General features: G+C 73.1%; 56 protein-coding genes and 1 pseudogene (1 of these 57 running past the window's edge). 15 read left to right on the top strand and 42 right to left on the bottom strand.

Going from position 1 to position 55163, the window contains the following annotated elements:
• Positions 1-1277: the 5' portion of a serine hydrolase gene (locus C8054_RS05950; protein ID WP_107155708.1), read on the bottom strand. It extends 100 nt beyond the left edge of the window; 1277 of the gene's 1377 nt are visible here — the first part of the coding sequence; it begins with the start codon at positions 1275-1277; the stop codon falls past the left edge of the window.
• Between the two features lie 3 nt (positions 1278-1280).
• Positions 1281-1625: a histidine triad nucleotide-binding protein gene (locus C8054_RS05945; protein WP_107155707.1), complete on the bottom strand. Its 345-nt coding sequence runs from the start codon at positions 1623-1625 to the stop codon at positions 1281-1283.
• Between the two features lie 93 nt (positions 1626-1718).
• On the opposite strand from C8054_RS05945, the gene C8054_RS05940 reads away from it, so the two are divergent.
• Entirely contained in the window at positions 1719-2480 is a 762-nt protein-coding gene (locus C8054_RS05940; protein ID WP_107155885.1) for an SDR family NAD(P)-dependent oxidoreductase, read from the top strand.
• A 111-nt stretch (positions 2481-2591) separates the two neighbouring features.
• Here the strand turns inward: C8054_RS05940 and C8054_RS05935 are convergent, their stop codons facing one another.
• The 3 genes from C8054_RS05935 to hrcA all read right to left on the bottom strand — a co-directional run bounded on the left by C8054_RS05935 (position 2592) and on the right by hrcA (position 5567).
• Positions 2592-3326, bottom strand: a complete 735-nt coding sequence (locus C8054_RS05935) for a 16S rRNA (uracil(1498)-N(3))-methyltransferase (RefSeq protein WP_107155706.1) — start codon at positions 3324-3326, stop codon at positions 2592-2594.
• A 1-nt stretch (position 3327) separates the two neighbouring features.
• Positions 3328-4470, bottom strand: a complete 1143-nt coding sequence (gene dnaJ / locus C8054_RS05930) for a molecular chaperone DnaJ (RefSeq protein WP_199199573.1) — start codon at positions 4468-4470, stop codon at positions 3328-3330.
• Between the two features lie 71 nt (positions 4471-4541).
• Complete coding sequence (gene hrcA / locus C8054_RS05925; protein WP_107155704.1) at positions 4542-5567, bottom strand: heat-inducible transcriptional repressor HrcA; 1026 nt, start codon at positions 5565-5567, stop codon at positions 4542-4544.
• Between the two features lie 208 nt (positions 5568-5775).
• On the opposite strand from hrcA, the gene C8054_RS05920 reads away from it, so the two are divergent.
• Complete coding sequence (locus tag C8054_RS05920) at positions 5776-6435, top strand: DUF4870 domain-containing protein (RefSeq protein WP_107155703.1); 660 nt, start codon at positions 5776-5778, stop codon at positions 6433-6435.
• 42 nt (positions 6436-6477) lie between these two features.
• Here the strand turns inward: C8054_RS05920 and hemW are convergent, their stop codons facing one another.
• A complete protein-coding gene (gene hemW / locus C8054_RS05915; protein WP_199199571.1) occupies positions 6478-7701 on the bottom strand; it encodes a radical SAM family heme chaperone HemW in 1224 nt (407 codons plus the stop codon).
• A 19-nt stretch (positions 7702-7720) separates the two neighbouring features.
• Between hemW and C8054_RS05910 the strand changes: the two genes are divergently transcribed.
• Positions 7721-8506, top strand: coding sequence for an enoyl-CoA hydratase-related protein (locus C8054_RS05910; RefSeq protein WP_107155884.1), 786 nt, complete (start codon positions 7721-7723; stop codon positions 8504-8506).
• A 154-nt stretch (positions 8507-8660) separates the two neighbouring features.
• Positions 8661-9521, top strand: coding sequence for a hypothetical protein (locus C8054_RS05905; protein ID WP_199199560.1), 861 nt, complete (start codon positions 8661-8663; stop codon positions 9519-9521).
• A gap of 105 nt (positions 9522-9626) precedes the next feature.
• On the opposite strand, the gene C8054_RS05900 is transcribed toward C8054_RS05905, so the two are convergent.
• The 7 genes from C8054_RS05900 to C8054_RS05870 all read right to left on the bottom strand — a co-directional run bounded on the left by C8054_RS05900 (position 9627) and on the right by C8054_RS05870 (position 16557).
• The gene (locus C8054_RS05900; protein WP_107155701.1) at positions 9627-10457 is read right to left on the bottom strand and encodes a carbohydrate ABC transporter permease; all 831 of its coding nucleotides are present in this window, start codon (positions 10455-10457) and stop codon (positions 9627-9629) included.
• Positions 10454-11443, bottom strand: coding sequence for a carbohydrate ABC transporter permease (locus tag C8054_RS05895; RefSeq protein WP_107155700.1), 990 nt, complete (start codon positions 11441-11443; stop codon positions 10454-10456). The genes C8054_RS05900 and C8054_RS05895 overlap by 4 nt, the downstream gene beginning before the upstream one ends.
• Positions 11440-12732, bottom strand: a complete 1293-nt coding sequence (locus C8054_RS05890; protein WP_107155699.1) for a sugar ABC transporter substrate-binding protein — start codon at positions 12730-12732, stop codon at positions 11440-11442. The genes C8054_RS05895 and C8054_RS05890 overlap by 4 nt, the downstream gene beginning before the upstream one ends.
• 220 nt (positions 12733-12952) lie before the next feature.
• Positions 12953-13237, bottom strand: a complete 285-nt coding sequence (locus tag C8054_RS05885; RefSeq protein ID WP_107155698.1) for a GlsB/YeaQ/YmgE family stress response membrane protein — start codon at positions 13235-13237, stop codon at positions 12953-12955.
• A 259-nt stretch (positions 13238-13496) separates the two neighbouring features.
• The gene (locus C8054_RS05880) at positions 13497-13781 is read right to left on the bottom strand and encodes a GlsB/YeaQ/YmgE family stress response membrane protein (RefSeq protein WP_107155697.1); all 285 of its coding nucleotides are present in this window, start codon (positions 13779-13781) and stop codon (positions 13497-13499) included.
• A 233-nt stretch (positions 13782-14014) separates the two neighbouring features.
• On the bottom strand, positions 14015-15892 hold the full coding sequence (gene lepA / locus C8054_RS05875; protein WP_107155696.1) for a translation elongation factor 4: 1878 nt from the start codon (positions 15890-15892) through the stop codon (positions 14015-14017).
• Between the two features lie 128 nt (positions 15893-16020).
• On the bottom strand, positions 16021-16557 hold the full coding sequence (locus C8054_RS05870) for a DUF4240 domain-containing protein (protein ID WP_107155695.1): 537 nt from the start codon (positions 16555-16557) through the stop codon (positions 16021-16023).
• Between the two features lie 74 nt (positions 16558-16631).
• Here C8054_RS05870 and C8054_RS05865 point away from each other — a divergent pair, with 74 nt between their 5' ends.
• Positions 16632-17618, top strand: coding sequence for a phosphotransferase family protein (locus C8054_RS05865; RefSeq protein ID WP_233219509.1), 987 nt, complete (start codon positions 16632-16634; stop codon positions 17616-17618).
• Between the two features lie 187 nt (positions 17619-17805).
• Entirely contained in the window at positions 17806-18072 is a 267-nt protein-coding gene (gene rpsT, locus C8054_RS05860; protein WP_089158054.1) for a 30S ribosomal protein S20, read from the top strand.
• A 120-nt stretch (positions 18073-18192) separates the two neighbouring features.
• On the opposite strand, the gene C8054_RS05855 is transcribed toward rpsT, so the two are convergent.
• From C8054_RS05855 to C8054_RS05840, 4 genes are all read right to left on the bottom strand, one after another.
• Positions 18193-18693, bottom strand: a complete 501-nt coding sequence (locus C8054_RS05855) for a hypothetical protein (RefSeq protein WP_233219508.1) — start codon at positions 18691-18693, stop codon at positions 18193-18195.
• On the bottom strand, positions 18690-19670 hold the full coding sequence (gene holA / locus C8054_RS05850; RefSeq protein WP_107155694.1) for a DNA polymerase III subunit delta: 981 nt from the start codon (positions 19668-19670) through the stop codon (positions 18690-18692). Before holA ends, C8054_RS05855 begins: the two co-directional genes overlap by 4 nt.
• A gap of 123 nt (positions 19671-19793) precedes the next feature.
• Entirely contained in the window at positions 19794-22169 is a 2376-nt protein-coding gene (locus tag C8054_RS05845) for a ComEC/Rec2 family competence protein (RefSeq protein WP_107155693.1), read from the bottom strand.
• Complete coding sequence (locus C8054_RS05840) at positions 22166-23146, bottom strand: ComEA family DNA-binding protein (protein WP_107155692.1); 981 nt, start codon at positions 23144-23146, stop codon at positions 22166-22168. Before C8054_RS05840 ends, C8054_RS05845 begins: the two co-directional genes overlap by 4 nt.
• Before the next feature lie 233 nt (positions 23147-23379).
• On the opposite strand from C8054_RS05840, the gene C8054_RS05835 reads away from it, so the two are divergent.
• Positions 23380-24378 carry an IS481 family transposase gene (locus C8054_RS05835; protein WP_107155691.1) on the top strand — a complete coding sequence of 333 codons (999 nt, stop codon included), beginning with the start codon at positions 23380-23382 and terminating at the stop codon, positions 24376-24378.
• Positions 24379-24492: 114 nt separating this feature from the next.
• Here C8054_RS05835 and C8054_RS31675 read toward each other — a convergent pair whose 3' ends face one another.
• The gene (locus tag C8054_RS31675; protein ID WP_146179875.1) at positions 24493-25140 is read right to left on the bottom strand and encodes a hypothetical protein; all 648 of its coding nucleotides are present in this window, start codon (positions 25138-25140) and stop codon (positions 24493-24495) included.
• A gap of 390 nt (positions 25141-25530) precedes the next feature.
• On the bottom strand, positions 25531-25716 hold the full coding sequence (locus C8054_RS31670) for a hypothetical protein (RefSeq protein WP_146179874.1): 186 nt from the start codon (positions 25714-25716) through the stop codon (positions 25531-25533).
• Between the two features lie 195 nt (positions 25717-25911).
• On the opposite strand from C8054_RS31670, the gene C8054_RS05830 reads away from it, so the two are divergent.
• Both C8054_RS05830 and C8054_RS32550 read left to right on the top strand, forming a co-directional pair.
• The gene (locus C8054_RS05830; protein ID WP_233219507.1) at positions 25912-26097 is read left to right on the top strand and encodes a hypothetical protein; all 186 of its coding nucleotides are present in this window, start codon (positions 25912-25914) and stop codon (positions 26095-26097) included.
• A complete protein-coding gene (locus C8054_RS32550) occupies positions 26094-26411 on the top strand; it encodes a hypothetical protein (RefSeq protein WP_107155689.1) in 318 nt (105 codons plus the stop codon). The genes C8054_RS05830 and C8054_RS32550 overlap by 4 nt, the downstream gene beginning before the upstream one ends.
• Here C8054_RS32550 and C8054_RS05820 read toward each other — a convergent pair.
• The 6 genes from C8054_RS05820 to pepN form a co-directional block, all read right to left on the bottom strand.
• Positions 26344-27120 carry an SDR family NAD(P)-dependent oxidoreductase gene (locus C8054_RS05820; protein WP_107155688.1) on the bottom strand — a complete coding sequence of 259 codons (777 nt, stop codon included), beginning with the start codon at positions 27118-27120 and terminating at the stop codon, positions 26344-26346. The genes C8054_RS32550 and C8054_RS05820 overlap by 68 nt on opposite strands.
• Positions 27121-27180: 60 nt before the next feature.
• Positions 27181-28032, bottom strand: a complete 852-nt coding sequence (locus C8054_RS05815; protein ID WP_107155881.1) for a DegV family protein — start codon at positions 28030-28032, stop codon at positions 27181-27183.
• Between the two features lie 48 nt (positions 28033-28080).
• Positions 28081-28710, bottom strand: coding sequence for a histidine phosphatase family protein (locus C8054_RS05810; protein ID WP_107155687.1), 630 nt, complete (start codon positions 28708-28710; stop codon positions 28081-28083).
• Positions 28707-29078, bottom strand: coding sequence for a ribosome silencing factor (gene rsfS, locus C8054_RS05805; RefSeq protein WP_107155880.1), 372 nt, complete (start codon positions 29076-29078; stop codon positions 28707-28709). Before rsfS ends, C8054_RS05810 begins: the two co-directional genes overlap by 4 nt.
• Positions 29079-29224: 146 nt before the next feature.
• Entirely contained in the window at positions 29225-29821 is a 597-nt protein-coding gene (gene nadD / locus C8054_RS05800) for a nicotinate-nucleotide adenylyltransferase (RefSeq protein ID WP_107155686.1), read from the bottom strand.
• 92 nt (positions 29822-29913) lie between these two features.
• Positions 29914-32430 (bottom strand): aminopeptidase N, encoded by a 2517-nt coding sequence (gene pepN / locus C8054_RS05795; protein WP_107155685.1) that lies wholly within the window; start codon positions 32428-32430, stop codon positions 29914-29916.
• Positions 32431-32496: 66 nt separating this feature from the next.
• Between pepN and C8054_RS05790 the strand changes: the two genes are divergently transcribed.
• The gene (locus C8054_RS05790) at positions 32497-32715 is read left to right on the top strand and encodes a DUF397 domain-containing protein (protein WP_107155684.1); all 219 of its coding nucleotides are present in this window, start codon (positions 32497-32499) and stop codon (positions 32713-32715) included.
• Between the two features lie 10 nt (positions 32716-32725).
• On the opposite strand, the gene C8054_RS05785 is transcribed toward C8054_RS05790, so the two are convergent.
• Complete coding sequence (locus C8054_RS05785; protein ID WP_107155683.1) at positions 32726-33115, bottom strand: hypothetical protein; 390 nt, start codon at positions 33113-33115, stop codon at positions 32726-32728.
• A 268-nt stretch (positions 33116-33383) separates the two neighbouring features.
• Between C8054_RS05785 and C8054_RS05780 the strand changes: the two genes are divergently transcribed.
• Together C8054_RS05780 and C8054_RS05775 are read left to right on the top strand one after the other, a co-directional pair.
• Entirely contained in the window at positions 33384-34631 is a 1248-nt protein-coding gene (locus C8054_RS05780; RefSeq protein WP_107155682.1) for a cytochrome P450, read from the top strand.
• Between the two features lie 101 nt (positions 34632-34732).
• Positions 34733-35815, top strand: a complete 1083-nt coding sequence (locus C8054_RS05775; protein ID WP_233219506.1) for a glycosyltransferase family 2 protein — start codon at positions 34733-34735, stop codon at positions 35813-35815.
• Between the two features lie 43 nt (positions 35816-35858).
• Here C8054_RS05775 and C8054_RS05770 read toward each other — a convergent pair whose 3' ends face one another.
• Genes C8054_RS05770 through C8054_RS05760 form a run of 3 tightly spaced genes read right to left on the bottom strand, consistent with a single transcriptional unit; the run spans position 35859 to position 37760 of the window.
• Positions 35859-36497, bottom strand: coding sequence for a DUF3618 domain-containing protein (locus tag C8054_RS05770; protein ID WP_107155681.1), 639 nt, complete (start codon positions 36495-36497; stop codon positions 35859-35861).
• Positions 36494-36946 carry a phage holin family protein gene (locus tag C8054_RS05765; protein WP_107155680.1) on the bottom strand — a complete coding sequence of 151 codons (453 nt, stop codon included), beginning with the start codon at positions 36944-36946 and terminating at the stop codon, positions 36494-36496. The genes C8054_RS05770 and C8054_RS05765 overlap by 4 nt, the downstream gene beginning before the upstream one ends.
• 31 nt (positions 36947-36977) lie before the next feature.
• Positions 36978-37760, bottom strand: a complete 783-nt coding sequence (locus C8054_RS05760) for a hypothetical protein (RefSeq protein ID WP_107155679.1) — start codon at positions 37758-37760, stop codon at positions 36978-36980.
• A 197-nt stretch (positions 37761-37957) separates the two neighbouring features.
• Between C8054_RS05760 and C8054_RS05755 the strand changes: the two genes are divergently transcribed.
• Entirely contained in the window at positions 37958-38434 is a 477-nt protein-coding gene (locus C8054_RS05755; RefSeq protein ID WP_107155678.1) for a DUF4383 domain-containing protein, read from the top strand.
• A gap of 130 nt (positions 38435-38564) precedes the next feature.
• Positions 38565-39176, top strand: coding sequence for a DUF6766 family protein (locus C8054_RS05750; protein WP_107155677.1), 612 nt, complete (start codon positions 38565-38567; stop codon positions 39174-39176).
• Positions 39177-39231: 55 nt separating this feature from the next.
• Here the strand turns inward: C8054_RS05750 and C8054_RS05745 are convergent, their stop codons facing one another.
• The 11 genes from C8054_RS05745 to C8054_RS05695 form a co-directional block, all read right to left on the bottom strand.
• Positions 39232-39681 carry a GNAT family N-acetyltransferase gene (locus tag C8054_RS05745; RefSeq protein WP_107155676.1) on the bottom strand — a complete coding sequence of 150 codons (450 nt, stop codon included), beginning with the start codon at positions 39679-39681 and terminating at the stop codon, positions 39232-39234.
• A 70-nt stretch (positions 39682-39751) separates the two neighbouring features.
• A complete protein-coding gene (gene obgE, locus C8054_RS05740; protein WP_107155675.1) occupies positions 39752-41206 on the bottom strand; it encodes a GTPase ObgE in 1455 nt (484 codons plus the stop codon).
• Between the two features lie 89 nt (positions 41207-41295).
• Positions 41296-41550 carry a 50S ribosomal protein L27 gene (gene rpmA, locus C8054_RS05735; RefSeq protein WP_091072397.1) on the bottom strand — a complete coding sequence of 85 codons (255 nt, stop codon included), beginning with the start codon at positions 41548-41550 and terminating at the stop codon, positions 41296-41298.
• A gap of 10 nt (positions 41551-41560) precedes the next feature.
• Positions 41561-41878 carry a 50S ribosomal protein L21 gene (rplU, locus tag C8054_RS05730; RefSeq protein ID WP_091072401.1) on the bottom strand — a complete coding sequence of 106 codons (318 nt, stop codon included), beginning with the start codon at positions 41876-41878 and terminating at the stop codon, positions 41561-41563.
• Positions 41879-42065: 187 nt separating this feature from the next.
• A complete protein-coding gene (locus C8054_RS05725; protein WP_107155674.1) occupies positions 42066-42536 on the bottom strand; it encodes a hypothetical protein in 471 nt (156 codons plus the stop codon).
• Positions 42537-42657: 121 nt separating this feature from the next.
• On the bottom strand, positions 42658-45867 hold the full coding sequence (locus C8054_RS05720) for an Rne/Rng family ribonuclease (protein WP_107155673.1): 3210 nt from the start codon (positions 45865-45867) through the stop codon (positions 42658-42660).
• A 130-nt stretch (positions 45868-45997) separates the two neighbouring features.
• Positions 45998-46813 (bottom strand): TIGR03936 family radical SAM-associated protein, encoded by an 816-nt coding sequence (locus C8054_RS05715; RefSeq protein ID WP_255562955.1) that lies wholly within the window; start codon positions 46811-46813, stop codon positions 45998-46000.
• Positions 46814-46875: 62 nt separating this feature from the next.
• Positions 46876-48117, bottom strand: coding sequence for a type VII secretion-associated serine protease mycosin (mycP, locus tag C8054_RS05710; RefSeq protein ID WP_107155672.1), 1242 nt, complete (start codon positions 48115-48117; stop codon positions 46876-46878).
• 10 nt (positions 48118-48127) lie between these two features.
• Positions 48128-49558: a hypothetical protein gene (locus C8054_RS05705; protein WP_107155671.1), complete on the bottom strand. Its 1431-nt coding sequence runs from the start codon at positions 49556-49558 to the stop codon at positions 48128-48130.
• A 13-nt stretch (positions 49559-49571) separates the two neighbouring features.
• On the bottom strand, positions 49572-50009 hold the full coding sequence (locus tag C8054_RS05700; protein ID WP_107155670.1) for a hypothetical protein: 438 nt from the start codon (positions 50007-50009) through the stop codon (positions 49572-49574).
• A 166-nt stretch (positions 50010-50175) separates the two neighbouring features.
• A complete protein-coding gene (locus C8054_RS05695; protein WP_107155669.1) occupies positions 50176-52161 on the bottom strand; it encodes a TIGR03960 family B12-binding radical SAM protein in 1986 nt (661 codons plus the stop codon).
• Between the two features lie 209 nt (positions 52162-52370).
• Between C8054_RS05695 and C8054_RS32545 the strand changes: the two genes are divergently transcribed.
• Positions 52371-54200 carry a hypothetical protein gene (locus C8054_RS32545; protein ID WP_107155668.1) on the top strand — a complete coding sequence of 610 codons (1830 nt, stop codon included), beginning with the start codon at positions 52371-52373 and terminating at the stop codon, positions 54198-54200.
• Between the two features lie 13 nt (positions 54201-54213).
• On the opposite strand, the gene C8054_RS05685 is transcribed toward C8054_RS32545, so the two are convergent.
• Both C8054_RS05685 and C8054_RS05680 read right to left on the bottom strand, forming a co-directional pair.
• Positions 54214-54906 carry a 1-acyl-sn-glycerol-3-phosphate acyltransferase gene (locus C8054_RS05685; RefSeq protein WP_107155667.1) on the bottom strand — a complete coding sequence of 231 codons (693 nt, stop codon included), beginning with the start codon at positions 54904-54906 and terminating at the stop codon, positions 54214-54216.
• Positions 54907-55049: 143 nt separating this feature from the next.
• A pseudogene (locus C8054_RS05680) lies at positions 55050-55163 on the bottom strand (IS5/IS1182 family transposase); the annotation flags it as partial.

The following is a 55163-nucleotide window of genomic DNA, read 5'->3' as shown; positions in this document are numbered from 1 at the left end:
CGGGTGAGCCGGAGCAGCTCACCCGCCTCCCGGCCGGAGACCGTGCGGAACACGTCCGGCCGGTCCGGCAGCGGCGCGAACACCGACGGCGGCTTGCCGGCCGGGTCGTCCGCGCCCCGGGCCCGCAGCGCGCCGTCGTGCCAGGAGAAGACGGACTCGAACCCCTCGCCCCACCAGCGGCCCAGCATGCCGCGCAGGTGTTCCGGGGCGGGTGGGCCGGGACGCCACGGCTCGATCTCCGCCGGGTCGTGCTCGGCGGCGGCGGCGAGCAGCTCGTGCGTCAGGTCGAGCACCTCGACGCCGGTGCCGGACGAGCCGAGCACCGCGCAGCCCATCGCCCCGGCCGTGCCCTCACCACCACGGCGACCGTAGACGGCGGCCAGGAAGCCCGGCATCGCCCCGTCGTGCCCGACGTGGGTCACCCGGCCCGGTCGGGGCACCAGGATCAGCCCGAGCCCGAAGCCGGCCGTCCAGAGCGACTCGTCGGTGGTGGTGAGCGGCCAGCGCATCTCCTCGACGGTGGTCGGGGCGAGCACCGCGCCGGCCGGATCCAGCGCGGCCGGGTCGGCCAGGAACGCCGCCCAGCGGGCCATGTCCGGCGCGGTGCTCCAGAGCTGGGCGGCCGGCGCCACCGCGCCGAAGTCGACGGGCGGTTCCGGGTGTGCCTCGTCGGAGTACGCGTCCACCAGGAAACCGGTGACGGCCCGCTCCCCCGGCGTGACGCCGGTGGCGGTCAGCCCCAGCGGGGCGAGCACCCGCTCGGCGAGCACCTCGGCCCAGGTGCCGCCGCGCCGCCGGGCGACCGCCTCGCCGAGCAGCGCCAGGCCGAGGTTGGAGTAGTGGAAGCGACGGCCGGTGGGCAGCACCCGCTCCACCCGGGCCAGGTCGGCCAGCAGCTCGTCGACGGCCGGGGCGCGCAGCGTGTCCCACACGTCGCCGTACGGCTCGCGTTGCAGGCCGGCGGTGTGCGACAGCAGCCGACGGACGGTCAGCTCGCCGTACGCGGGCAGATCCAGGTGCCGCCCGATCGGGTCGTCCAGGTCGAGCAGCCCGTCGTCGCGGCACTGCATGACCAGCACCGCGGTGAACGTCTTGGTGACCGAGCCGATCCGGAAGACGCTTTCCGGATCAAGCGCGGTGTCGTTGCCGGTGCCGCCCACCGCGCGGGCCCAGAGCGGCCGGTCGGCCCGGTGCAGCGCCGCCGACAGCGCCGGGACCCGCCCGTCCGCCTGGGCCCGCCGGGCCATCCGGTCGAGCCGGTCGGAGATCGAGGTCATGCCTCAGCGGCAGAGCATCGGGCCGAGCGGCGCGCCACCCAGCAGGTGGGCGTGCACGTGGAAGACCTCCTGGCCGCCGTACGGGCCGGTGTTGAACATGAGGCGGAACCCGTCCACGGTCAGGCCCTCCTCCTCGGCCACCAGGGCGGCGGTGTGGAGCACCTCACCGGCCAACGTGGGGTCGCCCTGGGCGAGCGTGGCCACGTCCGCGTAGTGCTCCTTGGGGATCACCAGCACGTGGGTGGGGGCCTTCGGGTCGATGTCCCGGAAGGCGAGGGTGGTGGCGGTCTCGCGGACGATGGTGGCGGGGATCTCCCCGGCGACGATCCGGCAGAACAGACAGTCCATCGCAGCAGTGTAAGGAAGGGCCCCTGCTTAACGCCTCCGGCATAGGAAGGGGCCCCGCTTAACACCTCGGAACGGTGCGGCAGGATGGCCGACATGGCGGGACGGGCGGTACTGGTGACGGGGGCCTCGCGGGGCATCGGGCGGGCGGTGGCGCGGGCGTTCGCGGCCGGCGGCGACCGGGTGGCGGTCCACCACCGGGACTCGGCCGGGCTCGCCGAGGCGTTGCGCGCCGAACTGCCCGGCGACGGCCACGTGGTGGTCCGCGCCGACCTGGCGGACCCGGATGCCGTACGGGCCATGGTCGACGAGGCGGCCCGGCTGCTCGGCGGTCTCGACGTGCTGGTCAACAACGCCGGCGTGTTCGGGCCGGCCGACCCGCCGCACCCGGTCTTCGAGAGCAGCTACGAACAGTGGCGCGCGCGCTGGCGCGAGGTGCTGGACACCAACCTGCTCGGTGCCGCCAACGCCGCCTGGTGCGCTGCCCAGCACATGCGGGAGCGGGGCGGTCGGATCGTGAACGTCTCCTCCCGGGGCGCGTTCCGGGGCGAACCTGCCAATCCGGCGTACGGGGCCAGCAAGGCGGGGATGAACGCGATGGCCCAGTCGCTCGCGGTGGCGCTGGCGCCGTACGGCATCGGGGTGGCCTGCGTGGCCCCGGGCTTCGTCGAGACCGACATGACCAACGAGCACCTCAAGAGCGAGCGCGGCGAGGCGGTCCGGGCGCAGTCGCCGTTCCACCGGGTGGCCCGCCCCGAGGAGATCGCCGCCGCCGTCCACTGGCTGGCCAGCCCCGACGCGGAATGGGCGTCCGGCACCATCGTCGACCTGAACGGCGCCTCCTACCTCCGCACCTGACGCCCCCCACCCCTCACCGGGGCGCAGTTTCACGGAAAGAGTGCCTGTCCAGCCGCGAACAGCCCCTCTTTCCGTGAAACTGCGGCAAGCGAGGTGGGGTGGGGGTGGGGGTTACCAGCGGGGGAGGCGGGTGGAGAGGACGGCCAGGGCGGCCACGCCGGCGGTGGAGGTCCGCAGGACGGAGGGGCCCAGGCGGACGGGGCGGGCACCGGCCTCGCGGAACGCGGTCAGCTCCGGCTCGGCGATGCCGCCCTCGGGGCCGACCACCAGGACGATCTCGCCGGTCGACGGCAGCGCGACGGTGGTCAGCCGCTCGTCGGCCTCCTCGTGCAGCACGAAGGCGGCGCCGGCGCCGGCGATCCGGCGGGCCACCGTGGCGGTGGACTCGTCCGGGGCGCCGGCCACCACCGGCAGCCACGGGCGGCGGGCCTGCTTGGCGGCCTCCCGGGCGGTGGCCACCCACTTCTCCCGGGCCCGGACGCCCCGGTCGCCGCGCCACTGGGCGACCGAGCGGGACGCCGCCCAGGGCACGATCTCGTCCACCCCGACCTCGGTCATCGCCTGCACGGCCAGCTCACCCCGCTCGCCCTTGGCGATCCCCTGCACCACCACCAGCCGGGGGACGCACGCGTCGGCGTACGCCCGGGAGGTGACGCGCAGGTCGAGCGTGCCCCGGCCGACGGCGGTGACGACGGCGGCGGCGGTGCCGCCCCGACCGTCGGCGAGCAGCAGTTCCTCGCCGACGCGCAGCCGCTGCACGGTGGCCGCGTGGTGGCCCTCCGGGCCGTCCAGCGTCACCGTGTCACCGGTGGGCAGCGCCTCGACCAGGAACAGCGGCGCCGACACCTCAGGCGTGCCCGTTGAAGGCGTCGCGCATCCGGGAGAAGAAGCCGCCCTGCTTGGTCAGCTCGGCGACCTCCTCGCCGCGGGTCTTGGCGAAGTCGCGCAGCATCCGCTCCTGGTCGGCGTCGAGCTTGGTCGGGGTCCGCACGTCCAGGTGGACGTAGAGGTCACCCCGGCCGGTGCCGCGCAGGTGCGGCACCCCGCGGGCGCGCAACCGCATCGTGCTGCCGGGCTGGGTGCCGGCCTTGACGTCGACGATCTCCTCGCTGTCCAGCGTCTTGATGGTCAGCCGGGTGCCGAGCGCGGCGGCGGTCATCGGCACCGTGACCCGGCAGTGCAGGTCGTCGCCCTTGCGGGAGTAGACGTCGTGGGTCCGCTCGTGGATCTCGACGTAGAGGTCGCCGGCGGTGCCGCCACCCGGGCCGACCTCGCCCTGCTGGGCCAGCCGGATCCGCATGCCGTCCTCGACGCCGGCCGGGATCTTGACGGTCAGCGAGCGGCGGGTCCGCACCCGCCCGTCCCCGGCGCAGGTCGGGCAGGGGTGCGGGATCGTGGTGCCGTAGCCCTGGCAGACGGTGCACGGCCGGGCGGAGACCACCTGGCCGAGGAACGTCCGCTGCACCGACTGCACCTCGCCGCGGCCACCGCACGCCTCGCAGGTGGCCAGGTGGGTGCCGGCGGCGGTGCCGGCGCCGGAGCAGGTGGTGCAGAGCACCGCGGTGTCGACAGTGATCGGCGCCTCGACGCCGAACGCGGTCTCGTTGAGGTCCAGCTCCAGCCGCAGGATCGCGTCCGCGCCCGGCCGGGTACGCGGCCGGGGACCCCGGCTGCCGCCCGCCGCGCCGCCGAAGAACGCGTCCATGATGTCCTGGAAGCCGACGAACGGGCCGGCGCCGCCCGGGCCACCCGCGCCCGCGCCCCCGCCGCCCGGGGCGAGCGGGTCGCCACCCAGGTCGACGATCTGCCGTTTCCGATCGTCCGAGAGGACCTCGTACGCGGCGTTGATGTCCTTGAACTTCTCCTGTGCCTCCGGGTCCGGATTGACGTCCGGGTGGTACTGCCGCGCCAACTTCCGGTAGGCACGCTTGATGTCGTCGTCGGAGGCGTCCCGGCTCACGCCGAGAATTCCGTAGTAGTCCCTGGCCACTGCGTCTGGTGTCCTCATGTTCGTCTCGCGTCGCCGGTCGCCGGCCGTTCCCGGCCGTCGGCCCTGACTGGTCAGTTCTGGGCCAGCAGTTCGCCCACGTAGCGTGCCACGGCCCTCACCATGGCGATATTGCCGGGGTAGTCCATCCGGGTGGGCCCGAGCACGCCGAGCCCACCGACGATCGTGGCACCCGGGCCGTAACCGGTGCTGACCACCGAGGCGGCCCGCAGATTGTCGATCTCGTTCTCGTCGCCGATGAGCACCCGGGTGGTGTTGCTCGGCTCGGTCTCGCCGATCAGCTTGAGCAGCACGACCTCCTCTTCGAGCGCCTCGAGGATGGGGCGCAGCGAGCCCTGGAAGTCGAGCAGGCCACCCCGGGTGAGGTTGGCGGTGCCGGCCAGCGCGATCCGTTCCTCGTGCCGCTCGACGAGCGTCTCCAGCAGCACGGTGGAGAGCGTGGTCATGGCCGGGCGCAGGTGCGGCGCGGACTCCTCGACCAGCGCCTGCACCAGCGGGGGCGTCTCGGCGAGCTGGCTGCCGACCAACTTCTCGTTGACCAGCCGGCGCAGGTCGGTCACGTGCTCGGCGGGGACCGGGGCGGGCAGCTCGACCAGCCGCTGCTCGACCCGCCCGGTGTCGGCGATCATGACGACCATCAGCCGGGTGGTGGAGATCGGCACCAGCTCCAGGTGGCGCACCTTGGAACGGGCCAGGCTCGGGTACTGCACCACGGCCACCTGCCGGGTGAGCTGGGCCAGCAGCCGGACCGTGCGGTGCACCACGTCGTCGAGGTCGACGGCGCCGACCAGGAAGCGCTCGATCGCCCGGCGCTCGGCCGGGCTGAGCGGCTTGACCCGGGAGAGCCGGTCGACGAAGAGGCGGTACCCGCGGTCGGTGGGCACCCGGCCGGCGCTGGTGTGCGGCTGCCGGATGTAGCCCTCCTCCTCCAGCACCGCCATGTCGTTGCGCACGGTCGCCGGTGAGACGCCGAGCTGGTGCCGCTCGACCAGGGCCTTGCTGCCCACCGGCTCCTGCGTGGCCACGTAGTCCTCGACGATGGCGCGCAGCACGGCGAGCTTGCGGTCGTCGAGACCCATCTCCCCACCTCCTGACGCACCTCGGCCGGGCGACGCGCGGCATCCGCCGGGCGACTGGCACTCGACTGTAGCGAGTGCCAGTCTACGTCGGCACCCCCGTCGGCGCGATGATCAGCGCCGCACCCCGGGTGCGGTCCGGCGCACAGTACGGCGCGTCGAGGCCGAACAGCCCTGGTGCCGCTTGCCCCGGGGACCTACCGTGACGTCCATGACTGAACCTCCTCGCCCTCCCGGAGCTGGGGACCCGGGCCCCCAGCCCGACCCGTTCCCGCCGTCGGCGCCGTACGGCTCCTCGCCGGCCGACGAGCCCCCCACCGCACCACTGTCCGGGGCGCCGGGCGGGGGCGGCTATCCCCCGCCCGGCGGTTATCCGCCCCCGGGCGGTCAGCCTCCGCCGGGCGGCTATCCCCCGCCCGGCGGTGACACGCCGGGCTACGGCGCGCCCGGCGGTGGCGCCCCCGGCTACGGCGCGCCCGGCGGCGGCTACCCGGCCGGCGGCTCCTACGGCCCGCCGGCCGGCTACGCCAACAACGACGACAAGACCTGGGCCCTGGTGGCGCACTTCGGCGGCGCGGCCGGAATGCTGATCGGCGGCGGCGTGCTGGGCTGGGTCGCGCCGCTGGTGGCGCTGCTGGCCCGGGGCAACCAGTCCCCGACCGTACGGGCGCACGCGGTCGCCGCGCTGAACTTCCAGCTCATCTGGTCGATCATCGCGCTGGTCGGCTGGATCCTCACCTGCATCCTGATCGGCCTGGTGGTCGGCTTCGGCGCCATGATCGTCGGCATCATCTTCGGCATCCTGGGCGGCGTGAAGGCCAACGAGGGGCAGCTCTACCGCTACCCGATGTCGGCCAGCCTGATCAAGTGACGGCCGCCGGCCGGTCCCGCGCGGCGGGGCCGGCCGGACCGGTCAGGGCAGCAGGTCGCGGACCACGCCGTCGGCCAGCAGGCGACCGCGCAGCGTGAGCACGGCACGACCGTCCGCGTACGCGTCGGCGTCCAGCAGCCCGCCGGCCCGGGCCCGCTCGGCGCCGGCCCGGCCGGCTTCGTCCAGCACGTCCAGCGGCAGCCCGGACGCCAGCCGCAGCCGCAGCATCACGTCCTCCATGTGCTGCTCGTCGGCGGTGAGCCGTTCCCGGGCCAGCGCCGGCGAGGCGCCGTCGGCCAACCGCTCCGCGTACCCGGCCGGGTGCTTGACGTTCCACCAGCGCACGCCACCGACGTGGCTGTGCGCCCCCGGGCCCAGGCCCCACCAGTCTGCGCCGGTCCAGTAGAGCAGGTTGTGCCGGCACCGGGCCGCCTCGGAGCGGGCCCAGTTGGACACCTCGTACCAGGAGAAACCGGCCGCGTGCAGGGCCGCCTCCGCGGCCAGGTAGCGGTCCGCCGCCACGTCGTCGGAGGGGTACGGCAGCTCACCCCGGCGCATCCGCGCGGCCAGCCGGGTGCCGTCCTCCACGATCAGGGCGTACGCGCTGACGTGGTCGACGCCGGCGTCGACCACCTGGGCCAGCGAGGCGGCGAAGTCGTCCGCGGTCTCCCCCGGCGTGCCGTAGATCAGGTCCAGGTTGACGTGGTCGAACCCGGCGTCGCGGGCCTCGGCGGCGGCGGCGGTGGCCCGGCCCGCGCTGTGCCGCCGGTCGAGCACGGCGAGCACGCCCGGCGCGGCGGACTGCATGCCCAGCGAGATCCGGGTGTAGCCGGCCGCCCGCAGCGTCTTCAGCGACTCCGGGGTGACCGACTCGGGGTTGGCCTCGGTGGTCACCTCGGCGTCGGCGGCCAGCCCCCAGGTGCGGTCGATGGCGTCCAGGATCCGGGCCAGGTCGTCGGCGGGCAGCAGGGTGGGTGTGCCGCCGCCGACGAAGACGGTGTCCACCCGGGGCGGCGGGGTGTCGCCGAGCACCCGGCCGGCGAGCGCCAGCTCGGCCAGCACGCTGTCGGCGTACGTCTCCCGGCTCACCCCGCCGCCCAGCTCCGCGGCGGTGTACGTGTTGAAGTCGCAGTAACCGCACCGGCTGGCGCAGAACGGAACGTGTACGTACACGCCGAAGCCCCGGGCGCCGACGGCGCGGCGGGCGGTGGCGGGCAGCGACCCGTCGCGCGGGACGGGTTCGCCTTCTGGAAGGACGCCGGGCATGGCCACTAGTGTGCCCGGCATGACCTCTCCGGACGCTCTCGTGCGGGTCGCCACGGCCCGTGGGGTGACCACCCTCACCCTGGACAGCCCGCACAACCGCAACGCGCTCTCCACGCCGCTGATGACCGAGCTGCTGGCCGGGCTGGCCGCGGCGGTCGCCGACGACACGGTCCGGGCGATCGTGCTGGACCACACCGGCCCGGTCTTCTGCTCCGGCGCCGACCTGAAGGAGACCGCCGCCGCGTACGCCAGCGGGACCGTGCCGGCCGGCATGCTCGGCGACGTGCTGGTCGCCGTGCGGGAGTGCCCGAAGCCGGTGCTGGCGAAGGTGGCCGGGCCGGCGCGGGCCGGCGGGCTGGGCCTGATCGCCGCCGCTGACCTGGTGGTCTGCGCCGAGGAGGCGACGTTCGCGTTCACCGAGGTGCGGATCGGCGTGATCCCGGCGGTGATCTCGGCGACCGTGCTGCCCCGGCTGAGCCCGCGGGCCGCCGCCGAGATGTACCTGACCGGAGAGACGTTCGACGGCCGGCGGGCCGCCGAGATCGGCCTGGTCACCGCCGCGGTGCCGGCGGACGGGCTGGACGCCGCCGTGGAGCGCTACCGCGCGGCGCTGGTGAAGGGCGCGCCGAAGGCCCTCGCCGGGGCGAAGGAGCTGCTGCGCCGGCCGGCCGCCGCCGACCTGCGGGCGGAGATCGCCGCGTTGGCGACGCTCTCCACCGGGTACTTCCTCTCCGACGAGGGACGGGAGGGGGTGCTCGCGTTCCGCGAGAAGCGTCCGGCGGCGTGGGTGCCCGCCGGAGACTAGAAGGCGGGGCCCCCGGTTAACGCCTCCGGTATAGGCGGGGCCCCCGCTTAACGGCAACCCGTCACGGGGCGGTGACGCGGCGGCGAGCAGGCCGGTCGGCCGAGCCGGGAAGTGGGACGGGCGACGTACGCTGGGCGGACTGTCAGGACAGGGGGTGCGGGTGCGGACGCGACCGGCGATCGTGGCATCTGGTGTGGTGGTGTGCGTGCTGGCCCTGCTCGCGATCTGGTTCGTGACCAAGCAGTTCGGTCACCACCTGCGGCTGCCGCTGGCCAGCCGGACCTGCACCGTACAGGCCGACGGCGAGGTGGTGCTGGGCGCCGACCAGATGGCCAACGCGGCCACCATCGCCGCCATCGGCGTCCAGCGCCGGATGCCCGAGCGCGCGGTGGTGGTGGCGCTGGCGACCGCCTACCAGGAGTCGCACCTGCGCAACATCGCGCACGGCGACCGGGATTCGCTCGGCCTGTTCCAGCAGCGCCCGAGCCAGGGTTGGGGTACGCCGGAGGAGATCCAGGACCCGCGCTACGCGGCCCGGAAGTTCTACGCCGCGCTGAAGAAGGTCAAGGGCTGGGAACGGATGCGGGTCACCGAGGCCGCCCAGCGGGTGCAGCGGTCGGCCTACCCCGAGGCGTACCAGAAGTGGGCGGACGAGTCGGAGGTCCTCACCCGCGCGCTGCTCGGCCAGGCGACCGGCGCGGTGGCCTGCACGGTCGGTTCGACTCCGACGCTGCGGGGCCCGGCCGCCGCCAGCGCGGTGCTGGAGGGTCTGACGCTGGACTGGGGCCTGCCCCGCCTGACCGCGGCGACGACGCTGACCGGGCTGACCGTGCCGGCCGGTGACGACCGGGACGGCTGGCGTTACGCGCACTGGCTGGTCTCGCACGCCGACGACAACGGCGTGAAGCGGGTCCGCTTCGGCAGCCTGGAGTGGACCGCCGAGCAGGGCACCTGGGGCCGGGTGAAGGGCGACCCGGCGACGCAGGTGCTGGCCGAGGTCTTCGCCGACACCTGAGCCGGTGCCTGAGCCGGTCCCTGAACCGGTGCCTGAACCGACACCTGAACCGGCGACGGGCCGCCGGCGTCCCGCCGACGGCCCGTCATCGAGGTCGGCCGGGGATCAGCCCTTCACCGCGCCGGCGACCAGCCCGGAGACCATCCGGCGCTGGACCAGCAGGAAGAAGATGATCACCGGCAGCGTGAACAGCGTGGACGCGGCCATCACCGAGCCCCACGCGGTGTCGTCCCGGCCGAAGAAGAACGTCATCGCCACCGGCAGCGTGTACCGCTGCTGGTCGTTGATGAACGTCAACGCGAATATCAGCTCGTTCCAGGCGGTGATGAAGGAGAAGATGCTGGTCGCCACCAGGCCGGGCGCGACCAGCGGGAACAGCACCTTGCGGAACGTCTGCGCCCGGCTGGCCCCGTCGATCGCGGCGGCCTCCTCCAACTCCTTCGGCACCGCCGCGACGAAGCCGCGCAGCATCCAGACCGCGAACGGCAGCGAGAAGCCGAGGTAGGTGAGGATCAGGCTGGGCAGCGTGTTGTAGAGGCCGAGCCGCTGGATCATCAGGAACAGCGGGATGACCAGCGCCTCCAGCGGGATCATCTGCACCACCAGGAGCAGGATCAGGAAGCTGGTGCGCAGTGTGAACCGGAACCGGGCCACCGCGGTCGCGGCGAGCAGCGCGACCAGCCCGCTCAGCAGCACGGTGGCCACCGCGACCAGCACGCTGTTGAGGAAGAAGTCGAGGAACGTCACGCCGGGGATCAGGTTGCCGGTGAGGATCTCCCGGTAGTGCTCCAGGGTGGGCTCCGCCGGCACCGGGCGCGGCGTGGCCGAGAAGATCTCCCGGTTGGGCTTCAGCGACGTCGCGATCATCCAGTAGACGGGGAACGCGGCGAAGAGCGCGACCAGCAGGCCGGCGCCGTTGAGCGCGATCTTCTTCACGACTCGTCCTCCTGCTTGAGCACCATGCGGACGTACAGGGCGGTCACCGCGAGCAGGATCACGGTGAGGATGACGGCGATCGCCGAGCCGAGCCCGTACTTGGGTGGCGGCGAGAACGCCTCCGCGTACGAGTAGATCGACAGCATGAACGTCGACCGGTCCTGGGTACCGCCGGCCAGCACGAACTGCTGGGTGAAGACCTTGAAGTCCCAGATCGTGGAGAGCACCACCAGGATGCCGAAGACCGGCCGGAGCATCGGGAACGTGACCGCCCAGAAGACGCGCCACGGCCCGGCGCCGTCGACGCGGGCCGCCTCCTGCAACTCGGTGGGCACGCTCTTGAGCCCGGCCAGCACGCTCACCGCGATGAACGGGAACGAGTGCCAGACCACCACCAGCGTCAGGATGGCGAAGAACAGCAGCGGGTCGTTGAACCAGCCGTAACCGGTCCAGTCGCTACGCCCGAACAGCGTCGTGGAGAGGCCGTCGGGCAGCTTGTTGAACAGCCAGGTGACCAGGCCGCTCGTGTCGTCGAAGATCCACTTCCAGACGATGGTGCCGGTCAGCGCCGGGGTGGCCCAGGCGAGCATCACGCAGCTCGCCACGAACGTGGCCATCTTCTTGCCGAGCCGGTTGAGCAGCAGCCCGACCAGCGTGCCGAGCACCATGGTGAGCGCCACGTTGGCGAACGCGAAGAGCACGGTGTTGCGCAGCACGGTCCGGAAGAACGGGTCGCCGAGGATCTGCGCGTAGTTGGCCAGGCCGACCCAGGGCCACTCGCGGTCCCCCCGGAGCTGCCGGACGCTGTCCAGCTTGTAGAAGGACATCATCACGACCTGGCCGAGCGGCCAGAGCAACAGCACGGCGATGATCGCCAGGCAGGGCAGGAGCAACAGGTACGGGAGGCGGTCCACCTTTCGGCGGCGCCGCCGCGCGGGGTGCTCCCGCGCGGCGGCCTCGCCGGTGACCTTGGTCAGCGTTGTCACTTGGCGTTGAGAATGCTTTCCATCTCGGTGGCCGCGTCGGCGGTTGCCTTCTCGACCGTCTTCTGACCCTTGATGACCGAGCTGTTCATCGCCTGGGTCACCGTCTTGGTGCGGCTGACCTCGACCCACTTCGGGGTGAGCGGGGTCAGCTTGGTGTTCTGGATGGCGGTGGCGAACGCGGCCATCACCTTGTCGTTGGCGTAGTTCCCGCCGCTGACCAGGTCCTGGTAGACCGGGAAGAAGCCGAGGCTGCTGGCGAACTCCTGGTCCTTCTGCTTGCTCAGCAGCACGGTCATGTAGTCCCAGGCCAGCGCCTGACGCTCGCTGTCCTTCCAGACCGCGATGTCGGAACCACCGGCGAACGCCGGGGCGGCCTTGCCGTCCGGGCCGGGGATCGGGAACGTGCCCCAGACCTTCTCGATGTCGGGGTTGTCCTTCTTCATCGCGCCGCCCTGCCAGCTACCGGCGAACGCCATGGCGGCCTTGCCGGTGGCGAACTGGGTCCGCGCGTCGACCTCGTTCCAGCCGGCGGCGGCCGGCGGGGCGACCTTGTGCACGGTCACCAGGTCGGTCCAGAACTTGACCGCCTTCTGCGCCTCGGGCGTGTTGTAGCCGGACTTCCAGCTGTCGCCGTCCTTGGTGGCGATCTCGCCGCCGGCACCCCAGAGGAAGGAGTAGAACGGCAGTTCGGAGTTGCCGGGCAGGGCGATGCCGTAGGTGCCGGGCTTCTTGGCCTGGACGGCCTTGGCGGCGGCGACCATCTCGTCCCAGTTCGTCGGCGGCTTCACACCCGCCTCGGCGAACCAGTCGGTGCGGTAGTAGACGGCACGCACGCCGGCGTACCACGGCACGCCGTACTGCTTGCCGTCGAGCTGGGCGTTCTTCACCAGGTCGGGCAGGATGTCCTTGCCCTCGGACCAGTTGTTGAACTTGTCCGTGACGTCGGCCAGGGCCTCCTGCGCGGCCCAGCCCTGGGTCTCGGTGTTGCCCAGCTCGGTGACGTCCGGGCCCTCGCCGCCGGCGAGCGCGGCCTGGAACTTCTTCGGCGCCTCGAGCCAGGGAATGTACTGCACCACGACGTCGGTCTCGGGGTGCTTCTTCTTGAACTCCGCCTCGACCGTGTCGAGGAACGCGGTCTGGGCGTCGCCGCCCTCGCCCATCATCCAGACCGTCAGCTTGCTGTTGTCGGCGGCCTTGTCATCGTCGCCGGAGCCACCGCAACCGGTCAGCACCAGCGCGGCCGACGCCACGATGGCGGTGACCGGAGCCAGCCGCTTCCACCTGTTCACGCCATATCTCCCTCAGGGCCGTTTGGCACTAACCTTCTCCGCCGCACCTTAGTAGGAAAATTTCCTTTACAACAGGGGGTGGGCCCGGCGGGCGGCCGAGGCGACCGTATCGCAGCCGAACGCCCGGCCGGCAGGGGTGCCGTCCGGGCAGGTCAGAGCGGGAGTACGCGGACGGGCGCCCGGCCAGCGGCCGGGCGCCCGTCGAGCGTCGTGGTGGGGGTCAGTAGCGCGAGACGCCACGCCGACGGCCGACACCGGCCACCAGGGCGACGCCGATGGCGGCGAAGAGCACCTGCAGCAGCAGCTCGCGCCAGTCGATGCCGGCGGTCTCGGCGAAGCCGGAGGCCCGGGCGACGATCGTGCCCAGCAGCGCGGCGCCGACGCCGATCAGCATGTGCAGCCACATCGGCATGTTCTGCCGGCCCGGCACGACCAGGCGGCCCAGCGCGCCGACGATCAGACCAACGACCAGCGCCGTGATGATGCCCCAAACGGTGAGCTCCATGGTCGCCCTCCTCCTTCAGATCGAGTCACACGATGTCGTGTGGTTTCTGTCGTGACCGCTAAGTTCCCGACCGACGAAAAATCCAAACCGACTCCGGTGATGAATTGTTCATCCCTGCTCTGAGCTGTGGTTTCCCGCCCAAAGTTCAGCCCGGGCCGCCCTCGTACCTACCGTCGATGAACCGACCGGCTTCAATGCGAAACGGCGACGGGCGCCCGGCCGGTAGGCCGGGCGCCCGTCGCGGCGCGTTGGTACGCGGTCAGTGGTGGGTGACGCCCCGCCGACGACCGACCCCGGCCACCAGGGCCACGGCGATGGCGGCGAAGAGCACCTGCAGCAGCAGCTCGCGCCAGTCGATGCCAGCGGTCTCGGCGAAGCCGGACGCCCGGGCGACGATCGTGCCCAGCAGCGCGGCGCCCACACCGATCAGCATGTGCAGCCACATCGGCATGTTCTGCCGGCCCGGCACGACCAGCCGGCCCAGCGCGCCGACGATCAGGCCGACGACCAGCGCGGTGATGATGCCCCAGACGGTGAACTCCACGGTCGGTCCTCCTATAAGCGGTTTCGCACGTTCTGTGCGGTTACTGTCGTGACCGGTAAGTTCCCGACCGACCAAAAACCGAAACCGACCGAATCCGCGACACGCCGGAGGTCGCCCGACCGCCTAGCCAAAACCGCAGGTGGGAGCGGTTCCGGAAGCTGAAAATTTCCTGAGTACGCGAGCCGGCCGGCACCCTCGACGGAGGGTGCCGGCCGGTTCGGGAGCGCCTGAGGCTACTTCTTGCCGGCGGGCTTGCCGTCGCCGGAGTCGGACGAGAGCGCCGCGATGAAGGCCTCCTGGGGAACCTCGACCCGGCCCACCATCTTCATCCGCTTCTTGCCCTCCTTCTGCTTCTCCAGCAGCTTGCGCTTCCGGCTGATGTCACCGCCGTAGCACTTGGCGAGCACGTCCTTGCGGATCGCGCGGATCGTCTCCCGGGCGATCACCCGGCTGCCGATGGCCGCCTGGATCGGCACCTCGAACTGCTGACGGGGGATCAGCGACCGCAGCTTCGCCGCGATCGTGGTGCCGTAGTTGTACGCCTTGTCCTTGTGCACGATGGCGCTGAACGCGTCCACCGGCTCACCGTGCAGCAGGATGTCCACCTTCACCAGGTCGGACGCCTGCTCGCCGGAGGTCTCGTAGTCGAGCGAGGCGTACCCCTTGGTGCGGCTCTTGAGCTGGTCGAAGAAGTCGTAGATGATCTCGGCCAGCGGCAGCGTGTAGCGCAGCTCCACCCGGTCGGCGGAGAGGTAGTCCATGCCGAGCAGGTTGCCCCGGCGACCCTGGCACAGCTCCATCACCGCGCCGACGTAGTCGTTCGGCGTCAGCACGGTGGCCCGCACGGTCGGCTCGTACACCTCGGCGATCTTGCCGGTCGGGTACTCGCTCGGGTTGGTCACCACGATCTCCTGGGCGTCCTCCGTGATGGCCCGGTAGACCACGTTCGGCGCGGTGGAGATCAGGTCGAGGTTGAACTCCCGCTCCAGCCGCTCCCGGATGATCTCCAGGTGCAGCAGGCCGAGGAAGCCGCAGCGGAAGCCGAACCCCAGCGCGCCGGACGTCTCCGGCTCGTAGACCAGCGCCGCGTCGTTGAGCTTGAGCTTGTCCAGCGCCTCACGCAGGTTCGGGTAGTCCGAGCCGTCGATCGGGTAGAGGCCCGAGTAGACCATCGGCTTCGGGTCCTTGTAGCCGCCGAGCGCCTCCTTGGCCGGGTTGCCGTTGATGGTGACCGTGTCACCCACCCGCGACTGGCGGACGTCCTTCACGCCGGTGATGAGGTATCCCACCTCGCCGACGCCGAGCGCGTCGGCCTTCACCATCTCCGGCGAGATGACGCCGATCTCCAGCAGCTCGTGCACCGCGCCGGTGGACATCATCTTGATCCGGTCCCGGGCCGAGATGCGGCCGTCGATCACCCGGACGTACGTGACCACGCCGCGGTAGACGTCGTACACCGAGTCGAAGATCATCGCGCGGGCCGGGTCGTCGGCCTCGCCGACCGGCGGCACGAACTGCCTGACGATCTCGTCGAGCAGGTACGGCACGCCCTCACCGGTCTTGCCGGAGACCCGGATGCAGTCCGCCGGGTCACCGCCGATCAGGTGCGCCAACTCCTCGGCGTACTTCTCCGGCTGGGCGGCCGGCAGGTCGATCTTGTTGAGCACCGGGATGATGCGCAGGTCGTTCTCGAGCGCCAGGTAGAGATTCGCGAGGGTCTGCGCCTCGATACCCTGCGCGGCGTCGACAAGCAGGACCGCGCCCTCGCAGGCGGCCAGCGAGCGGGACACCTCGTAGGTGAAGTCGACGTGGCCCGGGGTGTCGATCATGTTGAGCACGGCGGTCTCGCCGGTCCGGTCCCCCTCCCGGATCGTCCACGGCATCCGGACGGCCTGGCTCTTGATGGTGATGCCGCGCTCGCGCTCGATGTCCATCCGGTCCAGGTACTGCGCGCGCATCTGCCGGGGGTCGACCACGCCGGTGAGCTGCAGCATCCGGTCGGCCAGGGTCGACTTCCCGTGGTCGATGTGGGCGATGATGCAGAAGTTCCGGATGCGCGCCGGGTCGGTGGCACCAGGAGCGTTCGCGCCGGGATCGAGCTTCGGTGGCACAGCGGTCCGTTCTGGTCGGCTGACGTGAGCGGGCCGGCGCGCCGCCGGCCCCCTCTATGCTCCCACGTCGTCCGGCGCGCGCCCGGGCTCCCCCGGCACTGCCCGGCCACCCGCCGCCGCGCGGGGCGTCACTCCGCCGGCGGCTCGACGAAGAGCGCGGCGAGCCGGGGCAGCCGGCGGCGGGCCTCCTCCTCGTCGTCGAAGTCCCAGAAGTCGTTCAGGTCCGGCACCTTCACCGGATCCCGGTCGGCCGGCAACTCCGACGCGGTGGCCTGCCGGTACGCCTCCCAGGGCACCGACAGCATCCGCTCGCACTCGAACTCCTCGCCGCTGAGCGCGGCGGAGCGGACCCGGGGCAGTTCGGCAAGCGAATCCGGCTCGGTCACCGCCCGCGCGAAGACGATCCGGCCCTGCGTCATCAGCCAGCCCCGGAAGTATTCGAAGCCGTCGTCCGAGGCGCCGCCGTTGATCAGGTACGCCGCGCCCCACAGGTCGACCCGGTAGGAGGCGGCGAGCACCCGCCGCTGGTGGTGGGCGTACCCGACGATCTCCTCCGGATCGCGCTCGGCGAGCAGCGCGACCGCCCGCACGGCGACCGCGTCGGCCTCTCCCCCGGCCCCGGCCCGGGCCTGGTCGATCAACTGCCAGAAGTCCTCGGTCCTCATGGTCGGCAGTCTGGCAGAGCCCACCGACGCGCCGCCCACACCCGGCGGTGGTGGCGGTGCGGCAGCATGGAGCGGTGCGTGCGATCTCGCTACCGCCCGTTCCGTACGGGGAGACGGCCGACCGACCCGGCTGGGCCGACCTGCCGGACGGGCTGCGCGACGCGCTGACGGCCCGACTCGGCGGCCCACCGGCCGAGGTCCGGGTGGCCGGCGGCGGCTTCACGCGCGGCTTCGCCGCCGTACTGACCGGCCCGACCGGCGATCGGGTGTTCGTCAAGGCGGCGGCGCTGGCCGGGCAGCGACACCTGGTCGACTGGTACGCCCACGAGGCCGCGATCCTGGCCCGGCTCCCCGCCGGCCTGCCGGTGCCCCGGCCGCGCTGGGCGTTGACCGGGTCCGGCTGGTACGCGCTCGCGCTCGACGCGATCGACGGGCACACCCCCCGGCTGCCCTGGGACCCGACCGAGCTGGCGGCGGCCCTCACCACGTACGCCGAGGTGGCCGCCGCGCTCGCCGAACCGCCCGGGGACCTCGTCGCGCTCGGGCTGCCACGCCTGGCCGACCTGGCCCGGGACGACATCCTGTGGTGGGGCGAGGTGGCCGCCGGCCGTGAACCGCTGCCCGCGGCGGCGGCGGGCGTCGCGCTGGCGGAGCTGGTCGCGCTGGAGTCCCGCCTCCCCGGGTATGCCGACGCCGCCCCCGGGCTGGCCCACGGTGACCTGCGGGTGGACAACCTCCTGATCGACGCCGACGGTCGCGCCTGGCTCTGCGACTGGACCTGGCTCTGTCACGGACCCGCCTGGTTCGACCTGGCCGGCCTGCTGCTCACCGGGTACGCCAGCGGCCTCGACGCGGACACCGCCTTCGCCCGCCACCCGGCGACCGCCGGGGCGCCCGCGGACGCGCTGGACGTGAGCCTCGCCGCACTCGCCGGCTACTTCCTCACCGGCGCCGCCGCCGGCCCGTCCACCGCCTCCCCGCACCTACGCTCCCACCAGCGGTGGAGCGGTGAGCAGGCCCTCGCCTGGCTCACCGCCCGCCGCGGCTGGGCCCGGGGGTAAGGAGGGGCCCCCGCTTAACGCTTCCGGTAGAGAAGGGGCCCCTTCTCACCGCTGCTGACCGGTGCGTTCGGGAGGCGTTTTGGCTCGTCCGGGAATGACCTGGTAGCCTGACCATTCGCGCGGCGATGACGCATGCTCGTCGCGTACGCAAGCTGACCAACCCGAGCTATCAAGACGAGGCTGTCGCGTGGCGAACATCAAGTCCCAGATCAAGCGCAACCGGCAGAACGAGAAGCGCCGGCTGCGCAACAAGTCGGTCAAGTCGTCGCTGAAGACCGCCATCCGCAAGTTCCACGAGGCTGCCGAGGCGGGCGACACCGAGAAGGCCGCCGTGCTCATGCAGGAGGCCACCCGGAAGCTGGACAAGGCCGCCAGCAAGGGTGTCATTCACGCCAACCAGGCGGCGAACCGGAAGTCGGCGATCGCCAAGCGCGTCGCCTCGTTCTCGGCCTGACGAGACCGTAGACCCTGACCGGAAACCCCGGGGCCACCGCCCCGGGGTTTCCGGCTGTCCGCGTCTCTCCGCCGGGAGCGAGGTCAGGCGCACGCACGAGGTCCGGCTGGGCGGCGGCGGTCAGCGGAACGGATCAGGCCAGGTGATCTCGGAGACGGTCCGCCGGCCCCGCTCCTCGGGCCGGTCGAGCGGCGGCGCCGAACGCCCCGCCCGGTGGTAGGGCGCCGCCGAGCGGGTCGCACTCCGGTCGCCGGTCAGGCTCAGGCCACCGGGCACCGCCCGGACCGTGGCCGGCACCCGGGCCCGCCCGACGACCGGCTCCATCTGCCGGCGGAAGCGGTCCCGCTCCTGGTCGGGCACCTGGGCCGCGGTGCGGATCACGATCTCGGCCACCACGTCGTTGAGCTTGACCATGACCGCCACGGCGGTCGGCAGCACCAGCACCGCCCACCAGCTCACCAACTCGGCGAGCGAGAGCAGCACGGCCAGCGCCACCGCGCCCTCGAAGAAGAGGAAGCAGAGCACCCCGCCCGGGTTGACGAAGCGCAGGCCGAGCACCCGGGCGTAGAGGGGCCGGTAACGGTCCTCGTCCGTCGGCACGGTCGACCACGCTCGGGTCACCGGGCGCCGCCCTGCCGGGCCGCGGCAACCGAGAAGACGGCCCGCTCCAACGCGTACGCCCGGTCGTCGGCGCCGCCCTTGACGGCCGCGTTGCACTCGGCGGCGGCCCGCATCGCCGTGACCAGGCCCTCCGGCGTCCAGCCCCGGCCCTGGCGTTGGGCCCGCTCGATCTTCCACGCCGGCATGCCCAGGCTGCTGGCGAGCTGATAGGCGCTGCCCCGCCCGGCCGAGGCGACCCGGGCCACGGTCCGCACGCCGTCAGCGAGCGCGTCCGCGATGGGCACCGGATCGACCCCGACGTGCAGCGCCCAGCGCAGCGCCTCCAGGGCGCCGGGAACGTCACCGACCATCGTCGCGTCGGCCACTGTGAAGCCGGTCACCTCGACCCGGCCCCGGTAGTAGCGGGCGACCGTCTCGGCGTCGATCCGACCGTCGGTGTCGGCGACGAGCTGTGAGCAGGCGGCGGCCAGCTCACGCAGGTCGTTGCCGACGGCCGCGATCAGCGCCTCGGCCGCGTCCTCGGCACACTTCCCGCCATGGCGGCGGATCTCGTCCCGGACGAAGGCGACCCGCTCACGGTGCCCCTTGAGCTTGCCCGCCGGCACCACCGTGGCGCCCGCCGACCGCAGGCCGTCGGCGAACGCCTTACCCTTGGCGCCGCCCACGTGCATCACCACGAGCTGCACGTCCGGGTCGGGATTCTTCGCGTACGCCAGCAGCGCGGCGGACAGGTCCTTGCGGGTGTCCTGGCCGGAGCGGAGCACCAGCACCCGGCGACCGCCGAACAGGGACGGGCTCAGCATCTCGTCGATCTCACCGACCGCCAGCGAGCCGGCCTGGTATTCCCGCACGTCCACGTCGGGGTCCACCGCGCGGGCCCGGGCGACCGCGTCGGAGACCGCGCGCGTGGCGAGCAGCTCCTCGTCCCCGAGGACGAGCAGAATGGGAGGCAGGCTGGCGGGGGTCACGTCGCACATACTCGCACGCCCTCGGGCGGATCGTGCCTGCTCATCGCGGACTGTGACGGCTCAGCCCGCACTCAACGCAAATCCAGACATTTACCTTGATCCCGCACCTATACCAACAGAACCCCAGCGCGCTCACCGCGACCGCCCCGGCCCGGTGCCACGCGCCACCACCGCCAGACCGGCTCCGGCCCGCACGACGGCCACGTCCCCGTCGGTGTCGGTACGCATCACCCGCGCCCCGCCCCTGCTCAACCGCCCCAGGAGACCGGCGTTGGGATGCCCGTAGTCGTTGTCGACACCGACGCAGACCAGCGCGACAGCCGGGCGCACCGCGGCGAGGAAGCCCGGATCCTGGTAGGCGGACCCGTGATGCGCCACCTTCAGCACCTCCGCCCGGAACGCGCCGGCCGGCACCGTCTCCAGCAGTGCCCGCTGCTCCTCGGTCTCGGCGTCCCCGGCCAGCAGGATCCGCACACCGGCCACCGTGGCGGTCAGCACCAGGGAATTGTTGTTCGGGTCGGAGCGGCTGCCGCGCAGCGGGTACGGCGGCCCGACCGCGACCAGCTCCACCGCGCCGGCCCGCCAGCGCCAACCCGCCGCCGCCGGGGCGAGCGACGCACCACCCCGACGGGCCGCCTCGCGCACCTGGGCCACCCCGTAGGGCGGCTCGGACCAGGGCGGGCCCACCACCGCACCGACCCGGCGGCCCCGGAACACCCCGGCCACCCCGCCCACGTGGTCGGCGTGGAAGTGGCTGACCACCAGCAACGACACCTCGCGTACGCGGAGGCGGCGCAGGCAGGCGTCCACGCCGGACGGCTCCGGGCCGGCGTCGACCACCACGACCCGGCCCGGGGTGACCGGCAGCACCACGGCGTCGCCCTGACCCACCGCGCACGCCACCACCACCCAGTCGCGCGGCGGCCACCCGGAGGCGAGCAACCGGATCGGCAGCGCGCCCAGCACCACGGCGAGCGCCACGACCGCGACCAGCCGTCGGGCCCGACGTCGCCGAACGGCGAGCAGCAGCGCCACGCTCACCCCGGTCAGCAGCAGGCCGCCGGTCACCCCGCCCGGCCAGGGCAGGTTCCCGGCCGGCAGCCCGGCCCCGTGGGTCGCCACCGCCACCAGCCAACGCGCCGGCCAACTCGCCAGCCAGGCGAGGAACTCCGCGCCGGCCGGCCACACCGGCGACAGCACCGCGGCGAGCACGCCCAGCACCGTGGCCGGCGCGACGGCGGGCACCACCAGCAGGTTCGCCGGCACCGCCACCAGGCTGACGGTCGCGGACAGCGCGGCGATCACCGGGCCGCAGGCGAGCTGCGCGGCGGCCGGCACCGCCAGCGCCTCCGCCAGCCCCGGCGGTACGCCCCGACGACGCAGCGCGTCCCGCCAGCCCGGCGCGAGCAGCAGCAGCCCGCCGGTGGCGCAGACCGACAGCGCGAACCCCGGGTCGCCGGCCAGATCCGGGTCCAGCAGCACCAGCCCGGCGACCGCCGCGGCCAGGGCGGGCAGCGCGGCCCGGGGCCGACCGGCGGCCAGCGCGGCGAGCCCGATCGCACCCATCGCCGCGGCCCGCACCACGCTCGGCGAGGGTCGCACCAGGATGACGAAGCCGACAAGCGCCAGCCCGCAGAGCGCCACGGCGGTACGCGGACCCGCGCGCGCCCAGCGGGCCAGCAGCAGCACCGCTCCCACCACGATGGCCACGTTGGACCCGGACACCGCGTTGAGGTGCGTCATCCCGGTGGCCCGGAAGTCCTCCTCCACCTCGGGCAGCAGCCGGCTGGTGTCGCCCACCACCAGGCCGGGCAGCAGCCCACCCGGGGCGTCCGGCAACGGCTCGCAGGCCCGCTGCAAACCGGCCCGCAGCGCGCCGGCCGCCCGCTGCGGCCACGACGCGGCGCCGTGCCGGCTGGGCGGCCCGGTGGCCGAGAGCACCGCCGCGGTCAGGTCGCCGCCGCGCGGCGCGGCGAGCCGTCCCCGGGTGGTGACCCGCTGCCCCGGCAGGAGCCCTCGCCAGCCGCTGTCGGTGGCGAGCACCAGACCGCGCACCGGGCCGGTGACCTGACCGCCGTCGGCGCCGGTGAGGCGTACCAGATCGACCCGGACCAGCAGGGTGGCCGCGCGGCCGGGCGCACCGCGCACCGGGCGGGGGTCGTCCCGGACCACCAGGTCGGCGGTGACCAGGGCGCGTTCGGCGACGAGTGCGCGGACCGGGGCGGCGTCGCGGACCGCGACCCGCGCCCCGGTGGCCGCCGCCCCGCAGAGCGCGCCGAGCAGGACGGTGACGGCGATCCAGCCGTACCGGCGGGCCGAGCGGACGGGGTGACCCCGCACGCCACCGAGGTGCAGGCCCGTGCCGAGCGCGAGCGTGGCGGCGACGGCGGCCAGGCTGGCGGTCCACCGGACGGAGAGGTGCAGCCCGGCCAGCGCGGCGAGCCAGGCCGCCACCGCGAAGCCGGCCAGTCGCAGGTCCGGGCCGGCCTCCCCACCGTCGGCGCTCACACCGTCACCAATTCCTTGAGCTGCTCGTAGCGGGCGTCCCCGATGCCGTCGACCTGACGCAGGTCGGCCACGGACCGGAACCCGCCGTGCTGGTCCCGGTGATCGAGGATCCGCTGGGCGAGCACCGGACCGACGCCGGGCAGCGCGTCGAGCTGGGCCAGCGTGGCGGTGTTCAGGTTGACCGGCCCGGCCGCCGGACCACCGGGCGCACCGCCGCCGGCCGCCGGACCGGGTGCGGGCTGTCCGGGTGGGGCGGTGACGCCGACCAGGATCAGCTCACCGTCGGTGACCTTCCGCGCGGGGTTGAGCAGCGCCACGTCGATCCCGGGCAATGCTCCCCCGGCCGCCGTCAGGGCGTCGGCCAGCCGGGCGCCGGCCGGGAGCCGGACCAGCCCGGGACGGCGGACCTTGCCGGCGACGGTGACGACCACCTGGCCGGACGACCCGGCCGGCGCGGCCCTCTCGGTCACTGCGCCCGCCGACGCCTCGGTGACCGGTGCGACCGACCGGACGGGTTCGGCGCTCGGGCGGGATCGCCACGCCCAGACGGCGGCCACCAGGACGACGACCGCGGCCACGACGGCGAGGGCACGGACACCCCGCCGGCCCGGATCGAACACCCCCGGACCGGGCAGCCGGGCGGCCAGACCTCGCGCGGGTTCCTGGGGCTCCTCGCGCCCGGCGGCATCGCCCACCGTGGACGTCGGGTGAGGGTCGAACGGATGGGTCGGCCCGGCGGCAGGCTCTGAACGGCCGCCTCGTAGTCCGGAACGGTCCGGCTCGCTCTGCCGGGGTTCGAGGCCCGGGAAACTCCACGGCTCCTGGGCAGAGGGATAAGCGACTGACGGCTCGGGGGGCCCTGCGCCGACGAGGTCCGGCGCGCTGTCGGCAGGAGGCGGGACGGCGGCCGTCCTACCCGCTGGCGTGAACAACCGGGCGAGCCGTCGCCGTACGGCCGTCTCCTCGTCGTCTGACACGACTCAGGACGCTACGACGACGGCCGGCGTGGAGCTGGTCCGAAGACCGTGGCCTGTGGACAGCGGGGCGCTTGTGGACAACTCCCCGATCATGCCGCCGATGTGCTAGCTGTACTGCCCAGGGACGTTGGTTGAGGTTGTGTGACGACACGACGTAGATAGACGTGATGACGAAGGCCTCCGGTTGTGGAGTGGAGCTGTCTAGGAACCGCTCCGCCAACCAGGAGGCCTTCGTGTCCCACGCTAACGCCGCTTTGACCCCGCGTGCACGTCTTCGTCTGGCGCGTCTGATCGTGGACCAGGGGTGGCCGGTCGCCCGGGCTGCGCAACGCTATGACGTCTCCTGGCCGACGGCGAAACGGTGGGCGGCACGCTACGCCGAACTCGGCGCCGACGGCATGGCCGACCGGTCATCCCGGCCGCGTCACAGCCCGAACCGCACCTGCCAGCCGCTGGTGCGCAAAGTGGTGCACCTGCGGTGTAAGCAGCGGCTGGGGCCGGTGCAGATTGCCGGCCGTCTCGGCATGCCCGCCTCGACCGTGCACGCCGTCCTGACCCGTTGCCGGATCAACCGGCTGTCGCACCTCGACCGGCGCACCGGGGAGCCCGTGCGCCGCTACGAACACGACCACCCCGGCGCCATGCTGCACATCGACGTCAAGAAGCTCGGCCAGGTCCCCGACGGCGGCGGGTGGCGCTATGTCGGCCGCGCCCAGGGCAAACACAACAGGCAGGCCACCGCCCGCCGCACCGGCGCCCGCAACCACCATCGGGATCCGCGGATCGGGACCGCGTTCGTGCACACCGTCGTCGATGACCACTCACGGGTCGCCTACGCCGAGATCCACCAGGACGAGAAAGCCGCCACCGCCACCGCCGTGCTCCACCGCGCGGTCGCCTGGTTCACCACCAGGGGCGTCACCGTCGAGCGAGTGTTGACCGACAACGGCTCCGCCTACAGGTCCCACGCCTGGCGCAACGCCTGCGCGGAACTCGGCATCACCCCGAAGAAGACCCGTCCTTACCGACCCCAGACCAACGGCAAGGTCGAGCGCTTCCACCGAACCCTGACCGACGGCTGGGCCTTCGGCCGGTGCTACACATCCGAAGCCGCCCGCCGCAAGGCCCTACCCGCCTGGCTCCATCACTACAATCACCACCGCCCCCACACCGCAACCGGCGGCAAACCGCCCGTCACCAGGTTGACCAACCTCCCTGGGCAGTACAGCTAGCTCACCTGAGCAAGGTCAAACACGTGAAAGGACAGCATCGCCTCCGACTCCGCCGCAAGACGGCCAAGATTACTGAAGCTTGAAATCAACATTCATATGCGTGGTGCCAAGACCTCACCCCGCCTTCCATTGAAAATAATCCCTGAGAATCGCTAGGATCGCGATGATCATGCCCGCTGATGCCGTGATCGCGCTCACTCTCAGCTGTCGGGAGCCAATATCAACCGACTCGGAGAAACGGTTCACTTCGACCTTTACAGTCGCATCCACCAAGTGCTCGCTTACACTACTCCTATCGAAATTTGGTCGACTAGAGGTCAAGACCTGGATCACAAGCTCAACCTTCCTCTTGAAAACATCTGGACCAATCAAGAGGCTACTTCCATCCACAGAGAAAATTTGCTTCGGCGGCGGCCCGAGCAGCGTCTCCACCCTTGCGCCTAGATCTATCCTTATTGGACGCCCTTGGTCGAAATCATTGCTGGCAACCGCATGCCGACCGGTATTTCTGATGACAACCGTTACGATGTGAGGGTTTTCTAACACTCGACCATGGCGCTCGATTTCGAGCCCATAGACCTCATCCGACCCCTTTCTGAGCAACTGGGCAGGGGCAAGAATGCGGATGGCCAGGCGTCTCTTCGGTGGAAAAAGGGCCTCGCGGGCGAAGTAGGCCGCTACACCTGAGATGATGAGACCCACCAACGCCACCGCAAGAGCCACACCATTGAAGCCTCTACCCTCAAGCAGATCCAGTGCCACGATACACATCCTCCCCTGTTTCACCGGACACACCTCGTTAAGCGCAGCATGATCGACGAGGGTCATGTTAGCGGCAGGGATGAGGACCCGCCGCGCGTGGACGGCACCGCCCATTACACAACTCGGCCTAGCAACCGCTTGGCGAAGTTGCCGCTCGCGCCGGGTCCATGGTGCGCGGGCGACGCCAACATCAACCCTGCGCATGCCCATTCGGGGAGACACAGTTCGTCGACACCTAGACAAAACGTCCACCCGCCGGCAGGTCGTCCAACTCCCCGGGGACGTAACCGCCCTGGGCTGAGAAGCGGCAGGAAAGCATGCACCGTCGCAGGCGCTACACCACAAGCGCTGGCCGATCTCCGAGGGCTAATGGACCCCCGACACCATCGATCAGTCAGCGAGGTCCGGCCGGTTAGCCCGGATCCAGCGCTCCACATCCCGCCGTCGCCAGACCTTGCCCATCGCCAGTACGGCGATCGGATCGGGGAAGCCCTTGGTGTTGGCGATGATGCTGACGCGCTGGCGGGAGATGCCGCCGAGCATGTCCCGGATCTCCGACACACCAACCAAGTCCACGCCTTGACAGTAGACAACAACGTGTGGTAATCGCACGGCAACGATGCACGTTGCTGCTGCTCGCTATTGACGGAGGTAACCAACAGACGACACCATAGGCACATGCCCGGCCCTAACGCATCGCCCCTGCTTGACCATCGAGCAGTCCGCCCGCTCTGGCACTGTCGGCGAGGCTGCGGCACCTGGCCGTGCCCGATGGCGATGCTCGCCCTACGGGAGACCTACGAGAGCGATCCGGTGGGCCTGTCCATACACATGGCCGGCTGTCTGTTCGACGCGACCGGCGACCTGTACCGGCTCGACCCCTGCGGCATGCCCCGACCCGAGGCGCTGTTCACCCGCTTCGTCGGCTGGACCCGCCGAGACCACCGCCTGCGATGAACTGCGTCGAACGTCCCACCGAGCCGACCTTCCGCGCCGGAGACGTGGTGCACCTGACCCGGGCCGCGAGCGTCCAGTTTGTCCGGGCGATCGTTGTCCGCGTCATCCGGGAGCTGACCGACCGGCACGTCTACCACGGCTGGGCGTGGATCGAGGGCTACGAGTTGAGCCCGCGCGGAACGGCCGTGGCGAAACGCGGGCTGTTCGTGATGCCGGCCGGGGTGCGCTGGTTGTCGCGCGCGCCGGTCAGCGTGCCTCCGGGTCCAGCCCGAGCGCGGCCCGCCCGCCGTCGACCGGCAGCGTCACACCGTTGACGAACGAGGCCGCCTCCGAGAGCAGGAACGCGACCACGTCGGCCACCTCCCCGGTACGCCCCATCCGGCCCACCGGGTGCAGCCGGGCCAGTTCCGACTCGACGTGCTCCACCCCGGCCCGGTCCAGCCCGGCCAGGTAGGCGGTGTGCCGTTCGGTGTGGATCGAGCCGAGCGCGACCGCGTTGGTGCGGATGCCGTGCGGACCGTAGTCGACCGCGAGCGCCCGGGTCAGCCCCTCCACGGCGGCCTTCGCGGTGGCGTACGGCAGGGCGCCCGGCACCGCCCGGCGGGCCTGGTGGGAGGAGACGTTGACGATCGCGCCGCCGCTCCCGGCGGCCAGGAACCGGCGCACGGCCGTGCCGGCGCCCACCACCGCGGGGCGCAGATTGGCCGCGATCAGGTCGAACACCTCGGTCGCGGGCACCCGGTGCAGGTCGCCGTCGCGGAAGACCGCGGCGTTGTTCACCCAGCCGGCCAGCGGCGCGGACGCCTCGGCGCGGTCCGCGGCCCGGCCGGTGACCGCCTCGTCGGCGGCGTCACCGGTGACCGCGTGCAGCCGGTCGGCGGCCGGATGCCCGGTCAGCCAGTCGAGCGCGCTGTCGTCGCGTTCGACCACGACCACCGCCCCGCCGTCGGCGGCCAACCGTTCGACGACGGCCCGGCCGACCCCCCGCCCGCCTCCGGTGACGACGTACGATCGCGCGTTCATCCGATCAACCTAGCGCGGGCGACCGTGGCGTGCCCGGTGACCGCCCGCCACCGGGGACCGTCACCGGCGGCGATGGACGACCACGCAGGCCAGCCCCGGGCCGGCGTGCGCGGCGACCACCGCGCCGGCCTCGGTCACGTACCTGTCGTGCAGCCGGTCCCCCAGCCGCTCGGTCAGCGCCGCCAGCAACGCCTCGGCGCGCTGCGGGGCGGCGAGGTGGTGCACCCCGAGGTCGACGTCGTTGTCGCCGGCCGCCTCGACGGCCAGGTCGACCAGGCGCGCCACGCCCCGGCTGGCGGTGCGGACCTTGTCCCGCACCACGATCGCGCCGTCCGGCATGTGCATGATCGGCTTGACCGAGAGCGCGGTGCCGAGCAGCGCCTCGGCCGCGTTGATCCGGCCGCCCCGACGCATGAACTCCAGCGTGTCGACGTAGAAGAAGATGGTGGTCCGGTCGATCGCGTCCAGCGCCGCCGCGCGTACCCCGGTCAGGTCGGCGCCCCCGGCGGCGGCCGAGGCGGCGGCGAGCGCCGGGAAGCCGAGGCCCATGCCGGTGGAGCGGCTGTCCACCACCGCGACCCGGTCGTCGCCGACCTCGGCGGCGGCGAGCCGGGCGGCGTCGACGGTGCCGGACAGCTCGGCGGAGAGGTGCACGGAGACCACGCCGTCCGCGCCGTCGGCGAGCAACGCGCGGTAGAACTGCGCGAACTGTTCCGGCGCGGGCCGGGATGTGCTCACCGAGACGCGCCGGGCACCCAGCGCGCGGGTGGCGTCCGCCGGGAAGGTCTCGATGCCCTCCAGCCCTTCGGCGCCGTTGAGCACGACGGTCAGCGGGACGACGGTGAGCCGGTGCGCGCGGACCAGCTCGGGGGGCAGGTAGGCGGTGGAGTCGGTGACGACCGCTACGGGCATGACCGGCACGCTAGCCGATGTCGCGGTGCCGCGCCGGGGCCGACCGGCTCAGACCGCGTCGGTGAGCGCCGGCTGGGTGATCAGCCCGACATTGTGCGCACGCAGGTGCCAGCCGCGGACGTCGTCGTGGCGCAGCTCGGTCCAGTGACAGTTGCCCAACGAGCCGACGCTGCGCAGCACCGCATGGTCCCAGCCGAGCAGGTGGCCCACGCCCTGTCGGGCCCCGCCGCCGTGGGTGGTGACCACCACGGTTCCGCCGGCGGCCAGGTCGGCCGCGTCGCGGAACGCGGCGCCGAGCCGCGTGCCCAGATCGTGCAGGCTCTCGATGCCGGCACCGGGGTCGGGGTCGCCGGCCCGCCAGCGGGCGAACTCGTCGGGGAACCGCTCGGCGGCCTCGGTCAGGGCCAGGCCCTGCCACTCGCCGAAGTGCCGCTCCCGCAGCCGCGGGTCGGAACGGACCGGCAGCCCGGTCACCGCGGCCAGCGCGGCGGCGGTGTCGGCGGCGCGGCGCAGGTCGCTGGCGACGATGGCGTCCGGGCGCAGCGCGGCCAGCACCGACGCGGCGGCGCGGGCCTGTTCCCGGCCGAGGTCGTTGAGCGGCACGTCGGTCTGGCCCTGGACGCGGCTCTGCGCGTTCCAGTCGGTGTTGCCGTGCCGCCAGATGATCAGGCGGGTCATTCGGCGGTGGCGGTGCCGGCGGCCGAGTCGGCGAGGTCGCGGTCCACGAACGGGATCTGCGGGCAGTCCTTCCAGAGCCGGTCGAGCGCGTAGAACTCGCGCTCCTCGGTGTGCTGGACGTGCACCACGATGTCGACGTAGTCGAGCAGCACCCAGCGACCGCCCCGCTCACCCTCGCGGCGAACCGGCTTGGCCTTCTCCGGCAGCTCCAGCAGGCGCTCCTCGATGGCGTCGACGATGGCGAGGACCTGACGCTCGTTCGGAGCGGAGGCCACCAGGAACGCGTCGGTGATCGCGAGCTGGTCGCCCACGTCGATGATGACGATGTCCTGTGCCTTCTTGTCGGCCGCGGCCTGGGCAGCGGCCATCGCCAGCTCGTGGGCGCGTTCCGGAATGGTGGTCACCGTTCTCCTTCGATCAACCGTGCGACCCTCCAAGCCTCTCACACCGGGCGGCGTGACGACCTGTCAGTTCTGGCCGGTTATCGGCATGAACGGGGCGGTACCGGGCGAGATCATCGCTGGTAGAGGCGCCGTTTGGCGATGTACTGCACCACACCGTCCGGTACCAGGTACCAGACCGGCTCGCCCCGGCCGACCCGGGCCCGACAGTCGGTCGAGGAGATGGCCATCGCGGGCACCTGCACCAGGCTGACCGAGTCGGCCGGTAGGTGCTTGTCGGTCAACTCGAAGCCGGGGCGGGTCACCCCGATGAAGTGGGCCAACTCCAGGACGTCGTCCAGGTCCTTCCAGGAGAGGATGCGCTCCAGCGCGTCCGCGCCGGTGATGAAGAAGAGCTGCGCCTTCGGGCCGTACTCGGCGTGCAGGTCGCGCAGCGTGTCGACGGTGTAGGTGGGCCCGCCGCGGTCGATGTCGACCCGGCTCACCTGGAAGCGGGGGTTGGAGGCGGTCGCGATCACGGTCATCAGGTAGCGGTCCTCGGCCGGGCTGACCGGTTCGTCCGCCTTCTGCCACGGTTGCCCGGTCGGCACGAAGACCACCTCGTCCAGCCCGAACCGGTCGGCCACCTCGCTCGCCGCCACCAGGTGACCGTGGTGGATCGGGTCGAACGTGCCACCCATGATGCCGATCCGCCGGATGTCTTCCTCCACCCCGCGATCCTAGGCCGTGCCCCGGTGTCGGTCGGCCGGGGTGCGCCGGCTCGCGCCGGGCGGGCGGTCGGCCGCCCGGCGCGAGCCGGCGGTCAGGCGCCCACCGCGGCCACCGCCGTCCGGGCCACCAGCGCGCGGCGCAGGTCGTCGTCCAGGTCGACGACCCGCCGGCGCAACCCCGGCGTCAGGTCGTCGCGGGCCAGCAACGCCGCGGCCAGTTCCCGGGTGGACTGCGCCACGGCGTAGCGCGGGAACGCCACGGTCGCCACCCGGTCGGCCACCCACGCGGTACGCAGACGCGCGGCCGCCGGCATCTCGGCGAAGTAACGCTCGACGTAGCCGGCGGTCAGCTCCGCCTGCTCCGGCTGCCAGAACCCCTCGGCGGTGGCCTCCACCAACCGGTTCGACAGCTCAGTGTTGCTGACGATGATCTCCCAGGCCGCCCGCTTGGCGTCGGCGTCCGGCAGGGCCGCCCGGCAGCCGGCCGCCCGCTCGGCGCCGGTGGCGCTGCGGTCGGCGGCCGACTCGGCGGCGATCTCCGCCTCGCCGGCCCCACCCAGCACCACCAGCCGGTGCAGGAGCGCCCAGCGCAGGTCGGCGTCGACCGCCAGCCCCTCCGGCACGCCCGCGCCGGCCAGCCAACCGTGGAGCAGGTCGGCATCGGTGGTGGCGCCGATCAGGCCCCGCACGGCGGCGAGCTGGAGCGAACCGCCGGCGGGAGCGCCGACCAGCAGCGCCCGGCACGCCTCGGCGATCCGCAGCAGCGCCGCGTCCCGGGCCAGCGGCTCCAGGTAGCGGTCGACGAGGTTGCGGCTGAGCGCGAGCACGTCCTCCGCGATGATCACCTCGGTCTCGGCCGGCAGCGCGGCGGTGATCAGGGTGACCAGCTCGGCGACCGGCCGCTCGCCGTCGGTGGCGGCGTCCAGCGCCTCACCCCAGAGCAGCGCCCGGGCCAGCGGGTCGTCGAGCCCGGGGAGCAGCATCGGCACCGCGTCGGCGGAGGCCGCGTCGAGCCGGATCTTGGCGAACGTGAGGTCGCCCGCATTGGGCAGCAGCAGGCCGGTGGCGGGCTGACCGGTCAGCTCGGGCAGCGGCGTCCGGCCGCCGTCGGCGTCCGGGTCGAGGTCGACCTCGACCCGGCGCGTCAGGCCCTCGGCGGTGTGGTGGGCCACACCGATGCGGTGCGGTCGCCGCACCGGATGGGTCGTCGGCGCGGTCTGCGTCACCGCCACCTCGGTCCACCGGCCGTCGGCGTCCACCGCGGTCTCCATCCGCAGCGTGTTGACCTGCGCCCGGCGCAGCCACCGCTCGGCCCAGCCGCTGAGGTCCCGGCCGGCGGCCGAGCCGAGGCTGTCGAGCAGGTCGGCGAGGGTGGCGTTGCCGAACCGGTGCGCGGCGAAGTGCGCGTTCAGACCGGCGAGGAACACGTCGTCACCGAGCCAGGCGACGAGCTGACGCAGCACCCCGGCGCCCTTGGCGTACGAGATGCCGTCGAAGTTCAGCAGGCCCGCCGCCGCGTCGGCGACCTCCTCGGGCGCCACCGGGTGGGTGGAGGGGCGCTGGTCGGCGGCGTATCCCCACGCCTTGCGACGCAGCGCGAAGGTGGTCCACGCCTGGTCGAAGCGGGTGGCCTCGGCGGTGACCCGGGTGCCGAGGTACTCCGCGAACGACTCGTTCAGCCACAGGTCGTCCCACCAGCGCATGGTGACCAGGTCGCCGAACCACATGTGCGCCATCTCGTGGGCGATCACGGTGGCCCGGTACTCACGCTGGCTGTCGGTGACCGCGGAGCGGAAGACGTAGTCGTCGCGCAGCGTCACCAGGCCCGGGTTCTCCATCGCGCCGGCGTTGAACTCGGGCACGAACGCCTGGTCGTACTTGCCGAACGGGTAGCGCTCGGCGAAGAGCTGGTGGAAGCGGTCGAGGCACTGCCGGGTGACGGTGAGGATCTCGTCCGCGTCGGCGTCGAGGTGCGCCGCGAGCGAACGCCGGCAGTAGAAGCCGAGCGGGATGCCGTCGTGCTCGGCGCGCAGCACGTGCCAGGGCCCGGCGACCAGCGAGACGAGATAGGTGGCCAGCGGCGCGGTCGGGGCGAACTCCCACCGCCCCGGCGCCGGCCGGTCGGCGAGCTGCCCGTTCGCGGCCACCGTCCACTCCGGCGGCGCGGTGACCGCCAGCGTCACCGGGGCCTTCAGGTCGGGTTGGTCGAAGGCGGCGAAGATGCGCGGCCCGTCGTCCAGGAAGGACATCGCGTAGAGGTACGTCTCGCCGTCGGCCGGGTCGACGAAGCGGTGCAGCCCCTCGCCGGTGTTGGAGTAGGCCATCTCGGCCTCGACGGTGATCTCGTTGGCCCCGGCCAGCCCGGTGAGCGGTAGTCGCCCGTCGGCCAGCAGGGCCGGATCGAGGTCGCGGTCGTTGAGGCGGACCCGGAGGAGTCGGCGGGGCTTGACGTCGACGAACGTCTCGGCGCCGGGGGTGGCCCGGAACCGGATGGTGGTGGTGGAGCGGAACCGCTCGACGTCGCCGGTCACGTCGAGGTCCACCTGATAGGACTCGACGGTGATCGACGCGCCACGCGCGGTCGCCTCTGCACGGGTCAGGCTCGGCATCCGCTTATCCTGCCCGATGAGGTCCGCACGGGCCGTCCTGTGACGCGTGGCGATGGAGGAACAACGATGGGTCAGCACCCCAAGGGTGATTTCGACATTTCTCGGGCGGTTTGGCAGCGAGCGGAGGGCGACACGTCCGAGGGCGCGGTCGAGGTGGCCTTCGTCGACGACCTGATCGGGATGCGCAACTCGGCCGAACCGGACGGCCCGGTCCTGGTCTTCACCCAGGCCGAGTGGGACGCGTTCGTGGCGGGCGCTCAGGACGGCGAGTTCGACCTCGACTGAGCCGGCCGGATCAGTCACCGTCGCCCCAGCCGAGGCCGCCCGGCCCGGGCGCATGGTGGAAGCCGGGATGGCCGGCCACGTCGGCGCACCGCTCGCCGTCGGGCCCGGCCGCCCCGCAGAACAGCCGCTCGGCCCGGTGCCAGGCGTCGGCCGGGGACAGCGCCGCCGCGCCGAGCGCCAGCTCCGGGCGGAGCAGGTCGAGCGCTTCCGCGTACGCGACGGCCAGCTCCCGCGCGACGGCGGGATCGGCGGCCACGAAGCCGAGGTGCACGGTGAAGAACCCCGGCGGGCGGGCCCCGGCGAGCCGGGGCCCGCTGGTCAGTGGCTCCGCCCGGCCGCCGCCCCGCAGCCCGGCCGTCCCGTCGCGGTGATACCGCCGCGCCGCCCGGTTGTCGCGCATCCGTGCCTCCCCCGTCGCCGGTGACCGCCCGCCGGACGCCGGACCGGCGGGGCCGGACCGGCCGCCGCCGGTCCGGGTACGAGCCAACCAGCTTTTCCGCGCCCGGGGAGGGGCCAGCGCCCGGGTGTGTGGTCCGCCCTCCCCTGGGCGGGCGGACCTGCGGAAACGGAGGATTCGGCCGCGTCGGCGCGGGTAGGTAGCGCGGACCGCGCAGGGTCCAGGCAGCGCAGATCGCGCAGGTCGCCGAGCCGGGTCAGGAGCAACCGAGATGAGCACCATGCCGAGCGACCGGAGCCCGGACAGCACGCTTGCCTACTTCCGGGAGGGCTACCGCTTCGTCGGCGCCCGCTGCGACCGGCTGGGCTCCGACGTCGTGCAGACCCGGCTGCTGCTGGAGCCGACCATCTGCCTGCGCGGCCGGGAGGCCGCCGAGCTGTTCTACGACGAAGAGCGGTTCGTCCGGCGTGGCGCCACGCCGATGCGCGGCCAGCGCACGCTGACCGGGGTGGGTGGCGTCCAGGGCCTCGACGGGGCGGCGCACCGCGCCCGCAAGGCGATGTTCATGTCGATGATGACGCCGGCCGCGGTCCGGCGGCTCGGGCAGCTCTTCGACGACGAGTGGCGGGCCCGGATCCCGGCCTGGGCGGAACACGGGCCGGTGGTGCTCTACGACGAGATGGGCCGGCTGCTGACCCGCGCGGTCTGGGCCTGGGCCGGGGTGCCGCTGGCCGAGGCGGACGTGCGCCGCCGCACCGCCGAGATGCACGCCATGATCGAGGGACCGGCGGTGCTGGGCCCGAAGCACTGGCGCGGCCTGCTCGGCCGCCGCCGGGCCGAACGCTGGGCCGGCGCGCTGGTCGAGCGGGTCCGCGCGGGCGCGCTACCGGCGCCCGAGGGCAGCGCGCTGCGGATCGTCGCCGAGCACCGGGACGAACGCGGCCAGCCGCTGCCCCGCCGGATCGCCGCGGTGGAGCTGCTCAACGTGCTGCGTCCCACGGTCGCGGTGGACCGGTACGTGGTCTTCGCCGCGCTGGCGCTGCACGACCACCCGCACTGGCGCGACCGGGTACGCGGCGACGACGACGCGACCGAGCGGTTCGTGCAGGAGGTCCGCCGCTACTACCCGTTCTTCCCGCTGGCCGCCGCGCGGGTGCGCCGCTCGTTCGAGTGGCGGGGGTACGCGTTCCCGCAGGGCCGCCGGGTGCTGCTCGACCTGTACGGCACCAACCACCACCCGGAGCTGTGGCCGGAGCCGGAGCGGTTCCGCCCGGAGCGCTTCGCCGGTTGGCGGGACGACCCGTTCGGTCTGGTCCCGCAGGGCGGCGGCGACCACGACACGGGTCACCGCTGCGCCGGCGAGTGGATCACGATCGAGTTGATGAAGCGGGCGGTGGCCAACCTGACCGGCGCGATGAGCTACCGCGTCCCGCCGCAGGACCTGGCGCTCGACCTCACCCGGATGCCGACGCTGCCGCCCAGCGGGCTGGTCGTCGACGGCGTACGGCCGGCCGGCTGAGCGGGTCGCCGCGCCCCGACGCGGTCAGGCGCCGGAGCACCGAAGCGGTTTCAGGGGCCGCGCTGCGGGCACTCGCGGGACCCGACCCGACCGGAGACGACGTGACCCGAGCGACCGTTCCACCGCTGCCGCACCCCGGCCGGTCCGTCGCGGCGTCCGCGCCGGACCGGCTCCCGATGGCGTACGTCCTGCCGCTGCGCGCCGCCGACGACACCGGTCTCGACGAGCTGACCGGCTACCTGCGCGAGCTGCGCCGCTGGGTGGACGTGGTGGTGGTCGACGGCTCACCGCCGGAGGTGTTCGCCCGGCACGCGGCCGCCTGGCGGGGGCTGATCCGGCACGTCCCGCCGGATCCCGCGCTGCGCGGGCGCAACGGCAAGGCGCTCGGGGTGCTCACCGGCGTCGCGCTGGCGCGGCACGAGCACGTGGTGATCGCCGACGACGACGTCCGGTACGACCTGACGGCGTTGCGCGCGGTGCACGACCTGCTCGACCGGGTGGACCTGGTCCGGCCGCAGAACCACTTCGCTCCGCTGCCCTGGCACGCCTGGTGGGACACCGGACGGACGCTGCTCGCCCGGGTGTTCGGCGGGGACTGGCCGGGCACGCTGGCGCTGCGCCGGAGCACCTTCCTGGCGATGGGCGGCTACGACCCGGACGTGCTCTTCGAGAACCTGGAGCTGGTCCGGACCGTCCGCGCGTACGGCGGCAGCACGGCCACCCCGGCCTGGCTGTACGTCCGGCGACTGCCGCCCACCGCCGGGCACTTCCTCGGGCAGCGGGTGCGCCAGGCGTACGACGAGACGGCCCGGCCGGCGTGGCTGCTGGCCGCGCTGGCGGTGCTGCCGGCCACGGCGGTCGCGCTCGCCGCCCGCCGTCCGGGGCTGCTGGTGCGGGCCGGGCTGATCACGGTCGCGGTGGCGGAGCTGGGCCGGCGACGGGCCGGCGGGGCCCGCGTCTTCCCGGCGCACACCACGCTCGCGGCGCCCGTCTGGGTGCTGGAGCGCGGCGTGTGCGCCTGGCTGGCAGCGGGCCGGCGGCTGCGCGGCGGGGTGCCGTACGCGGGCAGCCGCCTACGCGTGGCGGCCCACCCGACCAGGGCGTTGCGGCGTCGGCAAGCACACCGCCACACCGACGAGTTGGCCGGCTGGGTCGAGACATGCGAAGGCGGGGGCCCTTGTTAACGCCTGAGCGATAGCAGGGGCCCCCGCCCAACAGATCGCGGTCTCAGGAGCGCGCCTGGTGGGCGCTCTCCCGCACGTCCTGGGCGGCGCTGCGGCCGTCGTCCTTGACCGCGTGCACGGCGTCCTGGGCGGTGGAGCGCACCGACTCGGCGGCGTGCTGGGCCGGCTCGCGCAGCTCGTCCTTCAGCTCGTTCGCGACCTCGCCCAGCTTCTCCTTGACCACGCCGCTGTGCTCGGTCGCCTTCTCCTTGACCTGCGCGGCGAGCTCCTGCTCGCGGCGGGTGGCCGGGATCAGCGAGGAGACCAGCATGCCGACGCCGAAGGCGATCACGCCGGCGGCGATCGGGTTGCCCTGGGACTTCTGCCGCACGACCTGCGGCGCCCGGTGCGCGGCGTCGCCCACCGTGGCGGCGGCGGAATGCGCCTTGTCACTCACCGTGGAAGCGGCCGAGGAGGCGTGGTCGCCCACCGAGTGGGCGGTGTGGCCGGTGCTGTGGCCGAGGTCGGAAGCGGTTCCCATCACCTTGTCCTTCACGTTCGTCAGCGCGCTGCGGACGCGCTGCTTGCGGTCGTCGACGATGCGGCTCGGGCTGACCTTGTACGCCAGGGCGTCCACGTCCGAGCTGAGGTTGTTGCGGGTGGCTTCGATCTCCCGGCGGATCTGGTCGGGGTCGGTGCTCATCGGGTGACTCCCTCCGGGTGCGGCTTGAGTGCGTCCGGGATGCGCTGGACGCTGTCGTTGGTCTGCTTCAGGCCACGGATCTGCTCGGCGTTCTTCTTCGCCTTGGAGTAGAGGACCGCCGCGATCGCGGCCCACACCACCGCCACGATGAGCGCGGCCAGGCCGGAGTCCATGACGTTGTCGAGGAACTGCCACACCGCGACGGAGACGAAGAGCGCCACCATGTAGCCGCCGAAGCCGGCACCGCCGTAGAGGCCGGCGGCCTTGCCCGCCTTCTTGCCCTCCTGGCGGATCTCGGCCTTGGCCAGCTCGACCTCCTGGCGCATCAGCGTGGAGAGGTCGCCGGTGACCTGGCTCATCAACTGCCCGATCGAGCTGCCGCGCACCTCGTCGGCGTGGTGCGGCGCGCCCGCGGCCTGGTAGCCGGGGTCCTGCGTCGGCACGGTCATACCGTGGTCTCCCTTCTGCCGGTCCGGCCGCTCACGGGCGCGGAGCGCCGGTCGACGGCACGCCCGGCAGCGGGTCGGTCCGGCTCGGCGGCGGCAGCGGCTGGCCGGTGCCGCCGGCCGGGTCGGCCCAGGTGTTCGGGGCGCCGCCGCCCGGGTAGGTCGCGCCCGGCGCGGAGTAGCCCGGGTCCGGCTCGGCGTAGGTGCCCGGCGTCGGGTCGAGGTAGCCACCGGCCGGCTGGGTCGGCACGGCCGGCGTGGTCGGGAGGACCGCGGTCCGCTCCGGGTCGTAGGCCGGCCGGACGCCGTTGTCGTCGTTGCCGACCGCGGCGATGTTCCGGGTCAGCCGGCCGGCGACCACGCCCAGCAGGGCGGCGCCGACCAGGAACGTGCCCGGGTTGCGGCGGGCGTAGCTCTTCACCTCGTTGAGCAGGTCGCCGGGCTCGCGCTGCTCCAGCCAGCCGGCCACGCCGTGCACCCGCTCGGCCGCCTGGTGGGCCAGCTCGGTGACCGGCCCGGAGCCGCCACCCTGCTGCGCCATCGACCGCATCTCGTCGGCCAGCGACCGCAGGCCGCTGGCGGCCCGCTGCTGCTGCTGGCCGGCCTGCGCGGTGACCTGGTTGCGGGTCTCGCCGTAGAGGTCGCGGGCCTGCCGCTTGGCCTCGCCCACCACCTCCCGACCCTGCTCCTTGGCGGTCTGCGCGACCGCGCCGCCCGCGCTTGCGGCGTCGGAGCCGACCTGGCGGGCCTGATCGCGTACGCCGCCGCCGTTCGTCGACTCGTACGTGGCGGACGTGGAGGAAAAGTCCTGAGTCATGGTGTCCCTTCCGCTCGTGCATTCCAGCGGTTGTCTTCGAGGGGGGGGTCACGCGAATGCTTTCCGCGTGACAACTGCCCTACCCTCGGCCGTCGGGTCCATGCCTGATTCGTCATTTCTCTGCGGAAGCGGCCCGTCCCGATCACAGAATGGGTAGGCCGGCCCGCCCCGGGTGGGCGTCACGGGGGGTGACTGCGATGGGACGTGAGGTGCGCGGGCACCCGTCCGCCCGACCGACTGTGCAGAAGGTCGCGCTCGCGGTCGCGGCCGTCTTCGTGCTGATCGGCGTGCTCGGCTTCGTCCCCGGCGTCACCACCCACTACGGCGAGCTGACGTTCGCCGGGCACCACTCGGGGGCGAAGCTGCTCGGGGTGTTCCAGGTGTCGGTGCTGCACAACCTGGTACACCTGCTCTTCGGGCTGGTCGGGCTGCTGGCCGCGCGGCGGCTGGCCGGCGCGCGGGCGTTCCTGGCCGGCGGCGGCGCGCTCTACCTGGTCCTCTGGCTGTACGGCTTCGCCATCGACCGGGAGAGCACGGCGAACTTCGTGCCGGTCAACGACGCCGACAACTGGCTGCACCTGTTCCTCGGCTTCGGCATGCTCGCCGCGGGCCTGCTGCTGAACAACGAGGTGGGTGCCGGCGGCCGGCCGGACATCCCGATCGACCGGCCCTGACCAGCCACGACACGCCGGGCCGGCGTTTGCCCCGGGGTTGCCGGGGGCAGGAGCCCCGGTACGGACACGGGGCGGGACGAGGAGGTCCGGCTATGTCACGGTTTCCGCGGGGCAACGCGTCCCGGTCGCCATGCTCGGCGCGTTCCTGGTCTTCCTGCTGCTGCAGAGCGTGTTCGGCTGGCAGGTGCACAACGAGGAGCTGAGCCAGTACGGCGCCGCGCCGCTGAGCTGGTGGGCCTACCTGGGGACCGGGCACTTCGCCGAGGCGGTGTTCGAGAACTGGAAGTCCGAGTTCCTCCAGATGGGCGGCTATGTGCTGCTCACCGCGTACCAGGGTTCGGCCGAGTCGAAGCCGGAGGGCGAGACGGACCGTCCCGACGACAACCGCGACCACGCCGGCCCGGACGCGCCCTGGCCGGTACGGGCCGGCGGGCTGCCGCTCGTGGTCTACCGCAACAGCCTCGCCATCGCGCTGCTGATGATCTTCGCCGGTTCGTTCCTGGGGCACCTCTTCGGCGGCGTCGCCGCCTACAACCAGGAGCAGGCGCTGGAGAGCGGCGCCGCCCCGATCAGCGCCGGGCAGTTCCTCGGCACCAGCGACTTCTGGTTCCAGTCCATGCAGAACTGGCAGAGCGAGTTCCTCGCGGTGGGCGTGCTGATCCTGCTCAGCATCGTGCTGCGGCAGCACGCCAGTCCCGAGTCCAAGCCGGTGACCGCCCCGCACGCGCAGACGAGCGCCTGAGCGGTGTGTGAGAAGGGGCCCCTTCTCGACGCCAGGCGTTAAGCGGGGCCCCTCCTTACGCCGCCACGGGGAGGTGTTTGGCGAAGCAGACGCTGTACGGGTTGTCGACGTACTCGCCGTAGACCGGGATCGGCTGGTAGCCGCTGGAGCGGTAGAGCCCGATGGCGGCCGGCAGGTAGGTGCCGGTCTCCAGACACACCGTCCGGTGCCCCTGCCGGAAGGCCAGTTCCTCCAGCGCGAGCAGCAACTGCCGGGCGATGCCGCGCCCCCGGTACGCCGGCCGGACGTACATCCGCTTCAGCTCGCCGGTATCGGCGGCGAGCGCCTGGAGACCGCCGCAGCCGACCGCCCGGCCGCCGACCACGGCCGCCAGGTAACGAATGTCGGAGTGGGTGACGGTGACCTGCCCGTCCAGCCCGCCGTCGGCGTCCCGCAGCTCACGCTGCTGGGCCACGACGAGCGCGGCGACCTCCGGATCGGTGGCGGGCCGGCATTCGATCAGCATTCCGTCACGGTAGGTCGACCGGATTTCGCGAAGGTTTCCGGCCGAGGTCCCCGACACGGACACGACCGAACTAGTCGTCGTCCGTGTCCTCCGCCGTCGGACCGGCCTCGATCTCGTCCTCCGGGCGCTGCCGGCGGGCCTTGCGGGCCTCCAGCCGGTCCGCGGCGGAGGGACGTGTCGACTTGTCCTCCAGCCGCACGTCGGTGCCCCGGTTGCCGGGCGTGAAGTCGACGCCCGCGTAGAGCGTCGGCTGCCAGTCGAACTCGCGTTCGCCGATCCGCACCAGGTCGCCGGCCTGCGCGCCGGCCTTGGCCAGCTTCTCCTCGACGCCGAGGCGGGCCAGCCGGTCGGCCAGGAAGCCCACCGCCTCGTCGTTGTCGAAGTTCGTCTGCTTCACCCAGCGTTCCGGCCGGCTGCCCCGGACGGTGTAGGAGCCGTCCGGCTCGGCCTCGATGGTGAACCCGGCGTCGTCGACCGCCTTCGGGCGGAGCACGATCCGGGTCGGCTCCGCCTCCGGCACGGCGCGGCGGCCCTCGTCGACCACCTGGGCCATCGCGTACGTCAGCTCGCGCAGGCCCTCGCGGGTGGCGCTGGAGACGTCGAAGACGCGGAAGCCACGGGCCTCCAGGTCGGGGCGGACGATGTCGGCGAGGTCCTTCCCGTCCGGCACGTCGACCTTGTTCAGCGCGACCAGCCGGGGCCGGTCGGCCAGCCCGCCGTACTGGGCCAACTCCGACTCGATGGCGTCGATGTCGGCGAGCGGGTCGCGGCCCGGCTCCAGCGTCGCGGTGTCGACCACGTGCACCAGCACGGCACACCGCTCGACGTGGCGGAGGAACTCCAGGCCCAGCCCCTTGCCGGTGGCGGCGCCCGGGATCAGGCCGGGCACGTCCGCGACGGTGAAGGTGTGGTTGTCCACCCGCACCACGCCCAGGTTGGGCACCAGCGTGGTGAACGGGTAGTCCGCGATCTTCGGCTTGGCGGCCGAGATCACCGAGATCAGCGAGGACTTCCCAGCGGACGGGAACCCGACCAGGCCGACGTCGGCGACGCTCTTCAGCTCCAGCACCACGTCGAGCTTGTCGCCGGGCTCACCCAGCTCGGCGAAACCGGGTGCCTTACGGCGGGCGTTGGCCAGCGAGGCGTTGCCCCGGCCGCCCCGGCCACCGCGGGCCGCCTCGAAGGTGGTGCCCACCCCGACCAGGTCGGCCAGCACCTCACCGTCCAGGGTCTGCACCACGGTGCCGTTCGGCACCTTGATCACCAGATCGCGGCCGTTGGCGCCGTCCCGGTTCGAGCCGGCCCCACCCTTGCCGTTGTCGGCTTTCAGGTGCGGCCGGAAGTGGAAGTCGAGCAGCGTGGTGACCTGCGGGTCGACCACCAGCGACACGCTGCCGCCATGGCCGCCGTTACCGCCGTCCGGGCCACCGAAGGGCTTGAACTTCTCCCGGTGGATCGAGACACAGCCGTGCCCGCCGTCGCCGGCCTGCATGTGCAGGACGACCCGGTCAACGAACGTCGTCACGACGCCAATCCTTCCAGCGGGGTCCGCCCCGCACGTGGAAAGCCGAAGCGGGCCGGGACCCGAGGTCCGCGGCCCGCTTCGGCTTCGAACTACTGCTGAGGCACGATGCTGACGGTCTTGCGACCGCGCTTGGTGCCGAACTGCACCGAACCGGCGGACAGCGCGAACAGCGTGTCGTCGCCGCCACGGCCGACCAGGTCACCGGGGTGGAACTTGGTGCCACGCTGACGGATGAGGATCTCACCCGCGCTGACGACCTGACCACCGAAGCGCTTCACGCCGAGCCGCTGGGCCGCGGAGTCGCGACCGTTACGCGAGCTGGACGCACCCTTTTTGTGAGCCATTTCCGACGACCTACTTCCCGCTGTTGGAGATGCCGGTCACCTTGATCTGGGTCAGCGGCTGCCGGTGACCCTGACGCTTGTGGTAGCCGGTCTTGTTCTTGAACTTGTGGATCCGGATCTTCGGGCCCTTGGTGTGCGCGGCGATCTCGCCGGACACCGCGACCTTGGCGAGCTTCGCCGCGTCGGTCACCAGGTCGTCACCGTCGACGAGGAGCACCGCGGTGAGCTTCACCGCGTCACCGGGGGCACCGGTGAGCTTCTCGACCTCGATCACGTCGCCCTCGGCGACCTTGTACTGCTTGCCGCCGGTCTTGACGATCGCGTACATCGGAGGCGCACTCCCTGTCGTTGAGGCTGCTGGCGTCTTTTCCCACCGTTGCCGGCGGGTCGTTCCCACGGCGTCTCGCCGGGAGCCGTGACACCGGCGGCGCGGGCGCGCGGGAACTAGGCACACCAAAGTGCGCCGCAGGCAAGAGTACGCCATACCCGGTCCGCCGCCCAAACCGGGCTGCCGGTCACGCCGGGCAGAGCTGGTCGAGCCGCTGCTGGAGCCGGTCGAACGCCGTCTCGTCGATCTTCCGCACGTCGGTGCCGAGCCCGCCCACCTCGGTGGCCAGGTCCGCCAGCAGCGTCCGCAGGCCCGGGTCGGTGGCCAGCCCGGACTGCTCCCGCAGCACGTCCCGCCAGCCCGCGAGCGCGGCCTCCGCGTCCCGCCGGGCGGCCTGCTCCGTGCTTCGGTCCCCGGTGCCGCCCGCCCGCAGCATCTCCGCCAGCTTCTGCACGTACGTCTGGACGGCCACGGACCCGGCCTGCTTCGCGCGGGCGCAGACGCCCGCGTCGCCGGTGACGGTCGGGGCCGGAGTGGGCGACGTGGCCGCCGGGGCCGGTGAGGCGAAGCCCACCGAGAACGGGTCGGTCCGTTCGGCGCAGCCCGACCCGGCCAGCAGCAGTCCGGTCAACGCGGTGACCGCGAACACCCGGCGCATGTCTCCTCCCTCCGGAGCACGGCCGGCCCGACCGGGGGTCGACGGGCAACGGCAGGGCCCCTGCTCCCGGCACTCTGTTGCCGGACCAGGGGCCCTGTCAAACGCCACGCAGGTCAGCGGCTCACGGCCGGGTACGCCGCCGGGCGCCGCCACGGCGGGACCGCCGCCGCGACGAGCCGCCGTCGGCGCCCTCGTCGTCGCTGTCGCCGTCGCCGATCGCGTCCGGGTCGTCAGCGGCGGCGAGTCGGGCCGAGTCGCCCTCCTGGCTGTCCGCGACCGCCGGGGCGGCCGGCGTCTCGGTCTCGAACCGGGACAGGTCGTAGCCCTGGGTGTCGTAGTAGTCGTCGGCGGACTCGGCCACCTCGACGACGGTGCGCTCCGGCGCGACGGCGGCCGGCGGCTCCGCCGCGGCCTCCCCGGCGGGCTTCTCCGCAGCGGCCTTGCGACCCCGGCGACGGCTCTTCTCCTCGACCGGCGCGACCGCCGAGGCGACCGCCTTGACCTTCTCCCCCGCGCCACCGGCACGCGGCTTTTCCGGCACCGGCTCGGTGTGGATCACCACGCCCCGGCCCTTGCAGCACTCGCAGGTCTCGCTGAACGCCTCCAGCAGGCCCGCGCCGATCCGCTTGCGGGTCATCTGCACCAGGCCCAGCGAGGTGATCTCGGTGACCTGGTGCTTGGTGCGGTCCCGGCCCAGACACTCGGTGAGCCGGCGCAGCACCAGCTCCCGGTTCGACTCCAGCACCATGTCGATGAAGTCGATCACCACGATGCCGCCGAGGTCGCGCAGCCGCAACTGGCGCACGATCTCCTCGGCCGCCTCCAGGTTGTTACGGGTGACCGTCTCCTCCAGGTTTCCGCCGGAGCCGGTGTACTTGCCGGTGTTGACGTCGACGACGGTCATCGCCTCGGTCCGGTCGATCACCAGCGACCCGCCGGAGGGCAGGAAGACCTTCCGGTCCAGCCCCTTGAGGATCTGCTCGTCGATCCGGTACTCGGCGAACACGTCGGTGACGCCGGCGTGCCGGCGCAGCCGCGCCACCAGGTCCGGCGAGACGTGCGACAGGTACGACTCGACCACGTCGTACGCCGACTCACCCTCGATGACCAGCTCGCGGAAGTCCTCGTTGAAGAGGTCCCGGACCACCCGGATGACCAGGTCCGGCTCCTCGTAGAGCAGCACCGGGGCACCGCCGGAGGTGGCCTTGGCCTGGATGTCGTCCCACTGCGCCTGGAGCCGCTTGACGTCCCGGGCCAGCTCGTCCTCGCTGGCGCCCTCCGCCGCGGTCCGGACGATCACCCCGGCGCCGTCCGGCACCAACTTCTTGAGGATGTCCCGCAGCCGCTTGCGCTCGGTGTCCGGCAGCTTGCGGCTGATTCCGGAGGCGTTGCCGTTGGGCACGTAGACCAGGTGCCGGCCGGAGAGCGCGACGTGGCTGGTGAGCCGCGCGCCCTTGTGCCCGATCGGGTCCTTGGTGACCTGCACCAGCACCGGGTCGCCGGAGCGCAGCGCCTGCTCGATCGAGCGGGCCCGGCCCTCCAGGCCGGTGGCGTCCCAGTTGACCTCGCCGGCGTACAGGACGGCGTTGCGCCCGCGCCCGATGTCGACGAAGGCCGCCTCCATGCTCGGCAGGACGTTCTGCACCTTGCCGAGGTAGACGTTGCCGGCCATGGTGCCGGACGAGTTGCGGGTCACGTAGTGCTCGACCAGCACGCCGTCCTCGAGCACCGCGATCTGGGTACGGTCGCCACGCTGGCGCACCACCATCGTCCGGTCGACCGCCTCGCGGCGGGCCAGGAACTCCGACTCGCTCAGGATCGGCGGCCGGGTACGCCGCTGCTCGCGGCCGTCCCGGCGGCGCTGCCGCTTGGCCTCCAGCCGGGTCGACCCGGAGACGCCCTGCACCTCGTCGACCGCCTTGCGCGGCTCACGGATCTTGACGACGGTGGGCACGCCGTCCTCGGTGGTGGTCTCCGCCTCACCCGCGCCCCGGCGACGACGCCGACGGCGACGACGGGTCATCCCGTCGCCCTCGGCCTCCTCGTCGCTCTCCTCGGCCTCCGCCTCGGCCGGCTCCGCCGTACCGGTCTCGTCCTCGTCGGCCTCGTCGGCGCCACCCTTGCCCCGGCCACGGCCCCGGCGACCACGGCGGCGGCGACGACGACCCTCGGCGGTGTCGTCGTCGTCCTCGGCGTCGGCGGACTCGTCCGCCTCGGCGGCCGGCTCCTCCTCCTCGAAAACCTCGGCCTCGACCTCGGCCGCCACCGGCTCGGCCTCCCGCCGGCCGCGACGGCGACGGCGGCCGGTCTCGACCGGCTCCTCCGCCGCCTCCTCGACGGCCGGGTAGGTGACCCGGACCTCCGGGGCCTCCTCGGGCTGCGGGGGCATGAACAGGACGGTGGGCGCGGAGAGCGCCGCGCGACGCCGGCGGCCGGTGACCGGCCGCTCCTCGGCCGCCGGCTCGTCCGCCACACCCGGCACCGCGGCACCGGTCGACACCACGCCGGTGGCGTCCGCCGGCCCGCCGGCCCGGGCCAGGTCGACCTCGTCGGTACGCCGGGACGCGCGCCGCCCGCCGGCACGCGACCGCGCACCGCCCTCGGCAGCGGCCTCACCGGTACGCGACCGTGCGCCACCCTCGGCCGCGGCCTCGCTTCCGCTACCGGACCGCGCGTCGCCCTCGCCCGAGGTGGGCTCGTCCACGGGCTCCTCGTCGACCGCGTCCTCGTCGGGGTCGAGCGGGGCCCGACCCTCGGCGATCTCGCCCGTACCGCCCGGAACCGAGACCGGTCCGTCGACCACGGCACCACCCGACAGACCGGCGACCTCGGCAGACGGGCCGCCGGGCGCCTCGGTCGACGCGACCGTCCGGTCGGCGGCCTCGGCGGGCGCCTCGGTCGGCGACTCGGCGGCCGGCATCGGCTCGGCGGCGGGCGGGGTGGCCTTGCGGCGGCGGGTCCGGGTGACCTTGACCGGCGGCACCACCTCGTCCGAGGTGGCCTGCACCTCGGCGGCGGCCACCGGCTCCTCGACCGCCTTCGCCGGGGTCGCCTTCCGGCGCCGGCGGGTGGTCTTCGGCGCGGCCTCCAACTCACCGGCCACCGGCGCGAACACCTCGGCCTGCGGCGACTCGCCGCTGCCGGTGGCCGCGGCGGACGCCTCGACCGGCGCGTCGGTCTGCTCCGGCTGGTTGAGCGGCGCGACCTTGCGGCGGCTGGCCCGCTTGCGGGGCGGCGGCTTCACCTCGGCGACGCCGTCGGTGCTGGTGGCGGTCGCGTCGGCCGGCTCGGCGCCGGTCCGTTCGCCGCCCTCGGGCTCGTTCTCGAGCATGGACGTTCTCCAGTTCTGGCTGCCCCGGGCGCGGTTGAGCGCTGCCACGCAGGGTTGCCGCAAAGGTGTTTCCGCCGGGCGCGCAGGTGCGCGACCGCCGAAGTCTGCCTGCCAGAGCGCTGACCGTCGGTCAGTGCCCTCCGATGGCTGCCCCGTCGCGATCCGCGTCCAACGGATCGACGATCTCGCCCTGCGCGGTCAGCGTGCCCTGCGCCAGCCGGATCACCTTCGGGGTGACCGGCGGCTCCAGGTCCGCCACCACGCGGAGGCCGGAAAGGACGTCATCGGGTCGCACGGACGGGGTGACCTGCCGCACGACCAGTTCGAGTATCGCACACGGTACGGTCGCCGCTCCGGAAGGCGTCTCAGCCGGCACCGGCGCATCGATGGCGATCACGGCGGCGCGGGCGTCGAACGTCCGCCGGCCCTGCTTGGTCATCCGCTCGACCTGGATCTCCTCGGCGGCGGTGAAGGCCGCCACGGCGGCCCGGAGCACGTCCGGATCGACCTCGGGCAGCTCGATCCGCCAGTACGACGCCTCGATCCGGTCGGCCAGGCTGCCGCCGGACGCCTCGACCGCGTCGAGCACGTCGAGCCCGGGCGAGAGCGCGGCGTCCAGAGCGGCCCGGAGGCGCTCCGGGTCGACCGGCTCACGCAGGCCGATCTCCAGGTACTCGGCCTCGCTGGCCACGCCGGTCGGCGCCGCGGAGGCGTACGAGATCTTGGGGTGCGGGGTAAAGCCCTGGGAGAACGCGATCGGCACGCCGGCGCGGCGCAACGCGCGCTCGAAGGCCCGGGCGAAGTCCCGGTGCGAGGTGAACCGCAGCGGTCCACGCTTGGCGTACCGGATGCGGACCCGCTGGACGACGGGCGCCTGGCCGCCCTCGGGTTGAGGCTTTCTGGCGATCGTGAACTCCTCGGCTGTGCCTGCGCGTGTCCGTCCCATCCTGGCGCAGCCCGCACCGCCTCCCACACCCGCCCCCACCACTCTCTCCGCGGTGGGGTGGGTCAGGGGCGGCGGTCGCCGGCCGCGGTGGGGCCGCCCAGCCGGTCGAGCGCGTCGTCCGGGAGGTGCGCCACCCGGGCCAGCTCACGTCGGTGCCGGCGCCGGTTCCAGATCAGGAACACCACGAGCGCCAGCAGCACCACCAGGGCCACCGCGATGCCGATGCCGATCACCAGCACCTGCTGGTCGGTGGGGCCACCGCGGTCGCCGTACCTCGTCACGTCGAAGTCGTCGTCCTCGGCCGCCCGCGGCGCGGCAGCGCTCGGCGCGGCCGGGTCGAGCAGCGGGTTCGCCGAGACCGACGGCACGTCCGCGGTGAGCGCCGCCACCGGGTCGATCCGGCCGAAGCCGAACTGCGGGTCCCGGCCCGACGGGCCGGCGTCCCGGGCGGTGCGGATGATCCGGTTGATCACGTCGGGCGCGGAGAGCTGCGGGTACTTCGAACGGATCAACGCCGCGACGCCGGAGACGATGGCGCTGGAGTCGGAGGTGCCGTCACCCCAGCCGTAGCCGTGGTCGCGGCCGGCGTTGTAGATCCCGTCCGCCGGCGCGGCGACGACCGCCTCCGGGCCCTGGGCGGAGCCGGACCAGAAGCCGCCGCCCCGGGTGGTGCCGGTCACCGCGATCACGCCGGGGATCCGGGCCGGCGAGGCGATGTCCACGTCGCCCGCCTTGCGGTTGCCGCCGGCGGCGACCACGACGACGTCGCGCGCCAGCGCGTACCGGATCGCCTCCTCCTCGTCCGGGTCGGGCGCGCCGGCCCGGCCGAAGGAGAGGTTGAGCACCGTCGCGCCACCGTCGACCGCCATCCGGATGCCCAGGGCGGACGCGCCGTCGGGCACGGTTCCGGGGCCGGGCTCCTGCTTGATGGGCAGGATCCGGGCGTCCGGCGCGATGCCGTCCACGCCGTCGCCGACGTTCGCCGCCGAGATGATGCCGGCCATGTGCGTGCCGTGACCGTCCGGGTCCTCCCGGCCGTCGCCCCGGGCGCCGTAGCTGCGGTCGCCGGGCAGCACGCGCCCGCGCAGCGCAGGATGGGTGGCGTCGACGCCGGTGTCCACCACGCCGACCACCACCCCGCGTCCGGTGGAGATCCGACGTGCCTGGTCGATGCGCAGTTCGTCCAGATACCACTGCTCGGCCCGGCGCGGCGCGGCCGGCACCGGCTGGGCCGCGCCCAGCACCATCAGGCCGGCCAGCAGTCCCGCCGCCACCGGCCGGAGCGCGGCGACGTGCACCCTCATCCGTCCGCCCTCATCGCAGAACGCCCGGGGACGCACTGTCACCGGCACCCCACGGATCGTCGTCCTCAGTCAACCACGACGAGTGCTCGGCACCGCCCCCGCCGTGCCCGGCGCCGCCGGGCCCGCCCATCATCCCGCCGCCCATCATGCCCCCACCGCCACCCGCGCCGGTCGCGTTGCGGAGCGCGCTGGCGGCGCTGGTCAGCGGCGGGATCCTGCCGTTGCCGCCACCGACCAGGCCGGGCAGCGCACCCACGCCTGGTCCGCCGGCCGCGCCGAGACCACCGCCGCCGAGACCACCACCGGCGCCCAGCCCGGCGCCGCCGCCGCCGAACCCACCACCACCGCCGGCGGTGCCCAGGCCACCGCCGCCACCGCCGAACGCACTGCCCGGACCGCCGGTCGTGATCGTCCCCGGCCCGCCCGCGCCGGCCAGGCCGGTGCCGTAGTCGTGGTCACCCGAGCCCGGGTAGCCGCCACCGGTGACCGACGGGACGTACGACCCGCCGCCGCTCTGGCCGCCGCCGAGATCGACGCCGCCCGTGGTGGGCGGCGGTGAGAACGAACCGCCACCGTACGAGCCACCGCCGCCACCGCCGATGCCGGCGCTGCCCAGCGAGGGCGCCTTGCCGCCCCCGCCACCGCCACCGCCGGGCAACCCGGTGTCGGGCACACCGGACGGCGGGACGCGGTTGTCGGGCGTGTAGCCGTCACGCGCGTCGTTGGCCGAGGGCTGGGGCACGACCAGCTTCGGGCGTTCGGTCTCCACCGCGGCCGGCAGCGGCGACATCGCCCGGTTGGCCGCCTCCTGGTTGTCCCGGTACCAGTTGTCCAGGTGCGACTTGGTGTCCCACCAGCCGCCACGCTTCTGGTCGTCGGCGTTGCCGTCGACCCTCATCGTCGCCTCGAGGTCGTCGGCCTTGTCGCGGAACGCGCCGTCGGCGTAGAGCGACTGGTTCTGCTGGTAGTCACTGCGCAGCGAGGCCAGGAAGCCGGACTGGCTCTCGCCGTCGCGGGCGTCGTCGAGCTCGGTGCCGCCGGGCAGGCTCCACTCGTTCCAGCCGAAGTCGTCCATCAGCGGGATCGGGATGCTGGCCACCGCCGTGCGGATGTCGCCCTCGATCCGCGACAGCGCGCCGCTGACGTCGCTGGCGTGGGTGATCAGCTCCTCGATGTCCTTGCCGATGCCGCCCAGGTGCTCGCGGTACGCGTCACCGCCGCTGCCCGTCCAGCCGGCCAGCAGCCCGGGGAGACCGCCGCTGTGCGGGCGTTCCTGACCGGACGCGATCGGGCCGACGAACGAGCGCCCGACAAGCGCGTCGCGCAGGTGGCCGAGCCCGGCGGAGAGGTTGTTCCAGCCGACGCCGACCGACCCGACCGTCTCCGGATCCGCGGCGAGCGTCACCTCCCGGACGCAGCGCTCCCAGGTGCCTCCAGCCATGCTCGCCTCTCCCTCAGGCCGGGTACGGGTACGTGGGCTGCTGCCCCGCCTCGGGCGGCGGCGCCGCGGACTCCAGCAGCCGCTCGATCTGCTTGCCGTTGGCGGCGTTGCGGGCCTCGGCGTCGCGGAACGCCTTCGCGATGTCCTCGGTGCCCTTCTTCAGCCCGGCCAGCTTGCTGGAGATGGCCTTGAGATGGGCCTCCATGTTGGCCGTCGACCGGGTCAGCGCCGCCCACTGCATCCGCGCGTCCTCGTACGCGCCGAACGGCGTGCCGTTGGGCACCGCCTGGGCGTTGTTGCTGTCGCCCTTCATCCGCTCCTTGATGCGTTCCATCTCGTAGCCGATGGTGTCGTCGACGTACTGCTTGAGGCGCTCGACGTAGTCGGCGGCGGCGTCCAGGTCCTCGACGCTGACGTGCAGGTCGCCGGTGTCCGGCGGCGTGATGCCCATGCTGCTGTCCTCCCCCGCTACCGGCCCGGGCCGGTCCACTACGGACGCAGCGTATCGAGGAGGACCAGCCGGGGCAGCCCCGCCCCGACCACCCGACGGTCGACACGTGACACGACGGAGCGCGGGCCCCGAGGGGTTCCCGCGCTCCGTCACACGTCGGTGCGGCTCAGCCCTGGGCCGCCGTGGGCAACCGCATCCCGCCGACCGGCGTCAGCGGCAGCAGCTTGCGCCCGGTCGGGCCGATCTGGATCTCGGTGTCCATGGACGGGCACACGCCGCAGTCGAAGCAGGGCGTCCAGCGGCAGTCGTCCTGCTCGTACTCGGACAGCGAGTCCTGCCAGTCCTGCCAGAGCCAGTCCTTGTCCAGGCCGGAGTCGAGGTGGTCCCAGGGCAGGACCTCCAACTCCTCGCGCTCCCGGGTGGTGTACCAGTCGAGGTCCACCCCGAACGCCGGCAGCGTCTCGGCCGCCGCGTCCACCCAGCGCTGGTACGAGAAGTGCTCGCTCCAGCCGTCGAACCGGCCGCCGTTCTCCCAGACCCTGCGGATCACCGCGCCGACCCGGCGGTCGCCCCGGGACAGCAGGCCCTCGATCAGCGACGGCTCGCCGTCGTGGTAGCGGAAACCGATCGCCCGGCCCAGCGAACGGTCACTGTTGATCGCCTGCTTGAGCAGCTTGAGCCGGCCGTCGATGACCTCGGGCGTGGACATCGAGGCCCACTGGAACGGGGTGTGCGGCTTCGGTACGAACCCGCCGATGGAGACCGTGCAGCGGATGTCCTTGGACCCGGTGGCCGCCCGGCCGGCCCGGATCACCTCGTGCGCCATGTCGGCGATCTCCAGGACGTCCTCGTCCGTCTCGGTGGGCAGGCCGCACATGAAGTAGAGCTTCACCTGCCGCCAGCCGTTGGTGTACGCGGTGACCACGGTGCGGATGAGGTCTTCCTTCGACACCATCTTGTTGATCACCTTGCGGATCCGCTCCGACCCGCCCTCGGGGGCGAAGGTCAGGCCGGTCCGCCGCCCGTTGCGGGACAGCTCCTGGGCGAGGTCGATGTTGAACGCGTCCACCCGGGTCGACGGCAGCGACAGCGAGACGTTGGTGCCGGCGTACTGCTCGGCCAGACCGGAGCACATGTCACCGATCTCGGAGTGGTCGGCCGACGACAGCGACAGCAGGCCCACCTCGTGGAAGCCGGAGAACTCCAGCCCCTGCTGCACCATCTGGCCGACAGTGGTGATCGAACGCTCCCGCACCGGGCGGGTGATCATCCCGGCCTGGCAGAACCGGCAGCCCCGGGTGCAGCCCCGGAAGATCTCCACCGCGTACCGCTCGTGGACCGTCTCGGCGAGCGGGACCAGCGGCTTCTTCGGGTACGGCCACGCGTCCAGATCCATGGTGGTGCGCTTGTGCACCCGGAACGGCACGTCCGGACGGTTCGGCACGACCCGCTGGATCCGGCCGTCGGGCAGGTAGTCGACGTCGTAGAAGCGCGGCACGTAGACGCTCTCGGTGCGGGCCAGCCGCAGCAACAGCTCGTCCCGGCCACCCGGTGAGCCCTCGGCCTTCCACTCCCGGACGATGGCGGTGATCTCCAGCACCGCCTCCTCACCGTCGCCGAGCACCGCGGCGTCGACGAAGTCGGCGATCGGCTCCGGGTTGAACGCGGCGTGCCCACCGGCCACGATCACCGGGTCGGCGTCGGTGCGGTCGGCGGCGAGCAGCGGAATGCCGGCGAGGTCGATCGCGGTGAGCAGGTTGGTGTAGCCCAGCTCGGTGGAGAACGAGACGCCGAACACGTCGAAGTCACGGACCGCGCGGTGCGCGTCGACGGTGAACTGCGGGACGCCGTGGGCGCGCATCAGCGCCTCCAGGTCCGGCCAGACCGCGTACGTGCGCTCGGCGAGCACGTCGGGCAGCTCGTTGAGCACCTCGTAGAGGATCTGCACGCCCTGGTTGGGCAGCCCCACCTCGTAGGCGTCCGGGTACATCAGCGCCCAGCGGACGGTCGCCGCGTCCCAGTCCTTCACCACCGCGCCCAACTCGCCCCCGACGTACTGGATGGGCTTGGTCACCTGGGGCAGCAGCGGCTCCAGCCGGGGCCACACGGAATTGGCCGCGACCGGGCGCGGCGTCGTCGACGGGGCACTCATGATGCCCAAGGATACGCGGTCCCCCACCCCGCCCTCCCCCACCGGCACCGTTCCCCCGGCCCCTCCCCGTGATCAAGGAGTTGGCGCGCGAATCCGGACCCGGCCGACGTGAACTCCTTGATCATCGGGCTGGTGGGCGGAGGCGGGGATTCGTCGGGGGTGGCGGGGCGGTACTAACCTCGCAACGGGCGCGAGAGGAGATTGCCGCGATGTCGCAGCCGCAGCCGGAGGCGGGCCGGCCGGCCGACGGGGCCGACGGGCCAGCCGTCACCGAGCCGCCGACCGCCGTACCGACGCCGGCCGGCGCCGAGGCCACCAACCCGCCGTCCCCACCCGACGCGCCGGAGACCGACGCGTCGGAGACCCGGGTGCCGGAGACCGACGCGTCGGAGACCCGGGTGCCGGAGACCGGGGTGCCGCGGGTGGCGGCATCCGACGAGGCCCTCACCGACGAGGCCGGGGAGCCGGTCACCGCGGGAGCCACCCCGCAGGTCCTCGACCCGTCGGACGCCTCGACGCCGTCGGAGGCATCGAGCGCCTCGGCAACCTCGGACGCCTCGGCCGACAACGACGCCGTCGGAACCAGCGCCGTCGGGACCGAGGCGGAACGCGACGCGCAGCCGACCACCGACACCAGCGCCGACGCCACCCCGGCCGTGCCGGCCGTACCGGCCGGCCGTGCCCGCGGCTCCGCGGCCGTGCCCGGCCGCGCCACCCCACCGCCCCCCACCCGGGTCGAGAACGGGCGGCATCCCACCCGGGTCGAGAGTGCGCCGGACGCCGTCCGCATGGAGACCGGGCCGAACGCCACCCGCATCGAGACCGGGCCGAACGCCACCCGCATCGAGACCGGGCCGAACGCGACCCGGGTCGAGAACGGGCTGGACGCCGCCCGCATGGAGACCGGCCCGAACGCCACCCGGGTCGAGAACGGGCCACCGCCGACCCGCGTCGAGCCGCCCGCGCCGCGCTGGAGCGGCTCCGCCGCGGTTCCGCCCCCGCCGCCGCGCCGGCGCGGCTGGGGCGAGTCGGCGGAGCCCACCCCGGTACCGCCGGTCGCCTCCCCCGAGCACGCCACCCCTGTCGATCCGTGGGCGGGCGTGGACACCACCGGCTGGGACCTCCACTCGGCCGATCTGCCGGCCCTGCCGGCGCCACCGGCGACCATGCCGTACACCGCGCCCTGGCCGGCGCACCCGGCGCCGCACCCCGCGCCGCCGCCGGTGTCACCGCCGGCGCCCGCCCCGCCGTACCCGGGGCCGCCGGCAGCCCGGCCGGTCTCGCCACCCGCGCACACGCCGCCGTACCCGGCGTCACCCGCCGCCCGCCCGGTGTCACCGCCGGCGTACACCCCGCCGCCGGCCCCGGTGGTCGCCCCCCGGGCGCCGAAGCAGGCCCGGCCGCCGAAGCAGCGCCGGGGCGGGACTCCGCCGCCGGTCGCGCCGCCGCCCGGGTGGCAGGCGCCCAAGGGGTACGCGCCGCGACGCAGGCGGCGCCGCTGGCCCTGGGTGCTGCTGCTCTCCGTGGCCTGCTGCTGCGGCGTCCCGCTGTGGTGGGTCCAGCCGCTGTCCAGCCAGTATCCGGCCAGCGCCAGCCTCCCGGACCAGCTCGACTCGATGCAGTTGCGTCAGGACGAGCGCAGCCGGGCCGCCGCCGAGGAGTTGAAGAGCCAGGTACGCCAGGCGGACCTGCTCGCCGAGGACACGTTCGCCGGCATCTACGCCACCGACGACGGCAAGCGGGTGACCCTCTTCGGCAGCACCGGCTTCCGGTTGACCCCGGAGTCCGACGCCGAGGCCGAGCTGAAGCGCCTGGCCGGCGACTACGCCCTGCAGGCCTCGGTCAGCGTGGACACCGGTGTGCGGGGCCGGTACGAGCGCTGCGCGGTCGGTCGGACGGACGGCGACGCGGTGGTGGTGTGCACGTCGGTCGACTACGGCAGCCTGACCACTGGCGTGTTCACCAGGCTGTCGGTGGACGACAGCGGCCGGCTGCTCAACGAGCTTCGGGAGCAGGTGGTGCTCCCGAAGAAGTCCTGACCCGGAGGCCGGGTCAGGCGGGCGACTCGCCCGGCGTCTGCTCGGCGCGCTTCGGCGCGTAGCGCGGGACGTACTCCTGGCCGGTGAGCTTCTGGATCTCGGTCATCAGCTCGTCGGTCATGGTCCGCAGCGACGTCCGGTCGTCGGGCCGGCCGGTGAAGTCCAGCGGCTTGCCGAACTTGATGGTGATCTTGGCGCGACCGGGGCGGGGCACCCGCGTCCCGATCGGCTGGGCCTTGTCGGTGCCGGTGACGCCGACCGGGATGATCGGCACGCCGGCGGCCACCGCCAGCCGGGCCGCACCGGTGCGCCCGCGGTAGAGGCGCCCGTCCGGCGAGCGGGTGCCCTCCGGATACACCGCGACCAGGTCACCGGCCTGGAGCACCGGGATGGCCGCGTCGAACGCGGACAGCGCCGCCCGACCGCCGGCCCGCTCGACCGGGATCGCGCCCAGCCCGGTGAGCACGAACTTGGAGAAGCCGCCCTTCACCCCGGTGCCGTTGAAGTACTCCGACTTGGCCCAGAAGGCCAGGTGACGGGGCACCACGGTGCCGAGCAGCAGCTCGTCGGCGACGGAGAGGTGGTTGCCCGCGAAGATCGCACCGCCGGTCGCCGGGATGTGCTCCAACCCCTCCACGTGCGGACGGAAGGCCAACCGGAGCGTGGGCGCCACGGTGAGCTTGCCGATGGTGTAGAGCAGGGGCACGGGTCCTCCGGCGGTCGTACGCGGAACAGGCGCTGTCACGGTAGCCGACGCCGCCACCCCCGGCCGAGCGGGTGGCGGGCAGTCCACCCGCCGGGGCGTTGGTTAAGCGGGGGCCCTTCCTATACCGAATGCGTTAAGAACTCCTAACTCTGGGGGCGTTGGAGTTGGCGCCAGCAGATGAGGGAGCAGGCGAGGCTGAGGAAGGCTTCGTGGATGTCGTCGCGGATTTCCCAGCGGATGCGTAGGCGGCGGAACCA

It is taken from the genome of Micromonospora sp. RP3T (genome assembly GCF_003027925.1).
GTDB lineage: Bacteria > Actinomycetota > Actinomycetes > Mycobacteriales > Micromonosporaceae > Micromonospora.
This window is presented reverse-complemented; position numbering and strand designations above follow the sequence as displayed.

What these genes read in the sequence shown, in the direction of transcription:
- C8054_RS05945 (WP_107155707.1), bottom strand. Translation starts at nt 1,625, where the DNA reads ATGGACTGTCTGTTCTGCCGGATCGTCGCCGGGGAGATCCCCGCCACC.
- C8054_RS05940 (WP_107155885.1), top strand. Translation starts at nt 1,719, where the DNA reads ATGGCGGGACGGGCGGTACTGGTGACGGGGGCCTCGCGGGGCATCGGG.
- hrcA (WP_107155704.1), bottom strand. Translation starts at nt 5,567, where the DNA reads ATGGGTCTCGACGACCGCAAGCTCGCCGTGCTGCGCGCCATCGTCGAG.
- C8054_RS05920 (WP_107155703.1), top strand. Translation starts at nt 5,776, where the DNA reads ATGACTGAACCTCCTCGCCCTCCCGGAGCTGGGGACCCGGGCCCCCAG.
- hemW (WP_199199571.1), bottom strand. Translation starts at nt 7,701, where the DNA reads ATGCCCGGCGTCCTTCCAGAAGGCGAACCCGTCCCGCGCGACGGGTCG.
- C8054_RS05910 (WP_107155884.1), top strand. Translation starts at nt 7,721, where the DNA reads ATGACCTCTCCGGACGCTCTCGTGCGGGTCGCCACGGCCCGTGGGGTG.
- C8054_RS05885 (WP_107155698.1), bottom strand. Translation starts at nt 13,237, where the DNA reads ATGGAGCTCACCGTTTGGGGCATCATCACGGCGCTGGTCGTTGGTCTG.
- C8054_RS05870 (WP_107155695.1), bottom strand. Translation starts at nt 16,557, where the DNA reads ATGAGGACCGAGGACTTCTGGCAGTTGATCGACCAGGCCCGGGCCGGG.
- holA (WP_107155694.1), bottom strand. Translation starts at nt 19,670, where the DNA reads ATGTGCGACGTGACCCCCGCCAGCCTGCCTCCCATTCTGCTCGTCCTC.
- C8054_RS05830 (WP_233219507.1), top strand. Translation starts at nt 25,912, where the DNA reads ATGGCGATGCTCGCCCTACGGGAGACCTACGAGAGCGATCCGGTGGGC.
- C8054_RS32550 (WP_107155689.1), top strand. Translation starts at nt 26,094, where the DNA reads ATGAACTGCGTCGAACGTCCCACCGAGCCGACCTTCCGCGCCGGAGAC.
- C8054_RS05820 (WP_107155688.1), bottom strand. Translation starts at nt 27,120, where the DNA reads ATGAACGCGCGATCGTACGTCGTCACCGGAGGCGGGCGGGGGGTCGGC.
- C8054_RS05815 (WP_107155881.1), bottom strand. Translation starts at nt 28,032, where the DNA reads ATGCCCGTAGCGGTCGTCACCGACTCCACCGCCTACCTGCCCCCCGAG.
- C8054_RS05810 (WP_107155687.1), bottom strand. Translation starts at nt 28,710, where the DNA reads ATGACCCGCCTGATCATCTGGCGGCACGGCAACACCGACTGGAACGCG.
- rsfS (WP_107155880.1), bottom strand. Translation starts at nt 29,078, where the DNA reads ATGGCCGCTGCCCAGGCCGCGGCCGACAAGAAGGCACAGGACATCGTC.
- pepN (WP_107155685.1), bottom strand. Translation starts at nt 32,430, where the DNA reads ATGCCGAGCCTGACCCGTGCAGAGGCGACCGCGCGTGGCGCGTCGATC.
- C8054_RS05790 (WP_107155684.1), top strand. Translation starts at nt 32,497, where the DNA reads ATGGGTCAGCACCCCAAGGGTGATTTCGACATTTCTCGGGCGGTTTGG.
- C8054_RS05785 (WP_107155683.1), bottom strand. Translation starts at nt 33,115, where the DNA reads ATGCGCGACAACCGGGCGGCGCGGCGGTATCACCGCGACGGGACGGCC.
- C8054_RS05780 (WP_107155682.1), top strand. Translation starts at nt 33,384, where the DNA reads ATGAGCACCATGCCGAGCGACCGGAGCCCGGACAGCACGCTTGCCTAC.
- C8054_RS05770 (WP_107155681.1), bottom strand. Translation starts at nt 36,497, where the DNA reads ATGAGCACCGACCCCGACCAGATCCGCCGGGAGATCGAAGCCACCCGC.
- C8054_RS05765 (WP_107155680.1), bottom strand. Translation starts at nt 36,946, where the DNA reads ATGACCGTGCCGACGCAGGACCCCGGCTACCAGGCCGCGGGCGCGCCG.
- C8054_RS05760 (WP_107155679.1), bottom strand. Translation starts at nt 37,760, where the DNA reads ATGACTCAGGACTTTTCCTCCACGTCCGCCACGTACGAGTCGACGAAC.
- C8054_RS05755 (WP_107155678.1), top strand. Translation starts at nt 37,958, where the DNA reads ATGGGACGTGAGGTGCGCGGGCACCCGTCCGCCCGACCGACTGTGCAG.
- C8054_RS05750 (WP_107155677.1), top strand. Translation starts at nt 38,565, where the DNA reads ATGCTCGGCGCGTTCCTGGTCTTCCTGCTGCTGCAGAGCGTGTTCGGC.
- C8054_RS05745 (WP_107155676.1), bottom strand. Translation starts at nt 39,681, where the DNA reads ATGCTGATCGAATGCCGGCCCGCCACCGATCCGGAGGTCGCCGCGCTC.
- rpmA (WP_091072397.1), bottom strand. Translation starts at nt 41,550, where the DNA reads ATGGCTCACAAAAAGGGTGCGTCCAGCTCGCGTAACGGTCGCGACTCC.
- rplU (WP_091072401.1), bottom strand. Translation starts at nt 41,878, where the DNA reads ATGTACGCGATCGTCAAGACCGGCGGCAAGCAGTACAAGGTCGCCGAG.
- C8054_RS05725 (WP_107155674.1), bottom strand. Translation starts at nt 42,536, where the DNA reads ATGCGCCGGGTGTTCGCGGTCACCGCGTTGACCGGACTGCTGCTGGCC.
- C8054_RS05720 (WP_107155673.1), bottom strand. Translation starts at nt 45,867, where the DNA reads ATGCTCGAGAACGAGCCCGAGGGCGGCGAACGGACCGGCGCCGAGCCG.
- C8054_RS05715 (WP_255562955.1), bottom strand. Translation starts at nt 46,813, where the DNA reads ATGGGACGGACACGCGCAGGCACAGCCGAGGAGTTCACGATCGCCAGA.
- mycP (WP_107155672.1), bottom strand. Translation starts at nt 48,117, where the DNA reads ATGAGGGTGCACGTCGCCGCGCTCCGGCCGGTGGCGGCGGGACTGCTG.
- C8054_RS05705 (WP_107155671.1), bottom strand. Translation starts at nt 49,558, where the DNA reads ATGGCTGGAGGCACCTGGGAGCGCTGCGTCCGGGAGGTGACGCTCGCC.
- C8054_RS05700 (WP_107155670.1), bottom strand. Translation starts at nt 50,009, where the DNA reads ATGGGCATCACGCCGCCGGACACCGGCGACCTGCACGTCAGCGTCGAG.
- C8054_RS05695 (WP_107155669.1), bottom strand. Translation starts at nt 52,161, where the DNA reads ATGAGTGCCCCGTCGACGACGCCGCGCCCGGTCGCGGCCAATTCCGTG.
- C8054_RS32545 (WP_107155668.1), top strand. Translation starts at nt 52,371, where the DNA reads ATGTCGCAGCCGCAGCCGGAGGCGGGCCGGCCGGCCGACGGGGCCGAC.